This is a genomic window from Mycobacterium sp. URHB0044 (genome assembly GCF_000620625.1).
GTDB lineage: Bacteria > Actinomycetota > Actinomycetes > Mycobacteriales > Mycobacteriaceae > Mycobacterium.
Genome location: NZ_JIAW01000008.1, coordinates 1 through 56260 on the forward strand (window position 1 = coordinate 1; position 56260 = coordinate 56260).

At 65.6% G+C, this 56260-nt stretch carries 56 protein-coding genes and 1 pseudogene (1 of these 57 cut by a window edge); 17 read left to right on the plus strand and 40 right to left on the minus strand.

The window, feature by feature from the left end; translation table 11 throughout:
* Nucleotides 1–131: 131 nt before the first annotated feature.
* Nucleotides 132–1223 carry a 23S rRNA (adenine(2503)-C(2))-methyltransferase RlmN gene (gene rlmN / locus N536_RS0117550; protein ID WP_029114795.1) on the minus strand — a complete coding sequence of 364 codons (1092 nt, stop codon included), beginning with the start codon at nucleotides 1221–1223 and terminating at the stop codon, nucleotides 132–134.
* 9 nt (nucleotides 1224–1232) lie between these two features.
* On the minus strand, nucleotides 1233–2084 hold the full coding sequence (locus N536_RS0117555; RefSeq protein ID WP_029114796.1) for a LysR family transcriptional regulator: 852 nt from the start codon (nucleotides 2082–2084) through the stop codon (nucleotides 1233–1235).
* A gap of 170 nt (nucleotides 2085–2254) precedes the next feature.
* Here N536_RS0117555 and N536_RS38750 point away from each other — a divergent pair, with 170 nt between their 5' ends.
* Nucleotides 2255–3181 carry a DMT family transporter gene (locus N536_RS38750; RefSeq protein ID WP_051574606.1) on the plus strand — a complete coding sequence of 309 codons (927 nt, stop codon included), beginning with the start codon at nucleotides 2255–2257 and terminating at the stop codon, nucleotides 3179–3181.
* Nucleotides 3182–3199: 18 nt separating this feature from the next.
* Here N536_RS38750 and N536_RS0117565 read toward each other — a convergent pair whose 3' ends face one another.
* Nucleotides 3200–3736: an isoprenylcysteine carboxylmethyltransferase family protein gene (locus N536_RS0117565; protein WP_029114797.1), complete on the minus strand. Its 537-nt coding sequence runs from the start codon at nucleotides 3734–3736 to the stop codon at nucleotides 3200–3202.
* A 91-nt stretch (nucleotides 3737–3827) separates the two neighbouring features.
* Between N536_RS0117565 and N536_RS0117570 the strand changes: the two genes are divergently transcribed.
* Nucleotides 3828–4439 carry a TetR family transcriptional regulator gene (locus tag N536_RS0117570; RefSeq protein ID WP_029114798.1) on the plus strand — a complete coding sequence of 204 codons (612 nt, stop codon included), beginning with the start codon at nucleotides 3828–3830 and terminating at the stop codon, nucleotides 4437–4439.
* A gap of 5 nt (nucleotides 4440–4444) precedes the next feature.
* Here the strand turns inward: N536_RS0117570 and N536_RS0117575 are convergent, their stop codons facing one another.
* The 4 genes from N536_RS0117575 to N536_RS0117590 all read right to left on the minus strand — a co-directional run bounded on the left by N536_RS0117575 (nucleotide 4445) and on the right by N536_RS0117590 (nucleotide 7467).
* Entirely contained in the window at nucleotides 4445–5323 is an 879-nt protein-coding gene (locus N536_RS0117575; RefSeq protein WP_051574585.1) for a phosphatidate cytidylyltransferase, read from the minus strand.
* Between the two features lie 20 nt (nucleotides 5324–5343).
* The gene (gene frr / locus N536_RS0117580) at nucleotides 5344–5901 is read right to left on the minus strand and encodes a ribosome recycling factor (protein ID WP_029114800.1); all 558 of its coding nucleotides are present in this window, start codon (nucleotides 5899–5901) and stop codon (nucleotides 5344–5346) included.
* A 15-nt stretch (nucleotides 5902–5916) separates the two neighbouring features.
* The gene (gene pyrH, locus N536_RS0117585; protein WP_029114801.1) at nucleotides 5917–6654 is read right to left on the minus strand and encodes a UMP kinase; all 738 of its coding nucleotides are present in this window, start codon (nucleotides 6652–6654) and stop codon (nucleotides 5917–5919) included.
* 120 nt (nucleotides 6655–6774) lie between these two features.
* Nucleotides 6775–7467 (minus strand): class I SAM-dependent methyltransferase, encoded by a 693-nt coding sequence (locus N536_RS0117590; RefSeq protein ID WP_029114802.1) that lies wholly within the window; start codon nucleotides 7465–7467, stop codon nucleotides 6775–6777.
* A 36-nt stretch (nucleotides 7468–7503) separates the two neighbouring features.
* Here N536_RS0117590 and N536_RS0117595 point away from each other — a divergent pair, with 36 nt between their 5' ends.
* On the plus strand, nucleotides 7504–7935 hold the full coding sequence (locus N536_RS0117595) for a MarR family winged helix-turn-helix transcriptional regulator (RefSeq protein WP_155948631.1): 432 nt from the start codon (nucleotides 7504–7506) through the stop codon (nucleotides 7933–7935).
* 47 nt (nucleotides 7936–7982) lie between these two features.
* Here N536_RS0117595 and N536_RS0117600 read toward each other — a convergent pair whose 3' ends face one another.
* From N536_RS0117600 to rpsB, 9 genes are all read right to left on the minus strand, one after another.
* A complete protein-coding gene (locus N536_RS0117600; RefSeq protein WP_029114804.1) occupies nucleotides 7983–9959 on the minus strand; it encodes a primary-amine oxidase in 1977 nt (658 codons plus the stop codon).
* A gap of 3 nt (nucleotides 9960–9962) precedes the next feature.
* Nucleotides 9963–11480 carry an APC family permease gene (locus N536_RS0117605; RefSeq protein ID WP_029114805.1) on the minus strand — a complete coding sequence of 506 codons (1518 nt, stop codon included), beginning with the start codon at nucleotides 11478–11480 and terminating at the stop codon, nucleotides 9963–9965.
* Between the two features lie 39 nt (nucleotides 11481–11519).
* On the minus strand, nucleotides 11520–12266 hold the full coding sequence (locus N536_RS0117610) for an ABC transporter ATP-binding protein (protein WP_029114806.1): 747 nt from the start codon (nucleotides 12264–12266) through the stop codon (nucleotides 11520–11522).
* 3 nt (nucleotides 12267–12269) lie between these two features.
* Nucleotides 12270–12833 carry an FtsX-like permease family protein gene (locus tag N536_RS0117615; protein ID WP_369798435.1) on the minus strand — a complete coding sequence of 188 codons (564 nt, stop codon included), beginning with the start codon at nucleotides 12831–12833 and terminating at the stop codon, nucleotides 12270–12272.
* Between the two features lie 32 nt (nucleotides 12834–12865).
* Complete coding sequence (locus N536_RS0117620; protein ID WP_029114808.1) at nucleotides 12866–14032, minus strand: ABC transporter permease; 1167 nt, start codon at nucleotides 14030–14032, stop codon at nucleotides 12866–12868.
* A 217-nt stretch (nucleotides 14033–14249) separates the two neighbouring features.
* A complete protein-coding gene (locus N536_RS0117625) occupies nucleotides 14250–15020 on the minus strand; it encodes a bifunctional 2-polyprenyl-6-hydroxyphenol methylase/3-demethylubiquinol 3-O-methyltransferase UbiG (RefSeq protein WP_029114809.1) in 771 nt (256 codons plus the stop codon).
* Nucleotides 15017–16438: an amidase gene (locus N536_RS0117630; RefSeq protein WP_029114810.1), complete on the minus strand. Its 1422-nt coding sequence runs from the start codon at nucleotides 16436–16438 to the stop codon at nucleotides 15017–15019. The genes N536_RS0117625 and N536_RS0117630 overlap by 4 nt, the downstream gene beginning before the upstream one ends.
* Before the next feature lie 144 nt (nucleotides 16439–16582).
* Nucleotides 16583–17398 (minus strand): translation elongation factor Ts, encoded by an 816-nt coding sequence (tsf, locus tag N536_RS0117635; protein WP_029114811.1) that lies wholly within the window; start codon nucleotides 17396–17398, stop codon nucleotides 16583–16585.
* Between the two features lie 12 nt (nucleotides 17399–17410).
* Nucleotides 17411–18262 carry a 30S ribosomal protein S2 gene (rpsB, locus tag N536_RS0117640; protein ID WP_029114812.1) on the minus strand — a complete coding sequence of 284 codons (852 nt, stop codon included), beginning with the start codon at nucleotides 18260–18262 and terminating at the stop codon, nucleotides 17411–17413.
* Nucleotides 18263–18558: 296 nt separating this feature from the next.
* Between rpsB and N536_RS0117645 the strand changes: the two genes are divergently transcribed.
* Together N536_RS0117645 and N536_RS0117650 are read left to right on the plus strand one after the other, a co-directional pair.
* Nucleotides 18559–19044: a M23 family metallopeptidase gene (locus tag N536_RS0117645; RefSeq protein ID WP_029114813.1), complete on the plus strand. Its 486-nt coding sequence runs from the start codon at nucleotides 18559–18561 to the stop codon at nucleotides 19042–19044.
* Between the two features lie 19 nt (nucleotides 19045–19063).
* Nucleotides 19064–20029: a TIGR03621 family F420-dependent LLM class oxidoreductase gene (locus N536_RS0117650; RefSeq protein WP_029114814.1), complete on the plus strand. Its 966-nt coding sequence runs from the start codon at nucleotides 19064–19066 to the stop codon at nucleotides 20027–20029.
* Nucleotides 20030–20047: 18 nt separating this feature from the next.
* Here N536_RS0117650 and N536_RS0117655 read toward each other — a convergent pair whose 3' ends face one another.
* The 6 genes from N536_RS0117655 to N536_RS0117680 form a co-directional block, all read right to left on the minus strand.
* The gene (locus N536_RS0117655) at nucleotides 20048–20998 is read right to left on the minus strand and encodes a tyrosine recombinase XerC (protein ID WP_051574586.1); all 951 of its coding nucleotides are present in this window, start codon (nucleotides 20996–20998) and stop codon (nucleotides 20048–20050) included.
* An 83-nt stretch (nucleotides 20999–21081) separates the two neighbouring features.
* Nucleotides 21082–22242 (minus strand): lactate 2-monooxygenase, encoded by a 1161-nt coding sequence (locus tag N536_RS0117660; protein ID WP_029114816.1) that lies wholly within the window; start codon nucleotides 22240–22242, stop codon nucleotides 21082–21084.
* A gap of 82 nt (nucleotides 22243–22324) precedes the next feature.
* On the minus strand, nucleotides 22325–23176 hold the full coding sequence (locus tag N536_RS0117665) for a siderophore-interacting protein (protein WP_029114817.1): 852 nt from the start codon (nucleotides 23174–23176) through the stop codon (nucleotides 22325–22327).
* Nucleotides 23177–23241: 65 nt separating this feature from the next.
* Nucleotides 23242–24387, minus strand: a complete 1146-nt coding sequence (gene dprA, locus N536_RS0117670; protein ID WP_029114818.1) for a DNA-processing protein DprA — start codon at nucleotides 24385–24387, stop codon at nucleotides 23242–23244.
* The gene (locus N536_RS0117675; protein WP_029114819.1) at nucleotides 24387–25895 is read right to left on the minus strand and encodes a YifB family Mg chelatase-like AAA ATPase; all 1509 of its coding nucleotides are present in this window, start codon (nucleotides 25893–25895) and stop codon (nucleotides 24387–24389) included. Before N536_RS0117675 ends, dprA begins: the two co-directional genes overlap by 1 nt.
* The gene (locus tag N536_RS0117680; protein WP_036436866.1) at nucleotides 25895–26266 is read right to left on the minus strand and encodes a YraN family protein; all 372 of its coding nucleotides are present in this window, start codon (nucleotides 26264–26266) and stop codon (nucleotides 25895–25897) included. Before N536_RS0117680 ends, N536_RS0117675 begins: the two co-directional genes overlap by 1 nt.
* Nucleotides 26267–26504: 238 nt before the next feature.
* Between N536_RS0117680 and N536_RS0117685 the strand changes: the two genes are divergently transcribed.
* The 3 genes from N536_RS0117685 (at nucleotide 26505) to N536_RS0117695 (ending at nucleotide 27908) form a co-directional block, all read left to right on the plus strand.
* Nucleotides 26505–27023 carry a helix-turn-helix transcriptional regulator gene (locus N536_RS0117685; protein ID WP_029114821.1) on the plus strand — a complete coding sequence of 173 codons (519 nt, stop codon included), beginning with the start codon at nucleotides 26505–26507 and terminating at the stop codon, nucleotides 27021–27023.
* Nucleotides 27024–27085: 62 nt separating this feature from the next.
* Entirely contained in the window at nucleotides 27086–27427 is a 342-nt protein-coding gene (locus tag N536_RS38755; RefSeq protein ID WP_231514562.1) for a DUF6036 family nucleotidyltransferase, read from the plus strand.
* Between the two features lie 187 nt (nucleotides 27428–27614).
* Entirely contained in the window at nucleotides 27615–27908 is a 294-nt protein-coding gene (locus N536_RS0117695) for a hypothetical protein (RefSeq protein ID WP_029114822.1), read from the plus strand.
* Here N536_RS0117695 and N536_RS38760 read toward each other — a convergent pair.
* Together N536_RS38760 and N536_RS0117705 are read right to left on the minus strand one after the other, a co-directional pair.
* Nucleotides 27866–28351: pseudogene (locus tag N536_RS38760) on the minus strand (aldo/keto reductase); the annotation flags it as partial. The gene N536_RS0117695 and the pseudogene N536_RS38760 overlap by 43 nt on opposite strands.
* Before the next feature lie 336 nt (nucleotides 28352–28687).
* The gene (locus N536_RS0117705) at nucleotides 28688–29314 is read right to left on the minus strand and encodes a TetR/AcrR family transcriptional regulator (protein WP_029114823.1); all 627 of its coding nucleotides are present in this window, start codon (nucleotides 29312–29314) and stop codon (nucleotides 28688–28690) included.
* Nucleotides 29315–29635: 321 nt separating this feature from the next.
* Here N536_RS0117705 and N536_RS0117710 point away from each other — a divergent pair, with 321 nt between their 5' ends.
* On the plus strand, nucleotides 29636–31819 hold the full coding sequence (locus tag N536_RS0117710) for a hypothetical protein (protein ID WP_155948632.1): 2184 nt from the start codon (nucleotides 29636–29638) through the stop codon (nucleotides 31817–31819).
* Nucleotides 31820–32858: 1039 nt separating this feature from the next.
* Here the strand turns inward: N536_RS0117710 and N536_RS43560 are convergent.
* Entirely contained in the window at nucleotides 32859–33152 is a 294-nt protein-coding gene (locus tag N536_RS43560) for a TniQ family protein (RefSeq protein ID WP_081809259.1), read from the minus strand.
* A 481-nt stretch (nucleotides 33153–33633) separates the two neighbouring features.
* Here N536_RS43560 and N536_RS0117715 point away from each other — a divergent pair, with 481 nt between their 5' ends.
* Nucleotides 33634–34011, plus strand: a complete 378-nt coding sequence (locus N536_RS0117715) for a hypothetical protein (RefSeq protein WP_029114825.1) — start codon at nucleotides 33634–33636, stop codon at nucleotides 34009–34011.
* 13 nt (nucleotides 34012–34024) lie between these two features.
* On the opposite strand, the gene N536_RS0117720 is transcribed toward N536_RS0117715, so the two are convergent.
* On the minus strand, nucleotides 34025–34429 hold the full coding sequence (locus N536_RS0117720; protein ID WP_036436884.1) for a hypothetical protein: 405 nt from the start codon (nucleotides 34427–34429) through the stop codon (nucleotides 34025–34027).
* A gap of 142 nt (nucleotides 34430–34571) precedes the next feature.
* On the opposite strand from N536_RS0117720, the gene N536_RS0117725 reads away from it, so the two are divergent.
* From N536_RS0117725 to N536_RS0117735, 3 genes are all read left to right on the plus strand, one after another.
* Nucleotides 34572–35234, plus strand: coding sequence for a hypothetical protein (locus N536_RS0117725; RefSeq protein ID WP_036436886.1), 663 nt, complete (start codon nucleotides 34572–34574; stop codon nucleotides 35232–35234).
* Nucleotides 35162–35803, plus strand: a complete 642-nt coding sequence (locus N536_RS0117730; protein WP_369798436.1) for a twin-arginine translocation pathway signal — start codon at nucleotides 35162–35164, stop codon at nucleotides 35801–35803. The genes N536_RS0117725 and N536_RS0117730 overlap by 73 nt, the downstream gene beginning before the upstream one ends.
* Before the next feature lie 124 nt (nucleotides 35804–35927).
* Nucleotides 35928–36782, plus strand: a complete 855-nt coding sequence (locus N536_RS0117735) for an enoyl-CoA hydratase (RefSeq protein ID WP_029114829.1) — start codon at nucleotides 35928–35930, stop codon at nucleotides 36780–36782.
* 4 nt (nucleotides 36783–36786) lie between these two features.
* Here the strand turns inward: N536_RS0117735 and N536_RS0117740 are convergent, their stop codons facing one another.
* Together N536_RS0117740 and N536_RS38765 are read right to left on the minus strand one after the other, a co-directional pair.
* Nucleotides 36787–37107, minus strand: coding sequence for a hypothetical protein (locus N536_RS0117740; protein WP_029114830.1), 321 nt, complete (start codon nucleotides 37105–37107; stop codon nucleotides 36787–36789).
* Nucleotides 37104–38141: an acyclic terpene utilization AtuA family protein gene (locus tag N536_RS38765; RefSeq protein ID WP_081809260.1), complete on the minus strand. Its 1038-nt coding sequence runs from the start codon at nucleotides 38139–38141 to the stop codon at nucleotides 37104–37106. The genes N536_RS0117740 and N536_RS38765 overlap by 4 nt, the downstream gene beginning before the upstream one ends.
* Before the next feature lie 720 nt (nucleotides 38142–38861).
* Between N536_RS38765 and N536_RS38770 the strand changes: the two genes are divergently transcribed.
* Nucleotides 38862–39380, plus strand: a complete 519-nt coding sequence (locus N536_RS38770) for a TetR/AcrR family transcriptional regulator (RefSeq protein WP_197040171.1) — start codon at nucleotides 38862–38864, stop codon at nucleotides 39378–39380.
* A gap of 294 nt (nucleotides 39381–39674) precedes the next feature.
* On the opposite strand, the gene N536_RS41580 is transcribed toward N536_RS38770, so the two are convergent.
* The gene (locus N536_RS41580) at nucleotides 39675–40247 is read right to left on the minus strand and encodes an SDR family oxidoreductase (protein ID WP_029114831.1); all 573 of its coding nucleotides are present in this window, start codon (nucleotides 40245–40247) and stop codon (nucleotides 39675–39677) included.
* Entirely contained in the window at nucleotides 40244–41986 is a 1743-nt protein-coding gene (locus N536_RS0117760) for a CocE/NonD family hydrolase (protein ID WP_029114832.1), read from the minus strand. Before N536_RS0117760 ends, N536_RS41580 begins: the two co-directional genes overlap by 4 nt.
* Before the next feature lie 171 nt (nucleotides 41987–42157).
* Between N536_RS0117760 and N536_RS0117765 the strand changes: the two genes are divergently transcribed.
* A complete protein-coding gene (locus N536_RS0117765) occupies nucleotides 42158–42667 on the plus strand; it encodes a hypothetical protein (protein ID WP_029114833.1) in 510 nt (169 codons plus the stop codon).
* Between the two features lie 31 nt (nucleotides 42668–42698).
* On the opposite strand, the gene N536_RS0117770 is transcribed toward N536_RS0117765, so the two are convergent.
* The 8 genes from N536_RS0117770 to N536_RS0117805 form a co-directional block, all read right to left on the minus strand.
* Nucleotides 42699–44243, minus strand: a complete 1545-nt coding sequence (locus tag N536_RS0117770; RefSeq protein ID WP_029114834.1) for an MCE family protein — start codon at nucleotides 44241–44243, stop codon at nucleotides 42699–42701.
* Entirely contained in the window at nucleotides 44243–45475 is a 1233-nt protein-coding gene (locus tag N536_RS0117775) for an MCE family protein (RefSeq protein ID WP_029114835.1), read from the minus strand. Before N536_RS0117775 ends, N536_RS0117770 begins: the two co-directional genes overlap by 1 nt.
* Nucleotides 45472–46941, minus strand: a complete 1470-nt coding sequence (locus tag N536_RS0117780) for an MCE family protein (protein ID WP_029114836.1) — start codon at nucleotides 46939–46941, stop codon at nucleotides 45472–45474. Before N536_RS0117780 ends, N536_RS0117775 begins: the two co-directional genes overlap by 4 nt.
* Nucleotides 46938–48020 carry an MCE family protein gene (locus N536_RS0117785; RefSeq protein ID WP_029114837.1) on the minus strand — a complete coding sequence of 361 codons (1083 nt, stop codon included), beginning with the start codon at nucleotides 48018–48020 and terminating at the stop codon, nucleotides 46938–46940. Before N536_RS0117785 ends, N536_RS0117780 begins: the two co-directional genes overlap by 4 nt.
* On the minus strand, nucleotides 48020–49045 hold the full coding sequence (locus N536_RS0117790; protein WP_029114838.1) for an MCE family protein: 1026 nt from the start codon (nucleotides 49043–49045) through the stop codon (nucleotides 48020–48022). Before N536_RS0117790 ends, N536_RS0117785 begins: the two co-directional genes overlap by 1 nt.
* Entirely contained in the window at nucleotides 49042–50190 is a 1149-nt protein-coding gene (locus tag N536_RS0117795; protein ID WP_051574608.1) for an MCE family protein, read from the minus strand. The genes N536_RS0117790 and N536_RS0117795 overlap by 4 nt, the downstream gene beginning before the upstream one ends.
* Nucleotides 50191–50241: 51 nt before the next feature.
* Nucleotides 50242–51018 carry an ABC transporter permease gene (locus N536_RS0117800; protein ID WP_369798443.1) on the minus strand — a complete coding sequence of 259 codons (777 nt, stop codon included), beginning with the start codon at nucleotides 51016–51018 and terminating at the stop codon, nucleotides 50242–50244.
* Nucleotides 51019–51100: 82 nt separating this feature from the next.
* Nucleotides 51101–51871 carry an ABC transporter permease gene (locus N536_RS0117805; protein ID WP_036436819.1) on the minus strand — a complete coding sequence of 257 codons (771 nt, stop codon included), beginning with the start codon at nucleotides 51869–51871 and terminating at the stop codon, nucleotides 51101–51103.
* Between the two features lie 214 nt (nucleotides 51872–52085).
* Here N536_RS0117805 and N536_RS0117810 point away from each other — a divergent pair, with 214 nt between their 5' ends.
* A complete protein-coding gene (locus N536_RS0117810) occupies nucleotides 52086–52925 on the plus strand; it encodes an alpha/beta fold hydrolase (protein ID WP_081809273.1) in 840 nt (279 codons plus the stop codon).
* 16 nt (nucleotides 52926–52941) lie between these two features.
* On the opposite strand, the gene N536_RS0117815 is transcribed toward N536_RS0117810, so the two are convergent.
* Nucleotides 52942–53742: a mycofactocin-coupled SDR family oxidoreductase gene (locus tag N536_RS0117815; protein ID WP_029114843.1), complete on the minus strand. Its 801-nt coding sequence runs from the start codon at nucleotides 53740–53742 to the stop codon at nucleotides 52942–52944.
* Nucleotides 53742–55364, minus strand: a complete 1623-nt coding sequence (locus N536_RS0117820) for an NAD(P)/FAD-dependent oxidoreductase (RefSeq protein WP_036436907.1) — start codon at nucleotides 55362–55364, stop codon at nucleotides 53742–53744. The genes N536_RS0117815 and N536_RS0117820 overlap by 1 nt, the downstream gene beginning before the upstream one ends.
* A 122-nt stretch (nucleotides 55365–55486) precedes the next feature.
* Here N536_RS0117820 and N536_RS0117825 point away from each other — a divergent pair, with 122 nt between their 5' ends.
* A protein-coding gene (locus N536_RS0117825) for a ferredoxin--NADP reductase (protein WP_155948634.1) crosses the window boundary here: on the plus strand, nucleotides 55487–56260 show its 5' portion. 267 nt of this gene lie beyond the right edge of the window; 774 of the gene's 1041 nt are visible here — the first part of the coding sequence; the start codon lies at nucleotides 55487–55489; the stop codon falls past the right edge of the window.

The following is a 56260-nucleotide window of genomic DNA, read 5'->3' on the forward strand; positions in this document are numbered from 1 at the left end:
CCACCCTCGATCTCGACACCCCAGCCCAACGCCTAGCCACCCTCCTCAACCAAGCCGCCTAGCCGCGTTGCGATAGCCACTTGACTTTGAGGCGAAAATTGCGATCTGACAGCAGTTTCGGCGAGAAAAAGTCAGCCCTCGGCGGCCAATTGACCGCAGGCGGCGGCGATTTCGCGGCCGCGGGTGTCGCGCACAGTGCATGACACGCCGCGCTCGCGGACCTTCTTGACGAACTCGCGCTCGGCAGCCTTGGGGCTGGCGTCCCACTTGCTGCCCGGCGTGGGGTTCAGCGGGATGACGTTGACGTGGACCAACGGCCCGAGTGCGCCGTGCAACCGCTTGCCGAGCAGGTCGCCACGCCACGGCTGGTCGTTCACGTCGCGAATCAGCGCGTACTCGATCGACACGCGCCTGCCGGTGACGTCGGCGTAATACCGTGCGGCGTCGAGAGCTTCGCCCACGTTCCACCGGTTGTTCACCGGCACCAGGGTGTCGCGCAGCTCGTCGTCGGGTGCGTGCAGGGAGAGTGCCAGCGTGACGCCGAGACGCTCGTCGGCCAGCTTCCGGATCGCCGGGGCCAGCCCCACCGTCGACACGGTGACCGACCGCGCCGAGATGCCGAAGCCCTGTGGCGGCGGGGCGATGATGCGGTGCACCGCAGCGAGCACGCGGTTGTAGTTGGCCAGCGGCTCACCCATGCCCATGAAGACGATGTTCGACAATCTTCCGTCGTGCTCATCGCGCGCCGTCGCCGACGCGGCCCGCACCTGCTCGAGAATCTCGGCCGTGGAGAGGTTTCGGGTCAGTCCGCCTTGGCCCGTCGCGCAGAAGGGGCATGCCATGCCACAGCCGGCCTGCGACGAGATGCACACCGTGGTGCGCTGCGGGTAGCGCATCAGCACCGATTCGAACGTCGTCCCATCGCCGGCGCGCCACAACGTCTTTCGCGTATCACCCGCGTCGCACTCGACCTGGCGAAGCGGGCTCAGCAGCGGCGGGAACAGCGCCTCGGCGACCTGATCGCGGACCGCCGCAGGCAGATCGGTCATCTGGTGCGGATCGGCGATCAGCCTGCCGTAGTACTGGTTGGCCAATTGCTTGCCCCGAAAGGCGGGCAACCCCAGTTCCGCGACCGCGGCGGCGCGTCCCGCATCGTCGAGGTCGGCGAGGTGCCGTGGCGGCATTCCGCGGCGTGGTGCGTCGAATACGAGTTCCTGCTTCATTTCTCGTCCTCAGGTCTGTTCGGCCAGCACGTCGCGAACGGCATGGTCGAGGGTTTTCAGCAGGTCGACGTCGACGCCCGCTCGGCCGCGCACGAAGACCGACGCGCGGCTGGTCGGCGGCAGCCCCTCGACCAGACACAGGCCGTCGGGCAGCCGACCGATCATCGGCAACAGAGCGACTCCGAGACCGGAGCGAACGGCGGCGTACAGACCCGACAGGTCGGCCGTCTCGGCCGCGATGCGATACGGCATGCCGATCCGGTCGAGCGCGGCGTACGCGGGTTCGCGCAGGGTGCACGGTTCGGAGAACATCACCACCGACAGCGGTCCTGCCGCGGGCAACACGAAGTTGCGTGCGGAGATCCACTTCAGCGCAACGACACCGGAGGCGTTGACGGGATCGAGCCCGGACCCGTCGACCAGTACGGCGAGGTCGACGGTGCCGTGCTCGATGGCGTCGGCGAGCATCACGTTGCGATCCAGCCGGAAGCGCAGTCGCCAATCCGGCAGTCGCTCCCCCAGGGCGCCGGTCAGGCCGGGCAACATCACGTCCGCACCATGTTCGGTGGCACCGACGACCAGCACCCTCTCCTCGGCGGCCCCGAGGTCGCGCAGAGCGCTGTCATGCGCGGCCAGGATGGTTCTGGCATGGGCCAGGACGCGCTGCCCCAGGTCGGTGAAGGCCACCCCGCGGCCGGACTTCTGCACGACGGGACCGCCCACCACGGTTTCCACCCGGCGGACGTGCTGACTGACCGCCGACTGGGTGAGGTGCAGAACCGTCGCGGCGCGGTGAAATCCGCCACAGTCGGCGACCGCGACGACGCTGCGCAACGGTGCGATGTCCAGGACCTGAGCCACCCGGCAAAGGTACTCCGATCAGCAATGCAGATCAAAGAGTCGCGTTTTGCGTGCTCTTCCACCACTACGGGAAGTGATTGATCACGATTCACGATCACTCGTGATCGCCGATAATCGTTGGACTCGTCCCGCGGGCGTCCGACAGCATGGGGTTCATGACGCCCACCCGGATGCCGCTGAGGACCGCGTCTACCGTGACCTTCTTCTACGCCCTCGGCTATCCGATCGGCAACATGGCCGTGATCGCGATGACGCCGATGGCGGTCCTGGCATTCCGGTTCAGTCTGGCGGCGATCGTTCTGGGCCCTTGGGCGTACTTCGCACGGGTGAGCTGGCCGAGGGGTCGCAAGCTCGGCCATGTCGCCGTCACCGGGCTACTGATGCAGGCGGTTCAGTTCTGCACGCTGTACCTCGCCATCCAGCACGGCGCCCCGGCGGTGCTGTGCGCCGTGGTCGTGGCGATGAACCCGGTGGCCACCGCCCTGCTGACGGCGACGTTCCTGCGCGACCGACTGACTTGGCGTCGGATCCTCGCACTGGTCCTCGGGGTCGCCGCGGTGTTGGCCGCCTGCGCGAGCAGGCTGATCGCCGAGAAGGGCGTCGATCCTGCCGTGCTGCTACTGCTCGTCGCCCTGCTCGGTCTGGCGGCGGGCGGGGTCTATCAGCAGCGGTTCTGCGCCGACGTCGACTTCCGCGCCTCGACGGCCATCCAGAACGTCGTCGCGTTCGCGCCCGCTCTGATCTTCACGTTGACGACGCCGTTCGCCGTCCACGACGGGGTGAAGGCCGCAATCGCCGTGGCCGGTGTCGTGCTGCTGAACGCGACGGTCGGCGTTTCGCTCTACGTGCGCGCGGTCAACCTGCACGGCGCCGCCGCGGTGTCGATGCTCTTCGCCGTGATTCCCGCCGTCGCGGGAGCGCTGTCCTGGCTGATGCTGGGCCAGCGCGTCGACATCGGCATCGGCGTCGGGCTGCTGCTCGGCGCGCTAGCCTGCTGGCTCAACGGGTCCGGCGGTGCCAAGACGAAAGCCACCTTGGTCCAACAGGATTCAGGGCGCGACGACGCCGACGTCCATCAGGCCGCAGTCATCAGGTAGCCGGTCCGTCGAGCAGCATCATCGACCGGGCTCCCACGCCGACATCCGCGGGACCCAGCGTGGAACGTTGCGGCGGTAGTCGACGTATTCGTCGCCGAACCGCTCGGTGAGATGCGGCTCCTCCCACAACTGGATGAAGGTGGCCAGGCCTGCGAAGAAGACCGCGAACCACAGCAGCAGCCAGCCCGATGCGAACAGTGCCGCCTCACCGAGCAGGATGGCCAGCACACCGCTGATCATCGGATTGCGGACGTGCCGGTACGGCCCGTGCACGACGAGGTTGACCGGTTGCCCCATCACTTCTCCCACGCCGAGGGTGCCCTTGCCCACCCGGTCGAAGAGGTAGACCGTCCAGAACAGCATGGCGACACCGCCGGCGATCAGTAGGCCGCCGACGATGCCGAGCGAGATTCCCAGAGCCGAGTCGAAGTCGGGCCGCCGCACGTCGGCGGCGCCCACGATCAGCGTCGGAATGACGATCGTCATCGTCACCGGGGCGACCAGAAACGACAGCAGGTGCCGCCACCACAGCCGCCGTTGGATTGTCTCCGTCATCGTGGATTTCCTTTCTTCAGCAGTCGTTCAAGAACCACGATAAGACGGCCCTTCCGGTATGTCCAACATGCGTTGAAGTATTGTCGGCGGCATGCCCGAAGAGCGACGCAGCGGCCGGTGGCGCACCGGTCAGCAGAGCAAGCAACGCATCATCGACGCGGCACGCGACAGGTTCACCCGCGACGGGTACGAGCGGGCCACCGTCCGGGGCATCGCCGCCGACGCCGGTGTGGACGTCGCGATGGTCTACTACTTCTTCGGCAACAAGGAAGGGCTGTTCAGCGCCTCGGTTCTGACGGGCCCGGAGCATCCGCTGCATCAACTGGCAACGCTCCTCGACGAGGGCAGCGATGACATCGGCCCGCGGCTCGTCCGCCGTTTCCTCGAGCACTGGGACGGAGGAGGGGTCTTCGAGCCGCTGCTGACGGTGTGGCGTTCGGCGGCGATCCAGCCAGCGGCGCGAAAGGTGTTGCACGACGCCCTCGCCGGTCCGATGGCGAAGCGGGTGGCCGCCCAGTTCGGCGTCGCCGATGCGGTGCTGCGCGTGGAGTTGGTGGCCTCCCACCTCACGGGTCTGGCCTTTGCCCGCTACCAGCTCAAGATCGAGCCGATGGCGTCAACGCCCGTCGACGACCTCGTCACGTGGGTCGGGCCGACCGTGCAGCGCTACCTCACCGATGCGAGCGTGCAGATGAGCCGCTGACCGGCTCACGCCAAGAGCGTCAACACGATCCAGGTCGCGACGGCAGACGGCAGCACGGAGTCGAGGCGGTCCATCAGGCCGCCGTGACCGGGCAGCAGCGTGCCCATGTCCTTGATCCCGAGGTCGCGCTTGACCTGTGACTCGATGAGATCCCCGAGCGTGCCGGTGATCACCAGCATCAGACCCAGTGGCACGCCCACCCAGGCCGGCTTGTCCAGCAGGAAGGTCACGGCCAGCACGGCGGCGGCGGTGCCGAAGATGAGCGAGCCGGCGAAGCCCTCCCACGACTTCTTCGGGCTGATCGCCGGGACCATGGGGTGCTTGCCGAACAACACGCCCGCCGCGTAGCCGCCGATGTCGGAGAACACCACGCCCAGCATCAGGCAGAGCACCCGCCAGCCACCGTCGTCGGGATAGACCAACAGGGTGCCGAATGCGCCGAACAGCGGAATCCACGCCGCCAGAAAGACAGTCGCCGTTACGTCACGCAGGTAGTTCTGCGGTGCGTCCTTCAACCCGCCCGACAGCAGCCGCCAGATCATGCACACGACGACGGTGCCGCCAAAGCTGCCCAGCGCTCCGGCGGGCCCGAACGGCCACGTCAGCCAGATCATGGCTTGACCGCCAATGAGCAACGGCACCACGGGAATCGAATATCCGGCGGTGCGTAGCCGGCGTACCACCTCGTGCGTGGCGACGGCCATCGCGGCGGCGACGACCGGAATCCACCAGAGCGGCGCGAAGACCAGAATCGCGATGACGCCGAAGCCAAGGAAGGCACCGACGGCGATGGCCGCGGGCAAGTCGCGACCAGCGCGCGACTTCTTGGGCTCCTCGCGAGAAGCGTCTGGCCCCTCGGACGGGGCGGTATCGGTGTCAGCCACGGAAATCGATTGTCGAGGTTCTAGACCTCGAGCAGCTCGCCTTCTTTGTGCTTCACCAGGTCGTCGATCTGGGCGGTGTAGGTCGACGTGTACTTGTCGAGTTCCTTCTCGGCGCGGCCCACCTCGTCCTCGCCCGCCTCACCGTCCTTCTTGATGCGGTTGAGCTCCTCCATCGCCTTGCGACGAATGTTGCGCACCGTCACCTTCGCGTCCTCGCCCTTGGACTTGGCCTGCTTGACGAGTTCGCGCCGGCGTTCCTCGGTGAGCTGCGGGATGGAGATTCTGATGACGTTGCCGTCGTTGCTCGGGTTGACGCCGAGGTCGGAATGCCGGATGGCGTCCTCGATACTGCGCAACTGATTGGCCTCATACGGCTTGATGACGACGAGGCGCGCTTCGGGAACGTTGATGCTCGAGAGCTGCGTGATCGGGGTAGGCGAACCGTAGTAATCGATGGTGAGGCGCGAGAACATCCCAGGGTTGGCCCGACCGGTCCTGATGGACGACAGGTCGTCGCGCGCCACCGAGACGGCCTTCTCCATCTTCTCCTCGGCATCGAAGAGGGTTTCGTCGATCACAGTCTTTTCTCCCTGTCAGGTCGTGACCAGTGTTCCGATCTTCTCACCTGCGACCGCTCGCGCGATATTTCCGTCGGTGAGGAGATTGAACACGAGGATCGGCATGCCGTTGTCCATGCACAGGCTGAATGCGGTGGAATCGGCGACCTGCAGTCCCCGGTCGATCACCTCGCGGTGGGTGATCGCGGTCAACAGCTCGGCATCGGGATTCTTGCGGGGGTCGTCGGTGAACACCCCGTCGACGGCCTTGGCCATCAGGACGACCTCCGCGCCGATCTCCAGCGCCCGTTGCGCGGCGGTGGTGTCGGTGGAGAAGTACGGCAGGCCCATGCCGGCACCGAAGATCACCACGCGACCCTTCTCGAGGTGCCGAACGGCCCGCAGCGGAATGTAGGGCTCGGCGACCTGGCCCATCGTGATCGCGGTCTGCACCCGCGTCACGATGCCTTCCTTCTCCAGGAAGTCCTGAAGCGCCAGGCTGTTCATCACCGTGCCGAGCATGCCCATGTAGTCCGACCGGGTGCGCTCCATGCCGCGCTGCTGCAGCTGTGCGCCGCGGAAGAAGTTGCCGCCGCCGATCACGACGGCCACCTGCGCGCCGCTGCGTACCACCTCGGCGATCTGCCGCGCGACCTGCGCGACGACGTCGGGGTCGAGGCCCACTTGACCACCGCCGAACATCTCGCCGCCCAGCTTGAGCAGCACGCGCGTGTACATCGGCCGGATGGGCCCGGCGACGATTGGCTGCGCCATCAGACTCCTCCTCGCATGCGAATGCCGTCCCGGCGTTCAGCGAGGAGGGCGCCTCCAATCCTGCCTCATCGGGGCCGCGCGGCAACGCAGGGGTGGCGCGGGAGTCGGCTGGCCAGGCGCCTAGCCGAGGTGCGCGGTCAACAGCCAGGCCGGCATCGACATGCGGCCGTTGCCCTCGTCCCGAATCCCCGCGCCGGCAAACCCCTCCAGGCCCGTGGCGTTCTCGGCGACGTTGGCGTGGATGCGAGCGGACCGGATCTCGTCGATCACCCAGTACTTCGACACCACGTCACGCAGTTCCTGCTCGGTGACGGGGTGGGCCGGACCGGCGGGCATGCCGGTCCGGTCGAACACGAGGACGAAGTATGACGCGCCCGGCGCCGCGGCCCGCACGATGGACTGCTGGTAGCCGTCGCGCAGCTCGACCGGCATGGAGTGGAACAGCGTGCTGTCGACGATGGTGCCGAAGCGGCCGTCGTAGCCGGTGAACGCACTGATGTCGGCGACCTCGAAGGTGGCGTTGGTGAGTCCACGCTTGGCGGCTTCGGCCCGCGCGAGCTCGATCGCGGTCGGCGACTGATCCAGGCCGACCGTCGTGAAGCCCAACTCGGCCAGCGCCAGCGCGGTCGCCGCCTCGCCGCAGCCGGCGTCCAGCACGTCGCCGTGGACCTTGCCCGCCTCGATCAACGCGGCGATTTCGGGTTGGGGTGCACCGATGCTCCACGGGGGTTTGGCGCCGAGCCCCATCTCGGCGACCTCGCCGCGGTAGGCGGAATCGAACATCACGTTGGACACGTCGGAAGGATTCGTCATGCCTCCTGTTTATCAACGTGATTGATATGTGTCAAGATGGTTGACATGACCGATCGCCCCCACGGGGATCAGCCGCTGGGCTACCTCTTGAGCCGGGTCGCGTCCGCGCTGCGCGCGGAGGTGACGGCGACGGTGCTCGAACCACTCGGACTGTCGTTTTCGCAATACATCTGCATGCGAATGCTGTCCCACTGGCCCGGCAGGTCGAACGCCGAACTGGCCCGCGACGTCGGCGTGTCGCCGCAGGCGATGAACATGGTCGTGCGCGGCCTTCAGGAGCGCGGCCTGGTGGACCGACCGGCCACGGTGGCATCGGGTCGGTCATTGCCTGCCGAGTTGACCCGCGAGGGCACGGCACTGCTGAGCCGGCTCGACGCCGGTGTCCACGAAGCAGAACTCAAGGTCCTGGCGCCGCTCGGCGAGGCCGACCGGCGCCAGTTCAAACGGATACTCGCCGCGCTGGGGTGACCAGCGCGGCGGGCATCGGATCGGGCGTCGTTACGGCCGCTGTTGCCTCAGTGGTGGTGGCACGCCTTCGGCGGTGACGGCGGGAGGTCGAGTGCCGGGTTCCCATCGAAGAAGCCGATCGGCTTGAGGTGGAATCCCGTGTAGGCACACGGCATCACCGGCCAGTCCTCCGGACGCACCACGTGGTGGGCGCCAAGCGTGTACCAGAGCACCACGTCCGTGTCCTCCAGCGGCGCATCGTCGGCGACGAACTCGGGCAGACCCTGCGCGTCCGGCGACTGGTACATGTAGTCGCCCGCGGCGAACTTCTCGGCCTCGTCGTACTTGGTCACCCAGAGGTTGTGCTGCACGAAGCGAGCCCGGTCATAGATGACGGAACCTTCCTGCACCATCACGGGCACGATGTCCTTCGGCACCAGCTTGTACGCCACGGGACTGCCGAGTTCGTTCTTCTTGGACGGGTTGGCGATCTTCCAGTACCGGCCCGTCTTCCAGTCCCAGTCCCGCGCGCCCTCGGCTTCCGAGGCCACCAGCGTGTCCTGCGTGATCCACGCGTTGTTGTGCGGGTTGAGCGCCGGGTCCGGCTCCGGAACCGAATCCACCTCGTACACACTGTTTCCCGGCCCGTCGACGCTCATGTCGAGTCGGAAGTTGAAGAAGTGCTGATGATTCGGGCCGTAGATGCCGGGCGCCACGAGCTTGCCCCACCGCGGTACCTCGCCGTCCTCGACGGCTCCCGTGGTGAGTACGCCCGACAGCTTCACCTCCACCTCGATGGAGGCGTCGTTGTAGAAGTACCAGAAGAACCCGTACTCGTAGTTGCCGACGGTGCAGATCATCGACACGACCAGCCGCCGCGAGCGTCGGACCTCGACCTCCTCGGTACGGAAGTCAGTGTGCTTCCAGGAGATTCCGTAGTCTTCCTCGTGCATGCAAATGGCATTCGGGATAGTGACGGCGCCACCGTTGGAGTCGTTGACCGTGCCGTCGAAGTAGTGGATTTCGCCGAGACAGTCGCAGCCGAGCGTCAGCGGGTTGGCCGAGAAGCCCATCCCCACCTCACCCATGTCGAACACGTTCTTGTTCCAATGGGTCGGCGAGGTGTCGCCGTAGGGCACCACCATCTCCGACAGCGACCCCCGGTACAGGATGGGCCGGGTCTCGCCGCGGTCGGTGTAGGTCACCTCGTGCAGCGTGATGCCCTCACGCGGGTTGAAGCCGATGCGCATCGACCACTTCTGCCACGTCACGTGCCACCCGTCGACCGTGAAGCTGGGGCCATCCGGCTGTGTGATCTCGATCGGCTTGACGTCGGAACGGAACTCGGTGAAGGCCGGCCGGTTGTTCGCATCGAACATGAACTTCTCGGCGTAGTTGCCCGCCGTCGGCGGCATCGGCACCACACCGTGGTCCTCGATGTCGATGACCTTCATGTTGTCCAGATCGAACGTAACGATGAGCCCCTCGACGGGACGGGCGTAGCCGTGTTCGGAAGGGGCAGCACGCATGAACGTCAGCGGCCGGCAGATCAGGGGCGAGTTGTCGTAGTGATCACCCTGGCCGTAATAGCCTGCCGGCCATGGGTCGATCATGGCCAGGCTGAAGTCGGTGATGCCCCGTTTCAGCATCGCCGCCTGCCAGCGCGGGTCCTCGCGGACCGTCTCCTCCACCCCGGTCATGTGTTCCACCAGATAAGACGGGAACCGGCCCGGTATCGCCTTCCACGACTCGATGACCCTCGCGCCGAGGTCGACGACCGCCTCGTAGATCATCTTGGCCGCGCCGTCGTACATCGTGGCGAACGCGCAGCGCGGCACGTCGACCGCGCCCACGAACGTCAAATCGGCAGTCTTCGCTGGCTCCGCCAGCTGAATCATGACGAACTTCAGTGTCGGCGAGGCATATTCGGATTCGGTGATGACGGCTGCGGCGGCCTGGATCTCGGCACCCGACAACGGGTCGAGCGGATAGTTGGTCTTGTCCTCGGTAGCGTCCGCGCGAAGCGTGGTGCTGTCCAGGGTCATTGGTCAGGCTCCCTCTGGGCTCGTGGTTTCGGGTTTCTTGAGATCGAGGACGGCCAGATGCGCCAACGAATCCTCCTGGGTGAGCTTGGCCGCCGACCGCCGGCCGAAGTAGTACACGATCGCGCCGAGGACGAACATGCCTGCCGCGATCGAGCCCACCCACGTCATCCAGGTGGCGGGCGGTACGTCGATCCACGGCGACGCGAACGAGTAGTAGATGCCCACGCACGTCGCCACGACACCGATCACCGTCACCACCCACACCACCGGCATGCCGCCGGGGATGCGCCAGAAGTCTTCGCCGGCATAGCGATCCGCGTACTTCTTGCGCGCGATGACGAGAGGGATGAAGAAGAAGAACCCGGAGATCAGCCACACCACCGACAGGCCGCCCTGCAGGTAGATGGTGACGTTGGCCATGCTGCTCTGGGAGTACAGCCCGACCAGGATCAGCGACGACAGCACTCCCTGAACCAGGATCGCGGTCACGGGATTGCGGGTGCGGGGGTTGAGGTGGGTGAATATCCGGGGCAAGTGACGCTCCAGGCCCGAGACGAAGATCAGGCGTGAGTACGCCACCTGATAGGTCGTCATGGCAACGAACACGATCACGGCGAGGATGACGGCCGCCACCTCCATGAGACCGGGGAAGCCCGACACCCCGAGGTTGCCGATTACACCTGTGACGGGGTCGATTTCGTCGCCCGGCAGCACCATCATCGTCCCGAGCGTGGTCAGCAGATAGATCACGATCAGTGCCGCCGAGCCGTAGGTGATCATCTTGGTGGCGCTGCGCTTGACCGACAGGAACTCCGCACCCATGTTGAACGGGGTCTCGACGCCGACCAGGTACAGCAGCACGGTGCCGTAGAGGAAGCCGGCGCCGACGAAGTTGGGTACCAGGGCGTCGTGCGCGTTGAACGGCGTTGCCGAACCGTGGCCGCCGACGTAGATGATCGCACTGACGAAGATGGTCAAGGTCAGCGCGATGTACACGAGGAACGTGAAGTTCATGATCTTCTGGTTGGCAGCGAGTTTCGCCAGCGCCAGCCCCACGACCGCCCACAGGATCACCAGCTGCAGGATGATGCTCAGCGTCAGGCCGAGCTCGGCGTGGAACGCCAACAGCAGGAGCTGGAGCACGATTGCGGGCGACGATGCGGTGTTGAGCACAACCGGTACCCACGACAGGTAGCCGCCGAGGAACGCCATCTTGTCGCCCATGGTGCGGAACGCCCAGATGTACACACCACCCTGGCCGGGCCACAGGTTGCCCAGCTCGGCGACCGCGAGACCCGCGGGCACCAGGAACGTGACGATGCCGAGGATCCACATCGGGATCGCGGTCCAGCCACCGCCCGCCATCACCGACGAGCCGGTGATCCAGCAGATGATGAAGACGTAGGTCGCGGTCAGTCCGAAGGTGCCGAGCACCTTTGGCAGAATCTGCTCGGGGACCAGCTCAGTGGTCATCAGTGCGTCGCGGCCAGTCGGTGGCGCCGCCTCGAGTTCTTGTGTCATGCCTTCTCTCCCAATCGGATCGAATCCCTCAGGTCCTAGCTAGTTAACGATTTGTCCGTCTTTCATCCGGACGACACGGCTCGCTTCGTCGGCCACCGTGGGGTCATGGGTGCTGGCGACCACGGTGACGCCCAGCGTCGAACACAGGTCGCGGAGCATGCGCACCACCGTCTCACCGGTCCGGTGGTCGAGGTTTGCGGTCGGCTCGTCGGCGAGCACCAGCGTCGGGTTGCTGATCAACGACCGCGCGATCGCGGTACGCTGCTGCTCGCCGCCGGACATCTTGGTGGGCTGGTGATGGACGCGATGACCGAGGCCCACCAACTCGAGCAGTTCGATCGCCCTCTTGCGCAGCGCCTTCCGGTCATAGGGCTCGAACATCAACGGCAACTCGACGTTCTCCACCGCGGACAGGAACGGGATCAGGTTGTAGCTCTGGAAGATGAACCCGATGGTGTCGTGGCGAAGTGCGGCGAACTGGCTCTCGGTCAGCTTGCCGGTGTCCTTGCCCGCCACCTTCACGATTCCCTTGGTGGGCCGGTCGAGCCCGCCGATGATGTTCAGCAGGGTCGACTTTCCGCTGCCGCTGGGACCCATCAGGCACACGAACTCGCCGGGCATCACCTGAAGCTCAGCGGCCACCAACGCCTTGACGACCTCGTCGCCGAGCTTGTGCAGCTTCCACACGTCGGAGATCTCGATGACCGGGGCCTTGGCGTCACCCGGCTCGGCGGTGGTCGCGACAGTGGTATCGGCGGCGTCCTTGGTGTCTTGTACGGCCGTCATGGCCTAACCTCCACTCGAGAGCGAACGGATGGGTGGCCGCGACGCTGCGTTCCACGTGGGCAGGATGCTGGTGGCCAGCGCCGCCGCGATGCTCACCCCGATGGCGATGGCCGCGCCGGACAGCAGGCCTGGCAGTGACACACCGGTCGGGGCCAAACCGGCTACGTCCAAGGCGATCCCGGCCACTCCCGCGAGTGCGGCGCCCGCAACGGCGCCGAGCACCGCCGCGATCACGGGCTCGACGAGTAGGGCGGCGATCACCGGCCCGCGCGGGATGCCGTTGGCGCCGAGCACGCCGAGTTCGCGGGTGCGGTGCGCCACGGTGCGGGTGGTCGCCACCGCCACTTCGACGACGCCGACCAGCAGGACCGTGACGGCGATGAGGATGACCGCGCGACCGATCTCGTCGGCATGGCCGAGTGATGCGGACTGGGCACGGATTCCGTCGGACATGCCGAACACGATGACGACGAGGAAGGCACCCGTGGCCGTCGTGACGACCGGCAGCACCATCTCCTTGATCCGTCGGCGCGCGGACAGCCAGCCGTACGCAAGACCCTTCAACATGATTCCCCCGCCGCTTCGCTCGCCCAGCGCATCTAGCGGTCCCCCAGTAGGTCGACGGGTCGTTGCTGCAGCAGCCGGTGCACGGGAACCAACGCTCCGACGATCGCCATCGCCGGCAGGAAGGCGGCGACCATTCCCGCGGCCTGAAGCCATGCGACCGGTGTGGCGATGCTCGGAATCACCAGCGCCACAGCGGCTCCGGCGCCGAGGACGCCGACGAGGTAGGCAACCACGAAGATGATCGCGGACTCGACGAGGAAGAAGTACAGCACCTCGTCAGACAGTCCGATGCTCGACATGATGCCGAATTCGCGCTTGCGCTCGGCGACGGCAGCCAGGAACGACGACAGCGCGATGATGAAGCCGAGCGCCAGGCCGATGGTCGAGATCAACCCGAGCGTGGAGCTGGTCACCTTGCCCGAGAACAGCGCGGAGAACTTCTGCTCGAACGACAGCGGTCCGTTGCCGCCGACGGTGTCGTAGATCAGACCGCGACCGCCCGGATCGGGCACCACCGACGGATCCGACGTGTCAGCCAGGCCGACCGCGGCACCGAACGTCGAGCCGAGGTCGCGGCGCTTCTCCTCGCCGGCGGGCGCGAAGACCGTCCACCACCCGTTCTCGCCGACGACGGCTGTCGCCAGTGCGGTGGGCGCGGTGATGCTCTCGCCGCTGCCCGTCACCACCACCGTCAGGCTCTGGCCACCGACCACCACTCGGTCACCGTCGGCCAGGCCCAGCCGGTCCGCCAGTCCGGAGCCCAGATCCGCTTGGCCGCGCGGGATCTCGTCCCGGCCGCGCAGCGAGACGGTCGTTCCGTTGATCTGAGTGGTCCCGGAGAGCGTGCGGGTGGCCCGCCATCCGTCGGGAACCACGACGGCGGGTGCGGGACCGCCTGCGATGAGGGCCTGCGCGCCGGTGTCGAAGTGCACGCCTGCAGCGGGCACCGCCCAGAGTTGGGCACCGCCGAGGACGTCGGTAACCGAATCGGCGCCCGTGATCGCGAAACTGGACGAGATCGTGCGGACGATCGTGACGCAAGCGATCGCCAGGGCGATGCCGAGCACGGACAGCACGAAGCGTTCGGGCCGGCGTCGGATGTTCGCCAGCGCGAACCGGACGAGGCACAGGAACGTGCTGCCCGATGCTGCGGTTGCGATCGCAGGTGATCTGACGGCTGTGGCCGCAGAGGTCTCCACACGAAGGATGGTGGGATCGTAGTGTTTCGCCGAGAGCTACGCGGAGTGTCGCGTAGGTTAACTAGCGCGGTCTCCGATTACGGCGCTGTGTCACGGTGGCAACGGATTTCGTCGTTGCCACGGACGTCTACATCGAATGATGTTGAGGGTCAGTGCGATTGACTGCCGGAATCCGCACCGCCGACGGCACCCGCCGTGCTGGCTCCCACCGCCCGGCTCAAGGGCGGCGGCCGATTCCCGCCATCATCACCGGCGTGAGCACGCGCATGTTGTCGCCGAATCGGGCAGCGGCTGCGGCGGCGTCGTCCGAAGAGATCATGCCGGCGTCGACGATGGCGCCCCGAATGCTCTCGAACGACAGCCTGAAGAAGTCGAAACCTGGGTCGCTGGAGCTGATCATCCGCGCGCGCCCCTCACCGCGGACGTCCGTCAGGCCTGCGTATTCGATGTCGCCCACCACCAGACGGCCGTAGCGCGGCTCAAACCCCGCGTTTTGCATGAAGCCGAGAATCGCCTCGGCCACCCGATCCACCTGGGGATCGGCGCCCTCGAAACCGAAGCTCGTCCAGTCGTAGTCCTCGATGACCATCCAACCCCCGGGGCGCAGCGTCGCGGCCAGACGCTCGAGGATCTGGCGGCGGTCGGTCAGGTGCTCGAGCACCAGACGGGCGTGGACCAGATCGAACTCGGCCCGAGGCAGCTCGTCCGTGCGGATGTCGACGCGACGGACTTCGATGCCTCCGGGTCCGGTGGCGAACTCCTCCACGAACCGCGTGTCGATGTCGATCGCCAACACGCTCCCGCCCCGCCCGGCCATCCACTTCATCATCGACCCGCCACCGGCGCCGACCTCGAGGCATCGCCAGCCGTCCCCAATGCCGAGTTCGTCGAGCAGCGCCCGGCTGCCCGGGTCCCACAGACTCTCCATCGCGGACAACCGCGCCCGCTCCTCGGCGAAGCCTTGGTCGTACACGTAATCGTGTGTCACGACTTCGCACTGCCGTGGATGAGCTGCCACGGTTGGGCCTCTTCGAGTTCGTAGGCCAGCTCCAGCAGTGTGGCATCGCGGCCGAGCGGGGCACTGAACATCATGCCCATCGGCAGCCCGCTCGCAGACCGTGCCAGCGGCAGCGAGATCGCCGGGTCCCCGGTGACGTTCTGCAGCGGCGTGAACGCCACCCAGTCCATGAGGCGCTCGATGATCTGGTCGTAGTCGGCAGTCGGGTCGAGATGACCGATGCGAGGCGGCTCCTCGGCCAGCGTCGGCGTCAAAAGCACGTCATAGTGGCGGATTTGGCGCTGCATCCGCCTGCGCAACGTCGCCAGCCGGGCGATCGCCACCGGCAACCGGTGCAGGTTTCGCGCCGCGAACTTCTCGAGACCCAGCGTCAGGTTGTCGAGTCGGCCACGGTCGAAGGACTCGCCGAACCGCTTCCCGCCCCCGCGTACCAACGCCATGGATAGCAGCGCCCAGTAGAGCAGGAAGTCGTTGATGAAGGAGTGCGGTACCGGCGGCGCATCGCGGTACTCCACGCGGTGGCCCATCCGTTCGAGCAGTGCGGCGGTGCTCAACGTCGCGTCGCGGAGTTCAGGACTGCATTCGCGCTTGACCGACTTGGTGTACACGCCGACGCGCAGGCGGGCGCGACCCGGCCCCCGGACGTCGCCGATGGGCGGGAGTTTCGTGTTGCGCCAAACGTTTTCGGCCTCACGGTAGAAGGCTGCCGTGTCCCGCACCGACCGGGTGAGCACTCCGTTGGCGACGATGCGGATCGGCATCTCGCGCATGTTCTTGTCGAGTGGCAGACGGCCCCTCGACGGCTTTAGCCCCACCAACCCGTTGCAGGAGGCCGGGATCCGGATCGATCCGCCGCCGTCGTTGGCGTGCGCAATGGGGACCACGCCTGCCGCCACGAACGCGCCCGATCCCGATGACGATGCGCCGGCGGTGTGTTCGGGGTTCCATGGGTTGCGAACCGGACCCAGCCGCGGATGTTCCGCGGCGGCGCTGAATCCGAACTCGGACATCTGCGTCTTACCCAGCGGGATCAGGCCGGTGGACAAGTAGGCGCGGGCGAAGTCGCCGTGGTCGGCCTCCGGACGGGGGTGCCATGCGTCGGCGCCCTCCATCGTCGGCATGCCGGCCACGGCCACGTTGTCCTTGACGAAGGTCGGCACGCCGTCGAAGTAGCCGCCGTACGCATGGGGCGCGCCGGCACGCGCGCGGGCCCGGTCGAATGCCTCGTAGGCCAGACCGTTCAGCTGGGGGTTCGCCTTCTCGGTGCGGGCGATCGCCGCCTCGATGACGTCCGTCCGGGAGACGTTGCCGGACCTCAACTTTTCGACTACTCCGACGGCGTCCAGCTCACCCAGTGCGTCATCGTCGAACGCGGAAACCAACGTCATGGTCCGAACTTAGCAACACACGTGTCTAATAACGAGGGGTGGGCCGGCCCCGACAGACAGAAACCCCGCGTCGACCGGGATCACCGGTAGAGACGCGGGGTTTCTTCGAGAGCGGCGTGGTGGCCACTCAAGTTGGTTGGGCGGCTAGGCCTGACCGACCTCGAACCGGACGAACCGCGTGACGGTCACCCCGGCCGCGTCGAGCAGGGCCTTGACGGACTTCTTGTTGTCGGACACCGACGGCTGGTCGAGCAGCACGACGTCCTTGTAGTAGCCGGTGAGACGACCTTCGATGATCTTCTGCAGTGCCTGCTCGGGCTTGCCCTCGTTGCGGGCAGTCTCCTCGGCGATGCGGCGCTCGTGGGCGACGACGTCCTCGGGCACCTCGTCGCGCGTCAGGTACTTGGCCTTCAGCGCGGCGATCTGCAGGGCCACGGCGTGCGCAGCGGCCTTGTCGGTGCCGGTGTACTCGACGAGCACGCCGACCGCGGGCGGCAGGTCGGCAGCACGCTTGTGCAGGTACGTCTCGACGTTGCCGTCGAAGTACGCGACACGACGCAGTTCGAGCTTCTCGCCGATCTTGGCCGACATGTCGGCGATCGCCTGCTCGACGGTCGTGTCACCCGCCTTGGCGGCCTTCAGCGCGTCGACGTCGGTCGCCTTCGCCGCAACGGCGGCGGAGACGACCAGGTCGGCGAGCGTCTGGAATTCGGCGTTCTTGGCGACGAAGTCGGTCTCGGAGTTGAGCTCGACCAGCGCACCGTCCTTGGCGACGACCAGACCTTCGGCAGTCGCACGCTCGGCGCGCTTGCCGACGTCCTTGGCTCCCTTGATCCGGAGCAGTTCGACGGCCTTGTCGAAGTCGCCCTCGGCTTCGACGAGCGCATTCTTCGAGTCAAGCATTCCGGCACCGGTCAGGTCCCGAAGGCGCTTGACGTCGGCAGCGGTGTAGTTCGGCATCTCAGCCTTTCCCTATGGGTTCGTCGGGGGCGTGGGTTCGGTTTGGGTTTCGGCCTCGGCCGTCCCTGGCGCAGCAGCGGCGGCAGGCGCAGTCGCACCGGCCAGCAGTTCCTGCTCCCACTCGGGCAGCGGCTCGGCGGCCTCCGCGTCCGGCTTGTCGCCGTCACGGCCGGCACCCGCGCGGGCCTGCAGGCCCTCGGCGACCGCGGAAGCGATCACCTTGGTGAGCAGCGCGGCGGAGCGGATGGCGTCGTCATTACCCGGGATCGGGTAATCGACGAGGTCGGGATCGCAGTTCGTGTCGAGGATCGCGATGACCGGGATGCCCAGCTTGCGCGCTTCCGAGACCGCGAGGTGCTCCTTGTTGGTGTCGACGACCCAGATCGCCGACGGCACCTTCTGCATGTCGCGAATACCGCCGAGGCTGCGCTCGAGCTTGTTCTTCTCGCGGGTCAGCATCAAGATTTCCTTCTTGGTGCGACCCTCGAAGCCACCGGTCTGCTCCATGGCCTCGAGCTCCTTGAGGCGCTGCAGGCGCTTGTGCACGGTGGAGAAGTTGGTGAGCATGCCACCCAGCCAGCGCTGGTTGACGTACGGCATGCCGACGCGAGTCGACTCGTCGGCGATCGATTCCTGCGCCTGACGCTTGGTGCCGACGAACATCACGCTGCCGCCGTGAGCGACGGTCTCCTTGACGAACTCGTACGCCTTGTCGATGTAGGTCAGCGTCTGCTGCAGGTCGATGATGTAGATGCCGTTGCGGTCGGTGAAGATGAACCGCTTCATCTTGGGGTTCCAGCGACGGGTCTGATGCCCGAAGTGGGTGCCGCTGTCAAGCAGCTGCTTCATGGTTACGACAGCCATGTGGCCCGTGTTTCCTTTGTGTCGGTTGTCGCCCGGCATCGGGTGATGCCTGGCCCTGGCGTCTGCTGCGTGCCGGACCCGTCGTGAGACGGGACCGCCCGGCATGCGGATGCAACCCTGAAAGTTCGGGGCTGCGGCACAGGCGCGCGAAGTCAATCCGCTGACGCGAATTGCGGAACTGAGTTTACACCGTTGACATGCGTGCTTTGACCACGCGCGTATCCACAGTCGGCAAATCATCCACATTCTCGCCTCGCCCCCTTCCCGCGCGCTCGGCAAAGCGCTGAACTGGGCCGATGCGAATCGTCGCCCTCGTGCTGACCGTCGGCCTGGCGTGCGCAGTCCCGGCGGCCGCCGAGGACGTCCGGCTGGAGTGGCCGCTGCGCCCCCGACCAGCCGTTATGCGGCCTTTCGACGCGCCATCGCCGAACTGGAACCGTGGCCACCGCGGCGTCGATCTGGCCGCCGCGCCCGGTCAGACCGTGTACGCCGCCGCTGCGGGGACCGTGGTGTTCGCCGGCACGCTCGTGGACCGGCCCGTGGTGTCGATCGCGCATCCTGGCGGTCTGCGCACCAGTTACGAACCCGTTGCGCCCGCCGTGCGGGCGGGGCAGCTCGTCACCGCAGGATCGGTGCTCGGCGAGCTGGTGGCAGGCCATCCCGGTTGCGGTGCGTGTCTGCACTGGGGAGCGATGTGGGGTGCGGCCTCGCGCGCCGACTACGTCGACCCGCTTGGGTTGGTCGTGACGACGCCGGTCCGGCTCAAGCCGCTACGGGGGTGAGTTGCCTACCTTCGTAGGCATGACTGCCAGTTCCGCCCACCGGTCACGGCCGCTGCGATTCGGGCTCACCACGGCGCTCCCCCGCGCCGCCGACTTCGGCGCCTTCGCGGTCACCGTCGAGGCCGCGGGCTTCGACGTGCTGACGATTCCCGATCACCTCGTTCCGACACTGTCGCCATTCGCGGGTGCGGCGGCCGCCGCCATGGCCACGACGCGCCTGCACACCGGAACGCTGGTCCTCAACAACGACCTGCGACATCCGGTCGAGGTGGCCCGCGAGACCGCGACCATCGCCGCAGTGACGGGCGGGCGGTTCGAGTTGGGTCTCGGCGCCGGGCACATGAAGTCCGAGTACGACGCCGTGGGCGTTCCCTTCGATCCCGGCGGGACGCGAGTGGATCGGCTGACCGAGGCGGTCGGAGTCATCCGGGCACTGCTCGACGGGGAGGCGGTCGACGCCGACGGTGCGCACTATCGGGTCCGCGCCGGTGCCGGCGCGCTGGTGGCGCCGCCGCCGCAGCGGGTGCCATTGCTCTTGGGCGGCAACGGAACCCGTGTGCTGCAGCTGGCCGGGAGGATGGCCGACATCGCGGGCCTGGCCGGCATCACCCACAACCGGGACGCCACCGAGGTCCGGCTGACGCACTTCGACACGGCCGGCCTCGAGGACCGGATCGCCGTGGTGCGCGACGCCGCGGGAGACCGATTCGACGCCATCGAACTCAACGCCCTGATCCAGTTCGTCGTACACACCGACGACCGTGACGCGGCTGCGGCCGAGCTGGCGGCCACGTTCGGCGGAATCTCTGCCGAGTTCGTGCTCGATTCAGCGTTCGTCTTGATCGGCACGTACGAACAGATGGCAGAGGAACTACTGGAGCGCCGCCGGCGGTTCGGGGTGACCTACTGGAGCGTGTTCGACGAATGGGCGGGGCGACCGTCCGCGATGCCCGATATCGCGAAGGTCATTGCGCTGCTTCGCTAGTCATTGCGTGGGGCCGCATCAGGCCCGCGGGTGCGCCTGGTCGTGCACCGCTCGTAGCCGCGCGACGGTGACGTGGGTGTAGAGCTGGGTGGTAGCCAGGGTCGAGTGGCCCAGCAGCTCCTGAACCACCCTCAGATCGGCGCCGCCCTCGAGCAGATGCGTTGCAGCACTGTGCCGCAAGCCGTGCGGACCGATGTCGGGTGCACCGTCGACCGCGGCCATCGTCTGATGCACGACGGTGCGGACCTGCCGTGGATCGATCCGCTTTCCGCGCGCACCCAACAACAGTGCCGGGCCCGACGTCTCGGTGGCCAAGGCGGGCCTGCCGTCGTTCAGCCACGCAGTCAACGCGGCGAGTGCCGGCTCGCCGAACGGCACCGTGCGCTGCTTGTTGCCCTTGCCCAGCACCCTGAGCAGCCGCCGGGAGGTCTCGACGTCGTCCACGTCCAGGCCGCACAACTCGCTCACCCGAATACCGGTGGCGTAGAGCATCTCAACGATCAGCCGATCCCGCAGGGCCAGCGGATCACCTTGCTGCGCACCGAGATCGGCGGCGTGCATGGCGTCGAGGGCCTGGTCCTCGCGCAGGACCGAAGGCAGGGTGCGCTGCGCCTTGGGAACCCCGAGACGGATGGCGGGATCGGCGGCGATCAGCCCCGACCGCAGCGCCCACGCGGTGAAGGTCTTGACCGCCGAGGTCCGCCGGGCCAGCGTGGTGCGCGCCGCGCCCGCGGCGGCCTGCGCGGCCAGCCACGACCGCAGCAGGGGCAGCGTCAGATCCGCCGCCGTGGCATCAGGCGCCCGCTCGCTCAGGAACGCGAACAACGACCGGAGGTCTCCGAGATAGGCGCGGCGGGTGTGGTCGGAGCGGCCGCGTTGCAGCGCGAGGTACTCGTCGAACTCCTCGAGGATCAGCTCGACGCCCGGGTTCCTCCCCCGTTCGCCTGGATCCCCTTCGCTGGCCGCCATTCCCCTACCGTCGCAGAGTTCTGCGATGGGGCGGGTGAGGTGGGGCCGTGTGTCGGGCAGCGAGTCCCTCACCCGAAACTGAGCTAGCTGACGGGTCGCAACGCGTCCGCCGTCAGGTCCTTGAGCGTCGGGTAGCCGTCGATGGCCATGGTGAGGTCGGTTTCGGCGAGCAGCGAGCGCAGCACGTGGACGACGCCCTCGACGCCGGCGAGCGCCATGCCGTACGCGTAGGGCCTCCCGACGCCGACCGCCGTCGCGCCGAGCGCGAGGGCCTTGACGATGTCCGCGCCGCTGCGGATGCCGGAATCGAAGAGCACCGGCACCCCGCCTGCCGCCTCGACGACATCGGGGAGGCACTCGATCGCGGCCAGTCCGCCGTTGGCCTGGCGGCCACCGTGGTTGGAGCAGTAGATCCCGTCGACGCCACCGTCGATCGCGCGGCGGGCATCGTCGGGGTGGCAGATGCCCTTGACCAGCAGCGGCAGCTTGGTCAGCGACCGCAGCCACGGCAGGTCGTCCCAGGACAGTGAGTTGCCGAAGATCTGAATCCAGCGGAGCACCGCAGCCTGTGGGTTCTCCTCCGGCGACTGCGGCAGGCTGGCGCGGAAGACCGGGTCGCTGGTGTAGTTGGCCAGGCAGTGGCCCCGCAGGAACGGGAAGTTGGATGTGGTCAGGTCCCGCGGCCGCCAGCCGGGAACCCAGGTGTCGAGGGTGACGACGATGCCCTTGAATCCCGCCGCCTCGGCGCGCTGCACCAGGCTGGCGGCCACGTCTCGATCGGTCGGGGTGTACATCTGGAAAAACCCTGGCGTGTCACCGAATTCGGCGGCGACCTGCTCCATTGGGTCGGCGGTCATCGTGGACGCGATCATCGGCACACCGGTGCGAGCGGCGGCCCGCGCGGTGGCCAGGTCCCCATGGCCGTCCTGCGCACACAGACCGATGACGCCGACCGGCGCCATGAACACCGGTGAGGGAAGCGTCATCCCGAACAGATCGACCGACAGGTCGCGTTCCGTCGCACCGACGAACATCCTCGGCATCAGGCCCCAGCGTTCGAACGCGCTCACGTTCGCACGCTGGGTGCGCTCGTCACCGGCGCCTCCCGCAACGTAGGACCACAGCGACGACGACATCGCCGCCTGCGCCTTCGCCTCTAGGTCCGCGAACGACATCGGCAGCGACGGCACGGTGCCGGAAAGGCCCTGCAGGTAGATCTCGAGTTGGTAGTCACCGAAAGCCATGGGGTAAGCCTGCCAGCCCGGTCTCACCCAAAGGTGCGGTTCGGTGAGCGTGGTCGACGCCTACGCCGCGATCAGCCCCGTCTCACCCCGCGGCTTGCGCCTCCGCCTTGGCCAGTTCCGCCTTCCACTGCCGGAACGTCTCCTCGGTGCGGCCGCGACGCCAGTAGCCGGAGATCGACGCCCACTTCGCCTCGACGCCGCGCTCCTTGCGGACGTACGACCGCAGGTTGTGCATGACGGCCTGCGCCTCGCCGTGGATGAACACCTGCACCTGGCCGGCCAACCACGGCGTCTCCTTCACCGCCGCGATGAGCGGCGCGTGGTCGCCCGCCTGTTCCTCGGGGACCAGGTCGGCCCGCCCGCCGCGATAGATCCAGCGGACCTCGACGCCGTCGGGTTTCTTCAACGAGATCTCGTCGTCGGGACCGCTGACTTCGATGAAGGCATAGCCGACGGCGTTGGGCGGCAACGCCTCCAGTGCTGCACCAATCGCGGGTAGGCCGGCTTCGTCGCCGGCCAGCAGGTGCCAATCGGCGTCGGGATCCGGCGAGTACGCGCCACTCGGGCCCATCAGGTAGGCAGGCTGGCCGGGCTGAACCGATGCCGCCCACGGTCCGGCGACACCATGCTCGCCGTGCACCACGAAGTCGATGGTGATCTCGCGGCGGTCGGCGTCGACGTGCCGGACGGTATAGGTCCGCACGACCGGCCGGTGCGGCTCGGGTAGTTCGTTGAAGCTGTCCAGCGTGAGCGGCTGGGGCAGCGTGCTGACGTCCACGTCGTCGCGGACGATGACGAGCTTGACGTACGAGTCGGTGAACTCACTCGGCGTGAAGGTGTCGAAGCCGCTGCCGCCAAGCACCAACCGGATCATGTGCGGCGTCAGCTCCTCGGTGCTGACCACCTGAAACGTGTGGACCGGACGTCCTGCCACGCGTACCTCCCAAAGCCGTTAGCGGATGGCACCGACTATACGAGCGGCCGGGGATTGGCAGTCGGCTACGGCGGGAGCGCGCTTCCGGCGGGCTTCGGCCGCGCGAGCTTCCACCGCCCGTCCTTGCGCGTGATCAGCCCGACCAACTCGAGGGTGGCCAACGGCCCGAGTACCTGGACTGCGGGCAGACCGGACGATACCGCCACCTGATCGGCGGTCCGGGCCCCGCGGGCGGGCAGCGCGTCGTACACCCGTCGCTCGATGTCCTCCAGTCCGTCCAGGGGCGAACTGGGCCGCGCCGGCTCCGGAGCGAGTTCACCCATCCGACCCACCACCTCGACGACTTCTGCCGCGCGGGTGACGAGGTGGGCATTCCCGCGCAACAACACGTGACACCCGGCCGACGCGGACGACGTCACCGGCCCCGGAACGGCGCACACGGGCCTGCCGAGCGACTCCGCCCACGCTGCGGTGTTGGCCGCGCCACTGCGCAAGCCTGCCTCGACGACCACGGTCGCACCGGTCAGCGCCGCTACCAGTCGATTGCGCGTAAGGAATCGATAGCGGGCCGGCCGGACACCGGGCGGGTATTCGCTGACGACCAATCCGTCGGCGGCGATGCGACGCAGCAGTGCCGCGTGCCCTGCCGGGTATGGCACGTCGACGCCGCAGGCGAGCACGGCCACGGTGAGTCCGTCGGAGGCCAGGGCGGCTCGGTGTGCCGCACCGTCGATGCCGTAGGCGCCGCCGGAGACCACCGCCACGTCGCGCTCGGCCAGCCCGGCCGCGAGGTCGGCGGCGACGTGCTCTCCGTATGCGGTGGCCGCACGCGTTCCGACGATCGCACATCCGCGTTCCGCGACGTCGGTCAGCTGCACCGGTCCCAGCGCCCACAACACCAGCGGCGGATGACCTTCCGGCCGAGTGCGCACGTTGCGAAACCCGTGAAACGACGCCCACGGCCAGTCAGCATCGCCGGCGGTGATCAGCCGCCCACCCAAGCGGGCCAGGACGTCGAGGTCTCTTGCTGCGCAGTCGATCTCGCGCCTCGCCTCGGTGAGCCGGGCAAGATCGGGTTTGACGTCACCGCGTCTCACGCGGTCGGCGGCCTCGACTGCCCCCTTCTCTGCCACCAGCGCGGCGAGTTCGGCGCATGGCGGTTCGGCGACCCTGGAGAGGTAGGCCCACGCGCGGGCGACGTCGTCGATCATCAGATACCTCCTGCCTGGCGAAAGCTGAGCGCCGTGGTCACGTCGTCACGGTTGGGTGCCTCACGGCCGGCCAGGTCACACAGCGTCCACGCGACGCGCAAACTCCTGTCGACACCACGGACGCTCAGCGAGCCGCGGTCCAGAGCGGTGCGCAACGGTTCCATCACCGCCGTCGACGGGCGAAACCGCCGCCGCAGCAGCGCGCCGCTGACCTCCGCGTTGGTACGGATGCCGTACGCCTTCCAGCGCGTCGCGGCCGCCTCCCGCGCGTTGGCCACCCGCTCGCGAACCGCGGAGGTGGGTTCGGCCTCCTCGGTGGTGAACGCCGCCGACCGGATCGAGTGCATCTCAACGCGCAGATCGACGCGATCGAGAAGCGGACCCGACAGCTTGCCGAGGTAGCGACGCTTGGCCATCGCCGCGCATATGCAGTCCTTGGGATCGGTGGGCGCGCACGGACAGGGGTTGGCGGCCAGCACGAGTTGGAACCTGGCCGGATACCGTGCCACGCCGTCCCGACGCGCCAGCCGTATCTCACCGTCTTCCAACGGTGTTCGCAACGCCTCCATGACACTGACGCCGATCTCGGCGCATTCGTCGAGGAACAACACCCCGCGATGAGCGCGACTGACCGCGCCCGGCCGGGCCATCCCCGAGCCGCCACCAACCATCGCCGCGACGCTCGACGTGTGATGCGGTGCCACGAATGGCGGTTGGGTGATCAGCGGTGAGCTATCCGAGAGCAAGCCCGCGACGGAGTGAATCGCGGTGACCTCCAGCGCCTCGTCGTGCGTCAAGGGCGGCAGGAGACCCGGAAGGCGTTGCGCCAACATGGTCTTGCCCACGCCAGGTGGACCGGTCAGCATCAGGTGGTGTGCACCCGCGGCGGCGACCTCGACGGCGAACCGGGCATGGGCCTGCCCGACCACGTCGGCCAGATCGGCCGTCTGCTCGGACACGGACCGCGGCGCGATGACCCTCTCGGCGAGTGCACCCTTGCCCGCCAACCAGGCCTTCAGCCCACCCAGCGTCCGAACCCCGAGCACTTCGATGCCGTCGACGAGACTGGCCTCGGCCAGGTTGTCGATCGGCACGACCACGGCCGGCCACCCCTCCTTCTTGGCGGCAAGCACGGCGGGCAGCACTCCCTTCACCGGGCGCACGCGGCCGTCGAGAGCGAGTTCGCCCAGCAGCACGGTCTTCTCGAGCCGAGGCCACGTCTTCTTGAGAGCCGCCGACAACACGGAGACCGCCAAGGCGAGGTCGTAGACGGAGCCCATCTTCGGCAGCGTCGCCGGCGACAAGGCGAGCGTCAGCCGCGCCTGCGGCCAGTCGTTGCCGCAGTTGGTGATCGCGGCGCGCACCCGGTCGCGCGACTCCTGCAACGCGGCGTCGGGGAGGCCGACCAGATGGACGCCAGGCAAGCCCGACGTGATGTCGGCTTCGATTTCCACGATCTCGCCGTTCAATCCGCGCACCGCGACGGAGAACGCTCGGCCCAATGCCATCAGCCCACTCCCCGAAGGTGGGTGATCTCTGGAGTGCGGCGCCGACCGATCCGCACACCGACGACGTCGAGGCGCACCTCCGACCAGCGGCCGTCCTGGCCGGCCAACCACAGCCCGGCAAGGCGCCGCAGCCGACGCACCTTGAGCGGTGTCACCGCCTGCGCGATCCCCCCGAATTGGTCGCTGGTACGCGTCTTGACCTCCACGAACACCACAGCTCCCCCGGGCTCGGCGGCGATCACGTCGAGCTCGCCGTAGCGGCATCGCCAATTGCGTGCCAGCACACGCCAACCCAGCGACGTCAGGTGATCGACCGCCAGCTGCTCGCCCAACGCGCCGATCTGAGCGCGGCTCGTGATGTTCTCCGTCATGGCCATACCGTCACCGGAGGGACGGACAACTACCGAAGGCAAATGCCGCACACTTCGATCGCCGAGGCCGGTTATCCACAGTCGTGAGTTCATCCACGAGCGCTGAGCGACATTGACCAGACCGGGCCTTCCATCTACGCCACCAATTGGTGATTGGCTGCGGTTGAAAGCCATGATCGTGACTTCAGCGCTGAGCACATTCTAAAACTAGCTATAGCATTCGATGCTATGGTCGGTTATGAGCGATCGGAGTGACGTACTGCGGGTTGTGATGCACGAAACCGATACCTCCCAGTCGGAACTGTCGCGACTCAGTGGAGTGCACCAACCCAGCATCAGCCAGTTCCTCTCCGGGAAAGTCGAACTCAGCGACGAGCAGCTCGACCGGCTGCTGTGCTGCATGGGCTATCGACTTGAAATCACCCGCCGCGCCGTCACACCGGACTTGACACGTTCAGAACGCCGGTCGTGGAAGCTGCACCGCGAGCTGGCCAAGTACCTGACACGGTCAACCCTCGCGCAATGGCAACCCACAATCGAGGGCAACCTGCGACGATTACGGTCCGGCGTGTCCGGCCAGCCTCACCTGAGAAACCTCGACCGCTGGAATTCGCTGGTAGAGCACGGGGACGTACCGGGCCTTCGTCGGGTCCTCACTGGCCTCGGCCGCGACAGCATCGAGATGCGCGAAGTCTCACCGATGGGTGGACTGCTCCCGGACGAGGAGCGCATCCGCGTTCTGGACACGGTGCATTGATGAGGCGCGACCAACTCGAGCACGCCATCCGGGCCGCCGGCCAAATCGCCGGCCTGACGGAAGTGATCATCGTTGGCTCCCAAGCGATCCTCGGCACATACACCGAAGATCAGCTGCCCTTCCACGCCACGAGGTCAGTGGAAGTCGACGTTCTACCCATTGCCGACGACATCGGTGAAATCGCGCGTCTGGCCGACGAAATCGAAGGAGCAGCAGGCGAATTCTCGCCGTTTGAACAGCAGCACGGCTTCAGTATCGACGGCGTCGACCTGCAAACCTCAGCACTGCCCGACGGATGGCGCGACCGATTGGTCAAAGTCCAGAACGAGAACGCCGCCGGCCCATCGGGAGACCCTCAACGTGGAGCCGCCTGGCTCGCGCACCGCACGAACAGCGTGCAATAGCGGTCGCAAACGGCGTGCACCAGACCGCGAGAGAGCGCCGGTATGACATAGCCACAATCTCGCCGTCGCTCCCAGTAATTTCGTGTAGACCTCGCAAGGTGGTCATTAGCTGCAACTTCAGGGACCAATCGCTACTTCAGCAACGCATATGCGGACTAGAATCAAACCTTCATCCGGGGAGGAAACCATGTCCGTCGTATTGATTCACCAGGGGCCGAGCCTGACGCAGAAGTCGTATGAAGAAATCGTGCGCAAGATGACGGGAGGCGACGCCGGCCTCAAGTCGCCGTCCGACTGGCCCGTGGAGGGCCTGCTGATGCACGTCGCCGGGGAGAGCACGCACGGGTTCCGCGTCGTCGACGTCTGGGAGTCACGAGAGGCGTGCGATCAGTTCGGTGAAGTACTCGCCCCGATCTTGAAGGAGGTCGGTGTCGACGCTCAACCAGAGGTGTACGACGCGCACACCTTCGTCTCGGCCTGACACGGAAAGACCGGCGGATTGAGGAGCGCGAAGCCTTCCTGCCGGAAGTAGGGAAAGTACGGATAGGGCGCTTCGCGGTGGCTCACTGCGTCGAGGCGCGCGACCTGATCGGCGCTCAGCGCCCAACCCACGGCGCCCAGGTTCTCGGACAGCTGCGCGGCATCGCGTGCCCCGACGATCACCGACGACACAGTCGGACGCCGTAGCAGCCAGTTCAGCGCGACCTGCGGCACCGTCTTGCCGGTCTCGTCGGCGATCGCACTGAGTTCGTCGACGACGTCGAAGAGCAACGAATCATCAACCGGCGGACCAGCATCCGCCGTCACGTGCAGCCTGCTGCGCTCCGGCAGCGGCACCCCCCGACGGATCCGGCCCGTCAGCCGGCCCCACCCCAGCGGACTCCAGACCAGGGCGCCGACGCCCTGATCGAGCCCGAGCGGCATGTGTCGAGATGCAGCGAAGATTGACAGGAATCGCCTGGCTACTTTGACAAGACATCGGCGTGTCGCACGACCTTGTCAACCTGTGCTGCAAAAGTCCAGCTCACGATTGGTGTCAATCGGCATGGTGTTGGCCCGTATTCATCGGCGGATCAAGCCACCACGGTGGTAACACAGATGCCGCAGATCTCTAACGGACCGCAGCTATCGTGACGTCCTGATTGGCGCGGATCGCGGTAGGACGGAGCCATGCCGGAGCAGGGAGCCAGGTCGGGCCTGATCTGTATGTGGGCTCGTGGTCAGCGATACGGTTCGCAGCCGGTTGTGAACATTTAACATTTACCTCTCGAAGGGTTCGAGATATAAAGTGCTCCAGATGATTTCGGCGAGCGAGCGCGCGAGGACCTTGTCGTCATCGGAGTTGTCGCTCAGCAGCTGAGTACACCCGCGCTCGATCATCAAGATCAACGCGCCGCCGACCGTGTCGGCGTCCATCGGACGAATAGTGCCCTCTACTTGGCCTTGTTCGATGAGCTGTCGCTGCTTCGCCCGTAGGCCGGCGATTATCGCGTTGTAGTCCTCAGCGACTCTTTCGTCGTAGCCGGCTGTTTCGATAACGGCCGACAGCAATAGTCGATGTCTGCGCGAGGTGGCCACAAGATCGGCCATCGCCGCGAGGGCAGCAGGGCGATCCCGTTTCTCGGGGCTGTCCCACCATGGGCTGGCAGCGTGGTTGAGTTCGGCGAGAATGTGTTGGGCCAGCTGCCGCAGCATATGCCCCTTGTCTTCGAAATAGACATAGAACGTGGCGCGCGATGTTCCCGCTGCGCTCGCCAGTCGGTCGACGCTGAGATCGCTGAACTTGTGTCCGTCTCGAAGCAGGCTCTCGGTGGCGGCGAGGAAACGTTGCTCCCATGCGGCGCGGCGATCCTGACGGCTGATGTGGACCTTGCGTGTCGCGGGCACGAGCGCCACTCCCCTTTCAGAGGTCGAAACCCGCATTCTACTTGCAGATTGTCTTGACATAGCGTCTTGACAGACTGTAAGACAGAGACTGCGCTGATGCGGCTTAACACCGAGAGCTCGTGCCATCCATCGTCGACAGACAAGAGAAAAAGATGCTCTGTTGTCTGGTCCTCGGCGGCTTGACCTTGTTCGGTCCGCACGGTGTGAGGCTGTACCGCTTTCTGCGGCAACGCAGAACCGATGACCGCCCGGCTCGTCGACTTGTTGAGCCTGTGACTTCTCGCCATCTCGTACTTGCCCCGATTGCAAAGGAAGAGCCCGTTGACCTTGCAAACGCCCCTAGGTAACTGCTTCGGTGCCACCGCGGACACTGGTGGCGCCCGGTTGGCCACCGGCTGGCTGAGACGAACGATTGCGGTGCTCGTAGTGTTTTGGGCCGCGGCGGTCCTGGTGCCCCAAGTGCTGGGGTTCGGTGGGCCCTGGCGCGCTTTCGGTGCCGGCCTCATCGTGCCAGGCGCAGGGCTCCTCTACGCGATACCGGCAACGCATCATCCGTTCGGCCCGAGCATGGTGCTCGGACATGCGGTTGTGATCGCGGCCGAGATCGCCGCGGGCTCGTGGCTGCTGCGGCGATTCGGTTGGTATGCCGCAGCGAGTGTGGTCGTCGGTGTTTCGTTGCTGATCTTCGGCGGTATCGCCGCGCCTGCGGCGATTGTGATTGCTGGCCATGTGGCCGGTTTCGTCGGCGTGTTGATCGCGTGCGGCTGGGCCATCGGAATCCGCCTGCTCGGACGCGCCGACAGTGTGACGCTGGTGGCGATTATCGTCGCCTCCGCTGCGGCCGGTGCGGCGCTCACCGCAGCGCACGGTGACATGCCCGGACCGCTCACCTCGGTGCCATGGGTCGCTTTCGTGCTGGCTTTAGCCGCGACAACCGCAATGACGGTGCGCTCGCAACGCCAGCGCCGCATCGCCCAGCGCATCAGCGCCGGACGTCTCGAGTACCTCAACCAGCAACGCGCGGTGCAGAATCCACCGACTCGTGTGTCGGTCGTTGCGCTTCGTCGGCCGGCGAGTATGCCGGAGGTAACCGAAGCGCGTCCAGATCAATTGCGGCACTTGCGCTTTCTCTTAGGCATAGCCGCTCAACCCGCAGACCAGTGGGACTGTTTCGACGACGAAGCTGCGGGCCCAAATCGCGTGTACCGATATCAAGTGAACGCGTTGGGCTGGGCGCTGGCCACCTACAACTACTCACATACGCCGTCTTTCGCCGGTGTACTGAGGGCGGCGCAGTTGGCGCTGTTCGAGCGAACGCAACAGAAGGCGGTGTGGGGTTACTGGTACTGGCAGAACTTGCTCGGCAATTGGGACTTCCTCAAACGGCGCGCCGATCCCATTGACGTGCCGCAGAACATCATGTTCACCGGCTATCTGAACCTGCAACTCGCGATGTTTCGGCAAGCGACCGGCGATGCCCGTTTCGATGCGCCGGAAGCTCTGGTCTTCGATTGGTCACCGCGTCAGCGGTTCGCCTACGACCATCAGACGATCAATGCCATCGCCGTCCGCAACTTCAATCAGGACCTCTGTCTGTGGCCGTGCGAGCCTATTGTGAGTCCGGGCCGAACGCGAGGTTTTGTGTTCCCGTATTGCAACGCGGTAACACTCGGCGGCGTCGCGATGATGGACGCCGTCAATGGAACAACTCTCGCGGTGGACATCGCTAAAAACGTTGAGCGGGTACTCGATCGCGAGTTCACAGTTGCGGTGAACCATCTTGCTGCGTTTATGTTGTCGGGGCTGGGTTTATCGGTGCGAAGGATTTCGCGCCACCCCACTCTCACCGCCTTGGTCGTCGCACATCTTGCGCCGCTGTGTCCTGAACTGGCGTGGCAGGCATGGGAGATACTCAAGAGAGACTGGTTGGTGTCTGGGAAATACCTCGTTCCAGGTTCGGCCGGCGGCGCAATCCCCGACTGGGGCACCGGGGCAAAGACCAACGCCGAACCCCTTGCGGCCGCGATGCTGCTGGCCGATTCCTGCGGAGCACACGAGTGGCACGCAGAACTGTGGGATGCCGCCGTCGAGCAGCTCGAATTCAGCGCAGAAGCGGCGAACCCGGGGGTCTGGAGCTTCAGTGACGCGTCTGTTCACGCAAATGGAATGCTGGGTTTCGCAGGACTAGGCCGACCATTCGCATTCAGCGACATGCTGACCAAACCGCGCCCGAAGCAATGGCAAGACGGCCCACGACTTGCCGAAGCACCGCATCCAGAAGTACTGGTAGCCAAGGCGGTATCCGACGGCCATGGCCTAGACGTCGTGCTCTTTCCCGGCGAGACCGGACACCGTACCGGCCTACGCTTCGATCAACTCAGACCAGGGCGCGAGTACGTTGCGCACGGAGCGATCAGCCCGCGCGTCACAGCAGACATGGCCGGGACCGCTCAGGTTGCGGTGGATCTGACCGGCAGAACCACAATCGAACTGCGCCCCATTTGATGCATAACGAACTGGTTGACGCTTGTCGCAAGAGCCGTCACCGATCATGTGCGCCCACATGATTACCTCAGAGTCATGCATCCTCTTCGGTTGAATCGGTTCAGACAGCCGGCGGAGAACGGCAATCCTGCGCCAGCACTCAACCCCGTCAGAGGTGTCCAGCCATCGACCTTCTGAACATTAAAGGAGTTGTGGATTCGTCTTGGACCACATCGGAATCGAGATCTAGTTCGGAGGGAACGAAGAGTGCGTCCGCATCGCCGGCCTCGCGCACACGTTTAAATCGCCAGATGTGATCTTCTCGGTATTCCTTGATGTGCGTTGGTATCTCGGTCCCGGTCAATACCGCCCTAATAGTTTCGTTTAGACATAGATGTCCAAGAGTGCTGGCGAATGCAGCCACTGATTGGCAGGCAGTTTCGGATACCGGGCCGCCGTGAATAGCCTGAGTTGCGAAGTCGTCTCAAACGGCTTAGTTGGCAGTCGAAACGCCGGGATTGCTCCTCAAGGCCGCCGTGCATGGCCTCCGGGGTTGCACACATAGACTCGACTTCACCGAGACCGCGCGATATCCAGTGATCGGCATAAATTCGTTTGAAGTCGCTTAGGTGGTCGACGAGACCACGCACATTGCTTAGATGCCCTGGCCACACGGACACCTTTATCTTGGAACGAATTTCAAACAGCTCGCGCTCGTCTCTAACCGGCGCGCCGGGCTCATAGCTCGGCCGATTCTCCATGCAGAATATGTTCAGGGAGTTCATGAACTGGACACACCGTATCCGCGACAGAGATTTCTTGAAGTGGTCCGTCGAAAAATCAGCCCAGTCCTTAACACCACCGGTGGTCCACGCGTTCACATGCTCGATGGCCCGTACCGCGGCATCACAGTTGCTTGGGGACTCTCGTCAACCGCCAGTTTCAAAGTTGTACTCATACCGATCGCGTCCTGAAGATCGGTTGCCACCGGCCAGCTGTTTCGCGTATGCACGCAGGACAGAACCGCGACCACGACAACGGTCCGAAGGGAAAGTCGCGATCAAGGCGGTGCGATGCCGGGATCAAGACGTAGCGCGAGGCCGTCGTAACGACTGAGCGTCATGGCCTCGAGGGAACTCATCGGCAGCCCTGTTGCCGCAGCGAGCGACTGTGCTTGGGGAGGTGACAGCCACGTCCTCCACGACGGCATTGCGGTGGTCGGCAAACCCGCGGTTGCAGCAAGTGCCCCTACGGTCAGACCCGAGGCGAGCGCGCTCGCCTCTATCCACGAGTCGATTGATTCGCCCTTGATTGGGTCAATCTGCAGGGGCAACCGTTGGCGCTCGACTCCCATTTCCGGCAGCTACTTTGACAAATCTTTGAGCCGGCTGCGCCAACAGCGGCTTGACCTGCCCGTACGACATGCGAATTGTCAGGTCGACTGACGATGTTGTTTAACAATCAATCCACGCTTGTCAATAATCACTGCATCTCGACAACACTGTCGAGATGCAGCGAAGATCGACTGGAATCGCCGGGCTACTTTGACAAAATGTCGGCGGGTCGCGAGAGCTTGTTAATCTTCGTTGCAAAACGCCTGCTCAGCGTGTGCACGCTTCGACCAGACCGGCTGACACCGACAGCATCGTTCGTGTCGCCCTCCATCTCGCCGACTGAACCCCCGCGAAGACAGAGAACCGGAGGAGGCGAGCTCGCAAACCGTACCGAGCACTCGCGCGTTGGGCGCGGGGTTCGCGTGTGCCACCGTTTAGTACTTGTTGGGGTACTCATGTACCCGGTACTGTACCCAAGCAATTTCTATTGAGGGGGCACCAATGCGATCGACCCTCGTCGCCGCGGCATCGATGATGGTCGCGGGGATGCTGATGCCTGCGTCGGCCGCGGCCGAACCGAGCAGGTGCGACGACGCGTTCTGCGTTCCCGGAATCACCCCTGGTGTGGTTCTCGGCGCGGGTTGCCCGGACACTGGGTACTACGTGTTCGGGACGACGTCATGGGGGCGGCTGGTGTTCTGTGATTCCCCGCGGAGGTATGAGCCGAGGTACTTCCGGTCTCCACCGATGGTGGGGATCAAGGACGAGGGCTCCGACTGCGTGGGGTACCTGAACTCAGTCGCACAAGCGCCCGACGGCTTGTTCCTCAGTTGCGCGGCGGTCGACGGTGCGACCCGCTGGGTTCGTGGCGACGCCTAACGAGAGACTGCGTTCACCAATTGCGCACTGAGCACAGGGCGCCCTTCGGACCGGATCCCGATTTGACGACGACTCCGTCAATCGTCAACTGGCACTGCAGGGTAGGAGTTTCCGGCCTTAGTCCGCTGGAGGCCGATACCATGGCCCAACGCTCGGGATTCGCCAAGTCGACCTCGAGGACCCATGGACTACCCGGACCGAGATCCGCCTCCACCTTCGGACTGAAGCTGTACGGGTTATGGCTGTAGTCGGGCCAATTCGGCGGCTCGACGTCTCGGTAGTAGATGTCGGCACGCGTCGGCCGCTCCGAGGTGACGGTATACGTGACGTGGTGCGGCGCAGTGTCGTCGGCACGTGCCGACGACGCTGCGGCCACCGAGGATGCAGCCATCGCCGCGAAGGCCAACAAGACACGCATGGACATCGGGCCGACGCTATGCCGTCGGAGGACGTCCAGGCCTGACGCTTCCCATCTGATGGAACGCGAGGTGGGAGGTTCGACGTCCACTCTGCGGGAGCGTCCCGCACGGATCCGCAGTGTTGCGCCTAGCGTGGCGCCGATGACAGTCGATCAGCTGGATGCGGAAGCGCTTGCGCTGCTTGAGGAGGCGGAGACGGAGGCCGCGGCCGACGCAGCCCGAGCGCGGGCCGCCCGGTTGCGCAGCGAGGCCGAGGCCGACGTCGATCGGATAGCCGACGAGCCGGGTCCCGCGAGGTCGAGGCGGCCTTGGCTGCGCCGCCCGACGTGGACGACGGTGTTGGTGTCCGTCGCCGTCATCGCCTCCTGCCTACTTCTCGCCGTCAGCGGACTCATGGTTTGGCAGGATCGGCAGGCCGCCAGTGAACGCCACCGCGCCGCGGAGTTCACGGCCGCCGCTCGGCAGAGCGTGCTGGCGGTGTTGTCATTGGACTTCAACAAAGCGGATCAAGACGTGCAACGGATCGTCGACAGTTCGACCGGTCAGTTCAGGGACGAGTTCCAGAAGGCCGCAGAGGAGTTCATCAACGCGACCCGCGAGCAGAAGGTGGTGTCCAAGGGCGATGTCGAAGCCGCGGCCGTCCAATCGATGACGGACGACTCCGCGGAGGTTCTCGTTGCTGCCACCTCCAGCGTCACCAACGCCGGCGGCGCGAAGGACGAGCCCCGATCATGGCGAATCTACGTCAGCGTGACCCGGGAAGGCGATCTGATCAAGATGTCGAAGCTGGAGTTCGTGCCGTGACCACGGCGATGGAGCAGGACAGTACTGACGTCGATGCCGAAGCCGTGGAAGCCGTCGCGCCCCCAGCAGGCAGGTGGCGACGTGTGCTGCTGCGGTGGCGTTTGATCGCCGTGGTGCTTTTGCTGTTGTCGTCGGCCGGGGTCGCCGGCAGGGTGTACGTCACCGGATATCGGCCGGCGCAGCAGACCAACGACACCGCGGCGACGGCGGCGATCACCGCAGCGTCGCAAGGCGCCGTGGCGTTGCTGACCTACGCTCCCGACAGCTTCGCCCGCGATCTCGCTGCCGCGAAGTCGCATCTCACCGGCGACTTCCTCACCTACTATGCCAAGTTCGCCGACGAGATCGTCGGACCGGCGGCCACGCAGAAGTCCGTCAAGACCCAGGCAACGGTGGTGCGAGCAGCGATTTCCGAGCTGCATCCGGAGTCGGCAAAGGTGCTGATCTTCCTCAATCAGACCACCTCCAGCAAGGATTCGGCTGAGCCGGTCCAGGCCGCAAGCAGTGTCGTCGTGAGCCTCGTCAAGTCCGACGAGGCATGGTTGATTTCCGCCTTCGATCCCGTCTGACCCCGATACCGACTGTGACGCAGTCGATTCCCGATGAGCGGGTGAGCGCGTCTATCCAGCGACGTCGTCAGCCGACGATGGAGTCAGCCTTGAGGCGACGGCTCTCCTGGCGGGAAGGCGAACGATGGCGGTTTCCGGCAATGACGACGTCGTGACGTACGCGGCGGCCGACGGTGTCGCCACGGTGACCATGAACCGTCCCCAGTATCGCAACGCGCAAAATTCGGTGATGACGTACGCGCTCGATGCCGCCTTCGAGCGCGCGGTGGCGGATGAGGACGTCCGGGTCATCGTGCTGGCGGGGGAGGGTCGGCACTTCAGTGCCGGTCACGATATCGGCACCCCGGATCGCGATCACCACGTCTCGTATGACAACAAGGCGGTGTTGTGGTGGGACCACGTCGACCGCCCGGCCGGTGACCAGCGCTACGCCAGGGAGATGGAGGTGTATCTGGGAATGTGCCGTCGGTGGCGGGAGATCCCGAAGCCGACCATCGCGATGGTTCAGGGTGCCTGCATCGCCGGTGGGTTGATGCTAGCTTGGGTATGCGACCTCATCGTTGCCTCCGAGGACGCGTTCTTCTCGGATCCCGTAGTGCGCATGGGCATTCCCGGTGTCGAGTACTTCGCACACCCCTGGGTTCTGGGGCCGCGCTTCGCCAAGGAGATTCTCTTCACCGCGGACCGATTCACCGCAACCCGTGCGCAGGAAGTAGGGATGGTCAATCGCGTCGTGCCCCGCGACCGGCTGCCGTCGGAGACCCGCGCGATAGCTGCCCGCATCGCCGCCATGCCGCCGTTCGGACTGGCGCTGACTAAGCGCGCCGTGAACCAGTGCGAAGACCAGATGGGAATGCGCAACGGGATGGACGGCGTCTTCGCGCTGCATCACTTCGCTCACGCCCACAACGCCGAGGTGGGCGCCGGACCGCTGGGTGGAATGGACGTTGAAGCGATGGCGTCGAAGCCGGCAGGCTGACCCGTCAGGTCGGGCTCGGAATCCGCATCCCCAGTAGCCGCGAGCTCAGCGACTTGCCGTGGCTGTCGAGGGCCAGCGACGTGGTGACACCGCCGTCGAGCGCGTTGGCACAAACGAATTGCAGTCCGCAGATCGACGGAACCTCGTAGCGCACGACGTCCCCGGTGACGTAGTCGGCGAGGTGGCTCTTGACGTGCTCGGCCGTCACATGTGTTCGCAGCCAGTCGTAGTCGTGGTCGTCGAGAGGAAACAGCGACAGGATGGCCGTGTCACCCTTGTCGCCGGCGCGCGCGTGCGCGAGTTCGCGTAGGAACACCGTGTTCACGTCGTCTCCAGGATCTCGGTACTCGACGTGACGGCGGCCCGGTCGATGAACGTCGACAGGATTCCGATGACGTCGGTGACCGTGGTGCGGACACCGCCGCCGCCCGCCTGTCCGTTGAGATAGAGCGCTTCCACTTCGTGGTTGACGTGGCGCGCGTGGTCCGCGTCGGCCGTCATGGCGGCCACCCGCAGCCGGCATTCGCCGTCGGCCATGCCGTTCGGGTCGTCGAGCGTGCCGATGACTTCCACCCTCGGGTCGATGCTGATTCGCCGAATTCGTTGTGCAGCAACGTCACCGGCCAGTCGCACGCGGTCAACGCAGCCGAGCCCGGCGTACGAGATCTCGGCTTCGCTGCGGAACCCGGCGCGATACCCGACGCTGACCTTCAGTTGATCGGGACGGCGGCGTCCCACTGCTCCACTGACGTGCACGCGGTCGGTTCCGACGTTGCGCACCGACACGGAGTAGACGTCGAGCGTCACATCCGGTGTGACGTAAGCACCGGGGTCGCCGAGCTCGTACAGCAGCTGTTCACGCACCGTGCGGTGATCAATCAATCCTCCTGTGCCAGACAGCTTTCCGATGACCATCGACCCGTCGGACGAGACGTCGGCGTAGGGCAATCCGAGTTCGGTGAGCCCTGGTACGTCCTTGTAACCGGGATCGGCGAAGTAGCCTCCGCTGACCTGGGTACCGCATTCGAGCAGATGACCCGCGAGCGTGGCTGCAGCCATCCGTGCTTCGTCGGCGGGATCCCACCCGAATCGGTCGATCAGTGCGGCGACGAACAGTGATGGGTCGGCCACCCTGCCCGTCAGGACGACGTCGGCTCCTGCGGCAAGACCGGGAAGGAGGCTCTCGGCACCCAGATATGCGTTCGCGGAGATGATCTGACCGTGACGAGTGAAGGACTGGCGCTTACCCGCGTCGCGACCCACAGCGACGTCGCCCCGCACTACGCGGACACGACGACATCGACTTAACGCTGTCGCAGGCGAGTCTGATCGCACGTTATGAGACGACCCGCCCCTCACATCTGCCCAGAGTCACGTGACCGGCGTGCTAACCAGCCATGCTGCCATGTAATGCGGCAATCCCGCAGCCGGTGCGTGCCGTCCATGCCCGGGACAAGGCCGTGCTTGGCCTCGGGCAGACCGAGCTTCGCCGCGGAGGCTCCCGACCCGCGCGCCGGCGTGTGGCCTTGAGGTGGTCGAGATGCGTTAAGGCGCAACACGTTCCAGGTCGTCATCGCCCATGTGATTCGCTCCGCCACGTGTTCTCGGCGTCCGCCGCCACGTATCCTGCCAATCTTCGCTGCACGTCGACAATTGCCGAATCCGCGGGGTGGACATCGAGTGAGAATGCGCAATCTGAGCAGCTCGCAGCAACGCAACTGGACACCACAGTGAGATTTTCGAAATTTGGTGAGTTCTTCGAGGAAGTGGCGTGTCGTTGAACTGCAATAGTTCGTTCGGCGGCCCTTTGGGGACGGTCGGTGGCTCCATCCGATAAGCGCGGCCGGAGCCACCGAAACAGCGACGCCTATGCCGGAGCAACTACTACGAGCGGTGTTGACCCGCGGTACGGAAACGGTTCCGATAGTATCCAGGCTCCACCGTGGATGGAGGGTATGGCTTGTGGCGGCTTCCCATGCCGGCGCACCACGGCAGGCGGGGCCGCTGCGGTCCCCACCCGTCCGAAAGCGCCGGGTTGAGAACGAGCGACGAGAAGAACTGCTCGCGCGTCTGCAAGAATTGCTGGTCGCCGAGGGGTTCGCTCACCTGACGGTTGACGACCTGGCGGCTCGTTTGCAGTGCTCGAAGTCGACGTTGTACGCGATTTCCTCGAGTAAAGAGTTTCTCGTTACGACAGTGCTCAAGCGTTTCTTTCGTTTGGCGGCGGAGCGGGTCGAAGCACGGGTTGTGTCCATTGCTCGGCCGTCGGAGCAGATCGCCGCCTACCTGACGGCCGTCGGCACAGAGATGCGGGGGATGTCGACGACCTGTTACGCGGACATGATGGCGCACGACTCCACCCGCGAAATCTACGCGATCAACTCCGCCGCAGCGGCGCGTCGAGTCCGTGAGTACATTCAGCACGGCATCGGGGCCGGCGAGTTCCGTGCTCTACACGCCGAATTCGTCGGCGAGTGCGTGAGTCTGCTCATCGAGGGCATTCAGCATGGCGAACTACTCGAGCGCACCGGCCTGTCGTCGGGCGACGCCTTCACCGAGCTCGGTGAACTCGTGCTCGCGGCGCTCACCAACAAGTGAGCGGCGTCGGCTGGGTGGTTGGGCCACGTGCCGACATGACTTTATGACCGACAAACGGCAGTGAACGGCATTCCGTTTCTCGCGGGCGGCGCTGGTCGGCTCTATCGGCCGATGGGAACGGAAGGGACTTTCGATCGCCAAGTCTTTAGGCTGAGCTGATACTTGGCGCCCGCCGGCCCAAACCGCCTCGACCATCCTTCATGAATTCCGGCCGACCAGACATGGCTCTTCACTCTGGCGCTTGACTGGGTACTGAAGCGAATCCGGTGCCAGCAGTGTCGTCGCTGTGATCGTTTACCGGATGGAGGATCCGATGGAGATTCCACCGTCCACGTCGAGAACGACACCAGTGATGTAGCCGGCGTCCTCGCTGGCCAAGAAGGCGACGGCTTCGCCGATGTCCTCGGGCCGGCCGGTGTGTCGCAACGGGATCTTGTTGGTGAGTTTGTCGCGTGCGGGACCGTTCATCGAAGCGAGCATCGGTGTTTCGATCAGACCGGGGGCGATGGCGTTGGCGGTGATGCCGTGCCGGGCGCCTTCGAGGGCCAGGGTGCGGGTCAAGCCGATGATGCCGACCGCGCCGAGCCGCCAGATCGCAAGGATCACGGTGACCAATTCGGCGCTCTTGCCCATCAGGGTCGCGACCCGATCGCGGGGGCCGACACCGAGCCCTTGCAGCGCTCGCGCGTAGCGGTGGGAGTCTGCGCCGAGTTGCCCGAAGGTGACGGTGGACGCGGCGCCGTCGGGGTCGATGACAGTGAATGCGAGGCCGTCTGCGGGATGCCGGTCGCACAGCAGCCACGCGACGTTGGCGTGCCGGGCACCGAATGTGGCGGCGAGTTCGGTGATCCGCTCCGCGGCGCTCATCCCTCGCTCTTTCGGTCGATGATGGGCAGGATGAGACGACTCGGGTAGTGCGGACCGTGGTGGATGTGGTTGATGGCGGGGACCATCTGGTTCTCGGACTCTTGGGCTATGACGCCGCCAGTGTTGGTGTTTCGGTCGTAGCGGGGGAAGTTGCTGCTGGAGATGTCGAGCCGGATGCGGTGCCCGGGCAGGAATACGTTGGCCGTTGCGGTCATGTCGATGATGACCTCGTAGACGGTGCCAGGCTCCATCATTACTTCCCGGTCGAGGCCGTCGCGGTAGCGGACTCGCAGGATCCCGTCGCACAGATTGATCGCCCGTCCGTCAGGAAAGACGTCGACAAGCTTGGCGGTGAAGTCGGTGTCCACCGCCGAGGATGAGACGAACAACGTCACGCTTATCGGGCCAGTGACCTCAACAGGCGCCTCGAAAACAGATGTGGCGTAACACAATACATCGTCTCGGGTGGCGACGGCCTGCTGGTCGACGGGGCCGCCGAATCCGTGTGTCATCGGCAAGCACGCCCCGCCTGCGGTGGGAACCGGGCGGCGTGGGTCGTAGAGGTACGTGTCGTGCTCGGCGTTGGGCGCCGCCGCGATCGTCAATACGCCGTCGCCATTCGAGGTGTTGGCGTGGCCGCTACTGCCGAGGTGGTAGTCGGTCCACTGGGTGTCGGGCAGCGGCCAGTCCTGCTCGTCGCGCCACTGGTCGATGCCCATGACGAAGATCTTCACCGGCGCGATGTCGTCCAAGGCGGTGGTGTCGCCGCGCAGCCAGCGGTCGAAGAATTTCACGTGCAGATTGGTCAGACGCAGCACTGCGGATGCGGCCATCGGCCCGAAGGAGCGGTCCGGGTAGACACCGGTGGTGGTGAGGTGGTCCCAGGGGCCAATGATGAGACGCTGCTCGGCGCGGGCCTCCGCGGTTCCCGCGTGCTGGCGAGTGGCGGCGAAGTCGCGGACGGTCTGTCCGATGTAGAGGTCGTACCAGCCGCCGATGTGTAACGCCGGAACGTGGACATTTGGGAGGTCTGGTCGGAGGTCGACGGCGTTCCAGTACTCGTCGTGGGTGTGGTGGGCCATCCAGTCGCCCCACCATTTGTTGTAGGCCGCAAGGACCGGTACCTCGGCGGTCGGCAGCACGTCGTTGAGGGACTCGGGATACAGCATGGCTTGACCGAGCTCCAACAGCCGATCCACCGTGCCGACGCCTTGGCCCAGGGATCGCTGTGCGTCGAAGGTGTACATCATGGCGCACCACACCGTCATCAGGCTCAGCGAGAGCGCTCCGCCGGTGGAGTACCAGAGCCCGTACTTGTCGAGGGACGCGAAGCATGGCGCGATCGCCTTCAAGGCGGAAGGTTTCGTTACCGCGGCTTCCCACTGGACCATGCCGAGATAGGACGGCCCGTACATGCCGACCCTGCCATCAGACCAGGGCTGGTCGGCAATCCAGGCGATGGTATCTGCACCATCGGGCCGGTCGGCCGCGTGCGGAACGAACTCGCCTTCCGAACGGAAGGTTCCGCGGCAGTCTTGAATCACGACCGCGTAGCCCGCTTCGAGCAGTGTTGCGACGTTGAGGAAGTAATCCCCGAGCGGAGCCTCGCTGTCCTTGCTGTAGGGAAGGCGGACCAACAGCGTTGGCGCCGTGCCTTCGACTGGTCGCCATACATTGGCGGCCAACACCACGCCATCACGGACCGGGATTCGGACATCTATCTCATACAGGTGCTGCACGATGCTCCTTGGCGAGGCCTATTGGATGATGGTGTGTCACAGCAGATCTACCTCTTGCTGCGTCCCTGCGCGCGGGGGCAGACCGCTCAGTGGGAACTCGGAGGGGGCGCAGCCTCGACGCTGAGACGATGATCCCCAGCCGCACCGTCGCGGCGGGTTGAGGAGAAGACGATGCGTGTACTGGGTGCAATGACGGGTGCCGCTGCTTTGGTCTTCGCGCCCGCTATGGTGGCTGCGTCGCCGGCGTCGGCCTCTGAAGACTGGGGTCTCAATGGCACCTACACCGCGACGTCGAACGGCGAGTGGGCGAAGACCAACGAGATCTACCACGACGAGGCGAGCCTGCGGAGCACGTGGAGCATCACGACGACGTGCAGCTATCCAGGCGAATGCACGGGCACGGTGAGCAGCACCTGGGATTGGACGGCGCCCATCTACCAGAAGAGCGGCGTGTGGTACGTCAAACACGTCGTCGACAACTGGCAGCCGTGCCCGGACGGGACCGCGGCGCCCGGCCTCCAGGTCTTCAGGTTCTCTGCCACCACGCCCGACGGCACGAAGAGCGATCCGACGTCGACGACCCTGGTCGGCGAGGATCGGACCGCGGGAACCAGCGGCTCGTGCGGCTCCAGCAAGACGCTGTTCATCAGCATGCCGTTCAAGCTCGTCAAGACCGGCTGACCCAACCCGTTCTAACTCGACCCCGCTGAGTTCAGGTCGGGAACATGTCCTTCCACGACTGCGCTCCACCAGGATTCACCAGGTCGGTCTGCCGGTACACGTTGCCGTCGGGTGTGGCGTACTGACCAGTCTTCGGATTGTAGGTGGCGATCGCGACCGACGGGCCGCCGGATTCAGTGGGCGCGAACGCGCTCGGCGCTGCGGCGGGGGCACCAGCGTCCGTGCCCTCGGGCGGCGCAGGGGCTGGCGGCGGGAGTTCCGCCGCTGGCATCGGTGTTCCTTCGACCGGTCCATAGATGTTGGAGTCCGGTCCGGCGCGACCGTCTGGCGGGATTCCCTGCGCGATGAGGTTCGGGTCGATCGGGTAGGGCCCGAGCACGTGCTGGCGCATCGCCAACGGCTCGAACGGCTGGTCGCTGTCACAGATTTCGACCGTCGGTGCGCGCTTGCCGGGCTTGCCCATGCACGGGTAGTTGCGGGCACCACGGACCCCGATGGGCGAATCCTGTGGCAGCTTGCAGTACAGGCCGTCCGGGGTATCGATGGTCGTGGTGTCCTCGGGCGATCGCCACATGTTCGGCGGTAGGAAGCCGACCGTACATGCCGGCGGGTCATTCATCGCGAGGGTGAAGTCGCCCAGCGCCATGCCCGTCGGGTTGTTCTTCGGAGCCCCGTAGGACTGGGTGGAGGCGACGACGGGTGGCAGTAACACCAGAAGTTGCTCCAGCGAAGCGTGATAGGTGATGCCGACCTGACCGAGGGTCGTGAGGTTCGCCAGCAGCACGGGCAGCGTTGGTTTTACCTGATTGAGCAGGCGTGACGCCTCGTCGGCGGAGCCCGGCGCGTTGTGCAGCAAGGTCCGTATCTGCGGGTCGTTGGTGACGAGCTGCTCGCTGATTCCGGCAAGGCTGCGGGCCCACGTCCGAATCGCGTCGGCGGACTCCGCCTGACCGTCGAGCAGTGGGCCGCTGTCGTCGACAAGGGTCCGCGACTGGTCAGCCACGGAGTTCATGTCGCCGATGAGTCGCGACGACGAGTCGAGCAATGAGCCAAAGTCGTAGCCGGATCCGTTGAAGGCCTTGAACGATTCGTCGAGAAGGCCACTGATCTTCTCCTTGGGCAAGCTGCCGACGAGCGCGCTGACCTGATCGAGCATGGGGCCGACCGCCTGTGGGATCGAGGTGCGGTCGGCGGGGATCACCGAGCCGTCCTCGAGGTAGGGGCCCAATTCGCCCTGCGGCTGCAGGTCCACGTATTGCTCGCCGACCGCGGAGACGCTGAGCACGGCGGCCCGAAGGTCCGCGGGGATCTTCGGGGACGTGTCCAACGACAGCGTCGCCTCGGCACCGTCGCGCGTCGGGTACACCTCGGTCACCCTGCCGACCTGAACGCCGCGGTAGGTCACGTTGGAGAATTGGTACAGCCCGCCTGTGCCAGGCAGGTCCAACTTCACCGTCATGCGGCCGATACCCAGCATTGTGGGCGCCTGCAGGTAGACGACGATCATCAGAGCCATCCCGAGCACCGACACGATCGCGAAGACGGCGAGCTGGATTCGTACGAATCGTGTCAGCATCAGTTGCCGCCTCCCTCAGCAGGTGCGGAGTCGGCCGCAGGCGGTTCTACCGCCGGGTCGGCCGGCATCTGTGCCGACGATTGGTCCACCAGGGGCGGCATCGTCGCTACTGCGGGCGGTGGCGCCGTGGTGGGGGCATTCAACGGGTCTTTGGTGTATGTGCTGTACAAGGGATCCCCCGGTGCCGGCACCAGCGGGGCGCCCTCTTGACCCCACCGGGTGCCCAGGAACAGGCCCCTCTTGAGTCGGGGGACCGTCAAGTCGAAGACCATGAACTGGTTCAAGTAGTCGCCTCTGATAGCGCGGTCGATGAAGTTCTGCGGGTACGGGAACGTGGGCAGGTAGGCGAGCACCGTGCCGAGATTCGGTCCGACGTCCGCAAGGGCCCGCACTGTCGGCTCCAGGTTCTCGAGGTTGCGCACCAGATCGGCCTGAGTCGCGTTGACCAGCCCCGTGGCCGTGTTGCTGAAGACGCGGAACTTCTCCAACGCGGTGGTGATGCGTGGGCGCTCCCTGTTCAGTACGTCGAGTGCTGGCGGAATCCGTTTCAGCGCTTGGGTGATGACGTCGTTCTGCCCGGCAAGGGTGGTGGCCAACCGGTTCAACGCCGTGATGGATGCGTTGATGTCGTCCCGCTGCGCGTCGAGCATGCCGACGAAGTCGTTGAGACGAACCAGAAGGTCGCGGATCTTGTCCTCGCGACCGTTCAGCGCGGCGTTGAACTCACTAACGATGTCGCCGACCTTCCCCAGCCCTCCCCCGTTGATGACTACCGACAGCGAGGACAACGTCTGCTCGGTCGAGGGATAGGTGGATGAGCGGTCCAGTCCGATGGTGGCGCCCGGCGCGAGCCTGCCACTGGGCGGCTCGCCCAGCGGCGGATCGAGAGCCACGTGCATCGAGCCAAGCAGGCTGGTCTGCCCAATCGTGGCCACCGCGTTCGCCGGCACGACGACACCGGGCCGCACGGAGATTTCGACGTCGGCGTGCCAGTTCCGCACCGTCATCTTGCCTACGCTGCCGACCACGACGTCACTGATCATCACCGGCGAATTCGACTCCAGTGTACCGACATTGGTGATCTCGACGTGGTACGTCGTTGCGTCCGATCCGCGTCCCGCCGTGCCGGGCAGCGGTAGCGAGTTCAGACCGTCGAACGTGCATCCGGTTGCGGTCAGGACGACACACGACGTGATGACCGCCAGGCGGCGCATCGGACTACGTCCGGTCATGGTGTCCCTCCCGTGGGCGGTGGCTGCACCGGCGATGGCTGCGCTTCGGCAGGCAGCAGCATGTCTTGCAATGTGGCCTGCGTCTGGACGGGCGGTGTCGCGTCGGGCACGCCGGGTGGGATGGGCGCGCCGGGGTAAAACGCGGGTGACGGAGCGGCGGGCAGGTGATCCGGAGCCGATGGCCCCGGCGGGAACGGCGGCGGGACGTCGACCGGCACTGGATAGGGGTTGTCCGCCGCCCCGGTGTACGCGGACACGGCGGGAGGGATTTCCAGCGGTTGCGGACGGCCACCGGTGCCGCCCGGCGCCAGGTTGGGATCCGAGTAGACGAGATTCTCCGGGCTCGGCGACTTGCGCAGGTAGGCGTTGAACGGCATGGGCAGGTAGTTGAAGTTGATCAGACGCAGTGCGGGACCGAGGTATTGCGCACACAGCTTGGCGGTTTCGGGCGCGGTGGCGTTCTTCACGGCTCCGATCGCCGAGCAGACCATCGACACCGGATCGGCGAAGTTCCCGAGCGCAAGTGCGCCGCGAGCCGTGCCGGTGTCGGGGTCGTAGATGTTGTAGCCGTTCCCGATCGCGTTGGGTGCAACGTGCAGCGCGTTCTCGAGCACGATGCGGTTGTCGGCCAAGTTCTGTGTCACGGCGGTCAGTCGCTGCAGCTGCTCGGCGGTCTGGTTCCTGCTTCCGGCGATGAATCGCTTCACCTCGCCGACCGCGCTCGACAAGTCCGTGAGCGCGGCGTCCAGATCGGACCTGCTGTCGCCGACGACACTCGTCACGGTCGCGAGGCGGTCCTGAAACTGCACGATCTGGGTGTTGCTGTCACGCAGGGCCGCCACGAAGATCTGGAGGTTCTTGACGATGTCGACGATGTTGCCGCTGCCATCGGCGAGGATGCGGCCCATCCCGGACAGCTGTGCGATCGTCGCCCGCAGCTTGTCCCCGTTGCCGTCCATGGCGTTGGCCGCGCTTTCGATGAAGCGGCCCAGCGAGGTGGCCGAAACGCCGCTGGTGGGCCCGAGATCGGTCGCCAGCCGCATGAGTTGCGCCTTGACCTGATCCCATTCCACGGGCACTGCGGTGCGCTCCACACCGATCACCGCCCCGTCCGGCATGGTTGGTCCCTTGTCTTCGTAGGCCGGTGCGAGTTGCACGTACCGTGCCGCGACGAGGTTCTGGGCCACGATGACCGCTTTCGCGTCCGCCGGAACGGACACGCCGTGATCGACGGCGAGCGTCATCTTCGCTTGGGAGCCTTGCGGTTCGATGGACTCGATGGTGCCCACTCTGACTCCGGACACGCGTACCTCGTCACCGGGGTAGATGGCGGTGGCCGACGTGAAGTAAGCGGTGATGGTCCTGTGCCCGAAGAACGACTGTCGCACCATCAACGCCGTTCCGGCAACGAGAAGCGTTACCAGCACGATGAGGAGTGGCTTGGTGACGTGCTTCTGACCGATCATCGTGAGCCTCCGGGAATGCCGTTGTGGGGCCAGGGGAACTCAGCCCGCGGGCCGGCATTGTCGGGCGGTTGCCCGGCGTTGACTCCTCGCCGGAACCCGAGTGCGTAGTCGAGGAACGGCTGGAGGCTCTGTGACGGGATGAGGTTGCCGACGAAGGCGTTGTAGTAGAACCCGTTGTTCACCGACTCACCCTGCGTCACCTGATATTTCGCCAGTCCTGCGATGGCCTTGGCGATGTTGTCGCGATTGCGCTCCAGCATCTCCGATACCGAATTGAGTTTCTCCAAGGTTGGCGCCAGCTCATTTTCGTTGTCTGCTACCAGACCGGAGAGCTGTTGGGACAGCGCGGAGGTGTTGGCCAGCAGATTGACGATTGCGTAGCGGCGTTCGTTCAAGACACCCAACAGGTCGTTGGCGTTGAGGATGAGGGTGTTCACCTGTTGGCTGCGTTGTGACAGGATTCCCGTGACGTCGGCTGCGCTCTTGAGCAGTTCGCTCAGTGAGCCATTCCTGCCGTTCAAGGACTGAGACAGGCGAGTCAGGCCATCGAAGGCCGGCCCCAATTGCGGTGCCATCCGCTCGATCATCTCGGACAGTGTGTCGAGGGATTGGTTCAGCGAGGCGGTGTCGGTGCCTGCGGTGTTCGATGTTAAGTCGCTGACCGCGTTGGTCAGCGAGTAGGGAGACGACGTCCGGGATGCCGGGATGACGTCGTTGGGATGCATCGTGCCGTTTCCCGCGGGCTCCAAGGTCAGCATCCGCTCGCCGAGCACCGTTCCCGTCCGGATGTGCGCGGTGGTGTCCGATCCGAGGCGCACCTTGCCGTCGAGGGCGAAGGTCACCAGGGCCTTGCCGTGGCTCAGTGCAACGTCGGAGACCAGTCCCATCTTCACACCGGACACCTTGACGTCGTTGCCGGGGCTGAGCCCGCCGGCCTCGGTGAACAGCGCCTGGTATCTGATGGAAGAGGCCATCGACCACAACACTTGCGGTTGCAGCCCGATCGTGATGACCAGGACGATCAGCACGATCCCGATGAGTCCTGCGCGGATGAGTTGGGTTCCACGATATTTCAGCATCAGGGCTCTCCGCACCTTCCGGTGTCTTGCCTGATCCACGGAAAGGATGCGGTGCGGCCTTGAAGGTCGGTGACTCGCACGGATACTCCGCAGAGGTATTGGTTGATCCAGCTGCCGTATGCGCCCAGCCGGACGAGCTTGCGATAGTTGTCCGGCGCCTTCTGCAGCGAAAGGTCAAGGCGTGGTTTGTCCTTGTCGAGCAGGGGGGCGAGGCGATTCAGTTGGTCGACGGTGCCCGCCAGTGGTGGCCGCGCCTGCACGAGCAGGTCGGTCAGCGAAGCGGTGCCATTGTCGAGCGCGGTGATGGCCTCTCCGATGGGGTCGCGGTCCTGCGACAGACCGGTGATGAGCTTCTCGAGGCGGTCCACGGCGCCCGAGAACTGGTCGCCGTCCTTGGCGACGGTGGCCATCACGACTTTCAGGTTGTCGATCAACTCCTGCACCGTTTGTCCGTTGTCAGCCAGCTCATTCGTGAATCCGGATGTCTTGGCAAGCAGTGACTCCACGTTGCCGCTCTGACCCTGCAGGATCTGAATCAGTGAGTTGGTCAGTGCGTTGACGTTTTGTGGGTTCAATCCCTGGATCACCGGCTTCAGTCCGCCCAACAACAAATCGAGATCCAAGGCAGGTTCGGTGCGGTCGATCGGGATATGTGATCCGGCCGCCTGGATCCTGGTCGAGCCCGGTTCGTCGAGTAGGTCGAGGTAGCGGTTGCCGATGAGGTCGAGGTAACGCACCGCAACTCTGGTCCCCGTGGTCAGGGCGACGTCGCGGTCGGCGTCGAAGTCCACCAGGACCGTGTTGTCCGACTGCAGCGATACCTGATTCACCGTTCCTACCCGAATTCCCGCGACCCGCACGGAGTCACCGGACTTGAGGCTCGAGGCGTCGGTGAACACCGCCGAATAGCCTGCCGTCGAGCCGGTGCGGTACTGGCCGAGGATGGCGAACAGGGCAGCGGTCAACAGCGCCATCACCACCGCGAAGACACCGAACTTGACCGCCGTAGGCGCCCAGCTCCTCATCCCGGTTGCCCAACCTGTGACGTGTTGCGGGGCGGCCCGTCGATCGGTCCAAACAGCGCCTGCTTGAGAGCGTCGGAGTTCAACAGGATCCCCTGGTTTCCGTACTGCGCCTGATTGGCATCGATGTCCGTGACCACGTAGGGCGGTCGATTCCCGAAGCCCACCTCCGGCAGGCCCATACACTGGGGCCCACCGGTCGCCGCGACCTTGGGCAGGTTGCCGGGATAGCGGTACCGCTCGGTCCCCAGGAGGACGGAGTTGAGCAGCAGCAGGCCTGGGACCGGTGACGGCGGCCCCATGGCCAGCGGCTCCATACCCGCCAAGGCACAGTTGAGCGCCTGGCTGTACTGATTGGTCAGATCGGTGGTGGGCACCAGCAGGTGCAGGACGTCGGTGAGCGGTTGACTGTTGGTGCTCAACACGTCGTTTCCGATGTCGGCCAAACCGATTGCGCTGACCAGCAAGGTGTCGAGATCCTGTTGCTCGTCGACGAGGGTGTCGCTGAACCGCGTCGAATTGTCGACCGTCGTGACGAGATCCTGTCCTGCATCGGCGTAGGCATTGAGCACTCGTGGCGCGACGGCGATGTCGTGGCTCATATTGGGCAGGCTCGGATCGAGCTTTGCGAGAAGCGCGTCGAGATCCACCAGTGTCTGGCCCATCTTCTCGCCCCGGCCGCTGAGCGCCTGCGCGAACGCGCCGAGTGTCTCGTTCAGCTTCTCGGGTTCGATCTGGGAAAGTACCGAAACCAGTTGCTGAAACACCGTGTTCATCTCGACGGTCACGTGCTCGCCTTCGAGCACCTGCCCTGCACGCAGGGGCTGCGTCGACGGATCGGGCGGCGGTACCAGCTGGACGTACTTCGAGCCGAACACCGTGGTGGATGCGACGTCGACGAGCACGTTGTCCGGAATCAGATGCAGCTGTTCGGGATCCATCGCCAGGCGAAGGGCCGCTTGTCCGTTCGGCAGCGCCTCGATCGACGCGACCCTGCCGACCTCCGCACCATGCAGTTTGACTTTGGCGTCCGGGTCCATCACCAGCCCGGCACGCGGCGAGAGCACGGTCACCGGAACGGTTGGGGTGAAACTGCCGCGGAACATACCCACGGCGAGAGCGACGATCGACACGATGACCACCACCATCGACAATCCCGCCAGGGGGCGCACGAACTTCGAACTCACCGGTTGTCTCCCCTAGCCCGACAGATTGAAGTTGCCGTTGGCGCCGTAGATCGACAGCGACACCAGCAGTGTCACTGACACGACGACGATGAGAGAGGTGCGCACCGCGTTGCCGACCGCGACACCCACGCCCGAAGGCCCACCGGTGGCGAAGTAGCCAAAGTATGTGTGCACCAGGAGGATAGCGACGGCCATCAGAATCGCCTGTAGGAACGACCACAACAGGTCGATCGGGTTGAGGAACGTGGCGAAATAGTGGTCGTACAGTCCGCCGGATTGGCCGAACAGCACCACCGTTGTGAACCGGCTGGCCACGAACGACAAGAGCACCGCAACCGAGTACAACGGGGCGATCGCGATCATTCCGGCCACGATCCGCGTGGAGACGAGGTATTCGACGGGTCGGATGCCCATCGACTCCAGGGCGTCGATCTCCTCGTTGATTCGCATCGCTCCGAGTTGCGCGGTGACACCGGCACCGAACGTGGCCGCCAGACCGATGCCGGCGACGACGGGTGCCGAGATGCGCACGTTGATGAACGCGGCCAGGAATCCAGTCAGTGCCTCGATACCGATGTTGCCCAACGAGCTGTAGCCCTGCACCGCCAGCGTGCCGCCGGCGGCCAGGGTGAGGAACCCGACGATCACCACGGTGCCACCGATCATCGCCAATGTCCCTGCACCCATGCTGATTTCGGCGATCAGTCGGATGATCTCTCGCCGGTAGTGAACGGCGGCGTGCGGAGTGCCCGCGAGGGCCTTGGCGTAGAACAGGGTGTGATCGCCCATGCGGCTCAACGTGCCGACCGGCCGGCTCAGCTCCCTGGCAAGACGCGGGTAGGTGACCTTTAGCGTCACGACGCGCTGCCGATCACTGGGCGGTCATTCGGATGCCGATGGCGGTCACGACCACGTTGACGACGAACAGCGCCATGAAGGCGTACACCACGGTCTCGTTCACCGCGTTGCCCACTGCTTTTGCGCCACCGCCGCTGACCGTCAGCCCGCGGTAGCACGCGACCAGTCCGGCGATGAGGCCGAACAGCGCCGCCTTCACGCATGAGATGATCACCTCCGGAACGCCTGTCAGCAAGGTGATGCCGCCGGCGAACGCGCCTGGGTTGACGTCCTGGACGAACACTGAGAAGAAATAGCCACCCAGGATGCCGATGATGCAGACAAGGCCGTTCAGCAGCAACGCGACTAAACCCGAGGCGAGCATCCGGGGCGTCACCAGCCGTTGGACCGGGTTGATGCCCAGCACCTCCATGGCATCGATCTCCTCGCGGATGGTGCGGGACCCGAGGTCTGCGCACATCGCCGTGGCTCCTGCGCCTGCGACGATCAACACCGTGACGAGCGGGCCGACCTGCGTCACCGCCCCGAATGCCGCTCCGGCACCGCTCAAGTCGGCCGCGCCGAGTTCACGAAGGAGGATGTTCAGGACGAAGCTCACCAGCACCGTGAACGGAATCGCCACCAACAACGTCGGCGCTAACGACACCCTCGCCACGAACCACGACTGCTCGACGAACTCCCGCCACTGAAACGGCCGGACGAACACGAACTTCGCTGCGTCCGCTGACATCGCAAACAGTCCACCGATCGCTCGAAGCGGACCTGCGAGGTCTGTTCGGGGCATCAACGCTCCTCCTACTGACGGGTGGACGTCACGGTCGGTGGCGCTCGATCGGCAACACTGGCAGCCACGTGACCCGCGGCAAAGTGAGCGTCCCGCTTAACGGGAGACCACCGCGATCGGCAGCTCGCCCGGTGAGCGGAACAACGCGACCCGCCCGGAAGTCGCCCATGGCAGGCTTGCCCATGCAATTAGCGCACACGATGGAGGTTCTGTGATCGACGATCAGCTACGTGAGATCCGGACACCGGCGGGCGCGCTGCGCTACTACGACACTGGCACCGGGCAGCCGCTACTGTTCCTGCACGGGTCCGGTCCCGGTGTCACCGGCTGGCGGAACTTCCGGGGCATCGTGCCGACGTTTGCGAAGCAGTTCCGTTGTCTCGTCCTCGAATTCCCCGGATTCGGCGTCAGTGACGACTTCGGTGGCCACCCGATGATCACCGCACAGGGCACCGTGGCGCCGTTTCTCGACGCTCTCGGCGTTGATCGCGTGGACATCGTGGGCAACTCGATGGGCGGAAGCGTCGGCATCAGTTTCGCGATCAACCATCGCGACCGCATCGGCAGGTTGGTCACGATCGGCGGCATCGGCACGAACGTGTTCAGCCCCGGACCCAGCGAGGGCATCCGGCTCCTGCAGGAGTTCACCGAGGACCCCACCCGGCAACGGTTGGTCGACTGGTTGCGCTCGATGGTCTACGACGAGTCGTTGGTCACCGATGAGTTGATCGACGAGCGTTGGACGCTCGCGACCGATCCGGAGACATTGGCGGCCGCCCGACGGATGTACGGCAAGGCAGCCTTCGCGCAGATGATGTCCGCGATGAAGGCCGCCGACGTGCCCATGCCGTGGGCACAGATGCACAAGGTGGCTGCCCCGACCCTGCTCACGTGGGGTCGCGACGATCGCGTCAGCCCGCTGGACATGGCGTTGATCCCGATGCGCACCATCCCCAATGCCGAACTGCACGTGTTCCCCAACTGCGGGCATTGGGCGATGATCGAGGCGAAGCAGGCATTCGAGAGCACGGTGCTGGCGTTCCTGACGCGCTGACGCGTCAGGATTGCGATCAGGTCTTCTGGGTCAGGCCGGCGTCGACGACGAGTTGAGTTCCGGTGATGTAGCGGGCTTCGTCCGAGGCCAGGAAGATCACCGCGTTCGCGACATCGACGGGCTCGACCCACGGCACTGGGAGAAGGTTCCGTGCCCGCAGCACCTGCGCGGCATCGTCAGCCGTCGGAGCGTCCAGATCGGGTCGCAGCCGCCTGAATGTCGCCTCGTTGAGCACCATGGCGGTGCCGACCGCACCGGGATGTACGGTGTTGACCCGGATGCCGCGGGGCCCGAGTTCGTTGGCCAGCGTACGAGCCAGGCCCACTACCGCGTGCTTGCTTGCGGTGTAGTGCGCACTGTTGGCAGTGCCGCGTAAACCGTTGGTGGAACTGATGATGACGATCGAACCGCCATCCGCGCCCATGAGGCCGGCGGACGCCTTCACTGTGTGCCACACGCCGGTCAGGTTGATGCCGATGGTGGACTGCCAGTCCTCCTCGGTCAGCTCCCAGGTGGGTGCCCCGGCGGCATGGACGCCGGCATTGGCCACCACGACGTCGAGCCTGCCGAGCTCCGCCACGCCGGTACCGATCGCGATGCTCAGTGCGTCGACATCGCGCACGTCGGCAAGACCGATGACGCACCGCCGGCCGCACTTCTCGACGGCGGCAGCGGTGTCGCGCAAGGCTTCCGCGGCATCGGGTACGTCGAGCGCGATGACGTCGGCACCCTCTTCGGCGAACCGCTCGCAGTGCGTGCGGCCAGTCCCACGGCTCGCACCGGTGACCACCGCGACCTTGTCGATCAGACCCGACATCACGAGGCCTTGATCAGGCTGAAACCCTTGTAACCGGCGGCGGCAACCTCGTCGCAGATGTCGTTGTAGACGGCAAAACCGCCGATGAACAACATGAATCCCCGTGGCTTACCGGGCACGTTGGCACCCATGTACCAGGAGTTGGCCTTGGTGAACAGCGTCGCCTCGGCACGTTGGGAGCATTCGGCGATCCAAGACTCCACAGCCTCCGGGGTGGCCTCGATGGCCGAGTGGCCGTGCTCGTCCATATGGGCGATGGCGGCGGCGATCCAGTTCACGTGCGCCTCGGCGTGCAACACCATATTGGTCAGGACGGCGGGCGCGCCTGGCCCGGATACCACGAACAGGTTGGGGAACCCGTCGATGCCCAGGCCGAGATAGGTCCGCGGACCGTCCCGCCAGTCGTCACGGAGCACCTCTCCCCCGCGTCCGACGATGTCGATCTTGGCCAAGGTGCCGGTCATCGCGTCGAAACCCGTTGCGAGCACGATCATGTCGAGGTCGTAGTGGGCCTCCGTGGTGTTGATTCCTCCCGCGTCGATGGAGACGATCGGGGTCTTGCGCACGCTGACCAGGGTGACGGTGGGTTTGTTGAAGGTCTCGAAGTAGTGGCTGTCGGTGCAGATTCGCTTGGTCCCGATGGGATGGTCGTCGGGTATCAGCAGTTCGACGACCTCCGGGTCGTCGACAATGGCGCGGATCTTCTCCACGTAGAACTTCTTGGCCTCTTCGTTGGCCGTCGGGTCGATCATCTGATCGGGGAATGTCTTGGAGAACAGCACACCGCCCAGCTGCCATCGTCTTTCGAACGCGGCTCGACGTTCTTCGGGCGTGTGCTCCATGGTCGGTTTGGCGGCGGTGATGTGCGGCGACCCGCCGCCGCTGCGCCAGGACAACCGACGGCGCTCGTCGTAGTTGGCCTTGATGTCGGCAACGTCCTCCGGCGTCAGCGTTCGGTTGCCTGCGGGGACGCTGTAGTTGGGCGTGCGTTGAAAGACGTAGAGGTGGGCGGCCTGCTCCGCGATGACCGGGATGGATTGGATGCCTGACGATCCGGTGCCGATCACCGCGATCCGCTTGCCAGTGAAGTCCACGCCGTCGTGCGGCCAGTGCGCGGTGTGGTGCACTTCCCCGGCGAAGGTGTCGAGGCCGTCGAAGTTCGGGGTCATCGCGGCGGACAGTGGGCCCGTAGCCATCACGCAGAACCGGGTATCGATCACCTCGCCCGCATCGGTGGTCACGGTCCAGCGCAAGGTGTCCTCGTCCAGGACGGCGGAGGTGACCCGCGCGTTGAACGTGATGCCGGTGCGTAGGTCCAGCTTGTCGGCGACCCAGTTGACGTAGCGGAGGATTTCGGCCTGGGTGGCGTACTTCTCGGTCCAGGTCCACTCCTGCTGCAGGTCGGCGGAGAAGGAGTAGCAGTAGTCGACGCTTTCGACGTCGCAGCGCGCGCCTGGGTAGCGGTTGAAGTACCAGGTGCCACCGACGTCCGGAGCAGCTTCGAACACCCGTACCGACAGTCCCTGGGAACGCAGCTTGTGCAGCGCGTACAGGCCACCGAAACCGGCACCAACCACGACGACATCGACTTGCTTCTGCGCGGCGCTACTCACGCTGAGCAGGTTAGGGCTGCCACCCCTCGCACCATCGTGGGATTCCCGGTCAACGGACGACCTACCAAGGAAATCCCTCTTACCGGGCGCGGACAGTGCGTCTCGGACCGGCGCCCGGCACCATGCCACACATGTTCGACACGCCGATCCGATCGCGCTCGATGCTGCTCGTCGTGAACGACGTGATCGAGGAAACCGCCGACGCTCGCTCCCTAGTGTTCGGGCTACCCGAGGACCGGCCGGAACGCCTCGCCTATCGGCCGGGCCAGTTCCTGACGCTGCGTATTCCCAGCGACGCGACAGGCTCGGTCGCCAGGTGCTATTCGCTGGCGAGTTCGCCGCACGTCGACCCCGCGCCCAAGGTAACGGTGAAGCGCACGGCAGGCGGATACGGGTCGAACTGGTTGTGCGACAACGTCACCGTAGGAGACCACGTCGAGGTGCTGCCGCCGTCGGGTGCCTTCAGCCCCGGCGAGCTCGATCGCGACTTCCTGCTCTGGGCAGGCGGCAGCGGTATCACGCCGGTGATGTCCATCCTGAAGTCGGCGTTGACCGCGGGCTCGGGCGAGGTGGTGTTGCTCTACGCCAACCGTGACGAGCGTTCGGTCATCTTCGGCGATGAGCTGCGCGCCCTGACCGCCGTTTACCCGCGGCGGCTGTCGGTCATGCACTGGCTGGAGTCGGTGCAGGGTCTGCCGTCAGGCGAACAGCTGGCGGCGTTCGCCGCGCACTACGACGGATTCGAGTCGTACGTGTGCGGTCCGGGACCGTTCATGGCCACCGTGCACGACGCGTTGTCCGCGGCAGGTGTGCCCCGTGGCCACGTCCATGCCGAGGTGTTCAGTTCCCTGGCCGGTGACCCGTTCGACGCTCCAGCCCCGACCCCGGACGACGTTGGCGACGCC

Coding starts and splice junctions, on each gene's coding strand:
- N536_RS41580 (WP_029114831.1), bottom strand. CDS start 40,247: ATGAGCGCCGCGGAGCGGATCACCGAACTCGCCGCCACATTCGGTGCC.
- N536_RS0117775 (WP_029114835.1), bottom strand. CDS start 45,475: ATGACCGGACGTAGTCCGATGCGCCGCCTGGCGGTCATCACGTCGTGT.
- N536_RS0117650 (WP_029114814.1), top strand. CDS start 19,064: ATGACTGCCAGTTCCGCCCACCGGTCACGGCCGCTGCGATTCGGGCTC.
- N536_RS0117730 (WP_369798436.1), top strand. CDS start 35,162: ATGGCGAATCTACGTCAGCGTGACCCGGGAAGGCGATCTGATCAAGAT.
- N536_RS38750 (WP_051574606.1), top strand. CDS start 2,255: ATGCCGCTGAGGACCGCGTCTACCGTGACCTTCTTCTACGCCCTCGGC.
- N536_RS0117680 (WP_036436866.1), bottom strand. CDS start 26,266: ATGACGGAGAACATCACGAGCCGCGCTCAGATCGGCGCGTTGGGCGAG.
- rlmN (WP_029114795.1), bottom strand. CDS start 1,223: ATGAAGCAGGAACTCGTATTCGACGCACCACGCCGCGGAATGCCGCCA.
- N536_RS0117600 (WP_029114804.1), bottom strand. CDS start 9,959: ATGACCCTGGACAGCACCACGCTTCGCGCGGACGCTACCGAGGACAAG.
- N536_RS0117765 (WP_029114833.1), top strand. CDS start 42,158: ATGCGTGTACTGGGTGCAATGACGGGTGCCGCTGCTTTGGTCTTCGCG.
- N536_RS0117815 (WP_029114843.1), bottom strand. CDS start 53,742: ATGTCGGGTCTGATCGACAAGGTCGCGGTGGTCACCGGTGCGAGCCGT.
- N536_RS0117785 (WP_029114837.1), bottom strand. CDS start 48,020: ATGCTGAAATATCGTGGAACCCAACTCATCCGCGCAGGACTCATCGGG.
- N536_RS0117565 (WP_029114797.1), bottom strand. CDS start 3,736: ATGACGGAGACAATCCAACGGCGGCTGTGGTGGCGGCACCTGCTGTCG.
- N536_RS0117805 (WP_036436819.1), bottom strand. CDS start 51,871: ATGCCCCGAACAGACCTCGCAGGTCCGCTTCGAGCGATCGGTGGACTG.
- dprA (WP_029114818.1), bottom strand. CDS start 24,387: ATGATCGACGACGTCGCCCGCGCGTGGGCCTACCTCTCCAGGGTCGCC.
- N536_RS0117800 (WP_369798443.1), bottom strand. CDS start 51,018: ATGGGCGATCACACCCTGTTCTACGCCAAGGCCCTCGCGGGCACTCCG.
- N536_RS0117780 (WP_029114836.1), bottom strand. CDS start 46,941: ATGATCGGTCAGAAGCACGTCACCAAGCCACTCCTCATCGTGCTGGTA.
- N536_RS0117720 (WP_036436884.1), bottom strand. CDS start 34,429: ATGCGTGTCTTGTTGGCCTTCGCGGCGATGGCTGCATCCTCGGTGGCC.
- N536_RS0117570 (WP_029114798.1), top strand. CDS start 3,828: ATGCCCGAAGAGCGACGCAGCGGCCGGTGGCGCACCGGTCAGCAGAGC.
- N536_RS0117630 (WP_029114810.1), bottom strand. CDS start 16,438: ATGACGTTGGTTTCCGCGTTCGACGATGACGCACTGGGTGAGCTGGAC.
- N536_RS0117725 (WP_036436886.1), top strand. CDS start 34,572: ATGACAGTCGATCAGCTGGATGCGGAAGCGCTTGCGCTGCTTGAGGAG.
- N536_RS0117615 (WP_369798435.1), bottom strand. CDS start 12,833: ATGTTGAAGGGTCTTGCGTACGGCTGGCTGTCCGCGCGCCGACGGATC.
- N536_RS0117675 (WP_029114819.1), bottom strand. CDS start 25,895: ATGGCATTGGGCCGAGCGTTCTCCGTCGCGGTGCGCGGATTGAACGGC.
- N536_RS0117660 (WP_029114816.1), bottom strand. CDS start 22,242: ATGGCTTTCGGTGACTACCAACTCGAGATCTACCTGCAGGGCCTTTCC.
- rpsB (WP_029114812.1), bottom strand. CDS start 18,262: ATGGCTGTCGTAACCATGAAGCAGCTGCTTGACAGCGGCACCCACTTC.
- N536_RS0117610 (WP_029114806.1), bottom strand. CDS start 12,266: ATGACGGCCGTACAAGACACCAAGGACGCCGCCGATACCACTGTCGCG.
- N536_RS0117735 (WP_029114829.1), top strand. CDS start 35,928: ATGGCGGTTTCCGGCAATGACGACGTCGTGACGTACGCGGCGGCCGAC.
- tsf (WP_029114811.1), bottom strand. CDS start 17,398: ATGCCGAACTACACCGCTGCCGACGTCAAGCGCCTTCGGGACCTGACC.
- N536_RS0117795 (WP_051574608.1), bottom strand. CDS start 50,190: ATGGTGGTGGTCATCGTGTCGATCGTCGCTCTCGCCGTGGGTATGTTC.
- N536_RS0117590 (WP_029114802.1), bottom strand. CDS start 7,467: ATGACGAATCCTTCCGACGTGTCCAACGTGATGTTCGATTCCGCCTAC.
- N536_RS43560 (WP_081809259.1), bottom strand. CDS start 33,152: ATGGGAGTCGAGCGCCAACGGTTGCCCCTGCAGATTGACCCAATCAAG.
- N536_RS0117605 (WP_029114805.1), bottom strand. CDS start 11,480: ATGACACAAGAACTCGAGGCGGCGCCACCGACTGGCCGCGACGCACTG.
- N536_RS0117685 (WP_029114821.1), top strand. CDS start 26,505: ATGAGCGATCGGAGTGACGTACTGCGGGTTGTGATGCACGAAACCGAT.
- N536_RS0117645 (WP_029114813.1), top strand. CDS start 18,559: ATGCGAATCGTCGCCCTCGTGCTGACCGTCGGCCTGGCGTGCGCAGTC.
- N536_RS0117655 (WP_051574586.1), bottom strand. CDS start 20,998: ATGGCGGCCAGCGAAGGGGATCCAGGCGAACGGGGGAGGAACCCGGGC.
- N536_RS0117695 (WP_029114822.1), top strand. CDS start 27,615: ATGTCCGTCGTATTGATTCACCAGGGGCCGAGCCTGACGCAGAAGTCG.
- N536_RS0117595 (WP_155948631.1), top strand. CDS start 7,504: ATGGTTGACATGACCGATCGCCCCCACGGGGATCAGCCGCTGGGCTAC.
- N536_RS0117715 (WP_029114825.1), top strand. CDS start 33,634: ATGCGATCGACCCTCGTCGCCGCGGCATCGATGATGGTCGCGGGGATG.
- pyrH (WP_029114801.1), bottom strand. CDS start 6,654: ATGGCGCAGCCAATCGTCGCCGGGCCCATCCGGCCGATGTACACGCGC.
- N536_RS0117790 (WP_029114838.1), bottom strand. CDS start 49,045: ATGAGGAGCTGGGCGCCTACGGCGGTCAAGTTCGGTGTCTTCGCGGTG.
- N536_RS0117770 (WP_029114834.1), bottom strand. CDS start 44,243: ATGCTGACACGATTCGTACGAATCCAGCTCGCCGTCTTCGCGATCGTG.